Here is a 57,671-nt window from a genome sequence, read left to right as displayed (position 1 = left end):
GTTCAAAATTACTTTTTATTTCCTTTCTATTGATAATAACAGGAACATTGGCTCTAAAATAATTATACGCATTCGGTAAATACAAAGAATCCTCTGAATTTCTTGAATTAAAATCACGAATAACATTAAAATCTAAAACATCAATAGACTCAGATGAAGTAATATAGTCGAAAGTATCATTATCACCACTGACGCTATTAACATAAAATTTAGAATCCTGACGCATTTCGAAATTCTTCACAACCCCAGTAAGAATTAAATCTTTCACAGAACTTAATTTGTCATCTTTAATGTAAAAATAATCACCACTTAAACTTTGAATATCCGATGAATAAGTTGCCAATTTATTATTAAAAAAGTTGGATTGAGTAACAGAAGAAGGAACAGGAAAATATTCAGTACCTTTCCCATCAAGAAGAATACCTTTAACCAGAGGAGTATCAGATGAAAATGAATCCCAATCAGGTTCAAAATTTACGGAATCATTACCATAAAGAATAACCGGAGAATTCGGCGACGGCTGAAAATCAACAATCCGAGTTCGCCCCCCTACCTCAACTTTATACTTACCGTTCCCCAACGAAGTACCGCTTGTCGCTACCTGAAAATCACCAGAATTAAAAGAATCAACCAACTCCGAGACCGTTATCACTCCACTTGCCACACTCAATCCCGCCCAAGTCGCTTGCCCCGCTTTGCGCAAAGATGAATTAACCGGAACAGTTGCCGCCCTTGATGCTGCTGAACGTGACATGGCCCTGGCGGTTGCTGCCGCTTTTTCTGCTGCTTCTTTTCTGATAGTTGCCTGTATCGCCGCTTCGGTTAACGGATATTCTTTCCCCGCCTGCTTTGCCGCTGCTTTAGCGGTAGCCTGTCTCGCTGCCGCTTGCGTTGCTGCCCGTTTTGCCGTGGTTTGTGCAATAACGCGAACCAATAAACCCGCTGCCAAAGCAGGATTAGCCACAATAGGTTTAGGCCAACTGATAAACAGAAATGCAAAACAAAAAGAATAAACTATTAGCCTTTGAATCCCTGAATGACAGCCCATGCGCATAATAGCCCCCAAATAAATACAACCAGCGTTAATAAGTCAGCATTCATAAATAAAAAAGGGGTTTTCACCCCTTACCTAATAAAATGATTTTAATTAAGCGCCTTTAACCGTTCTCAAGACCCACCTGATCCCCGCAAAACCCGCATACAAAGTAATAATAGATCCCGCAACTGCCATTAATGCAACAAGTACACCCGAAAAACTAATATTATTAGTCAGCGCAGTTAAATCCACATCCCCCGCTTTGCTAACTGCATCATCCGCAAAAGCAAAGACAGAAGAAACAGTCAAAGTTGCACCTAACGCTACTTTTTTACAAAAAGATTTTATAGACATCCTTGAATTTCCTTTATTAAGCATGTTTTACCATGCGAATTATTTGACCCAAACCAAAAGAAAAAAGATATAACATCATTACTGAACTAAATGCCAACCCCCAGACTTTACCCAAATAAGGATAATCGTAAGAAATTGGAATTTGATTAGATATGTCCAATAATATTTTTTGACAATTATTAGACACATCACAAATAGAACCTGTTAAAGAGGACATTTCTAGCCCTTATTAAATAGAATGCTCCTATAGCTTTATTAAGTGTTTAACTGTTTCCATCGGAACATAAGAAACATTCCACTGATTAAATTCAAGGCGAGGTGGATTATCACCAAATGGCTTACCTGGATATAAACTAGAACCGGAAATAAGATATTTACCCTCTGGTAACGGATTTGGCTCTGACAATGTGATAACTGTCTCTGACATTGAACGTGGCCCCATATGCGCAATAACACGCTGAGTATAATAGGGAGTAATTTCGCCCGTGTTCTTATTAGTTCGTGTCTTTTGTTCAACTTTCACATCAGTCGATGTGACTTCAATGTAAAATGGAATTTTTTCTAAAACGGACATGTTGATACTCCTAATTTTTCATTAACAAGTGTTTGGTATATTGGGGGCAAATCTAATTTCAGGTTTAAATCAGAAATATGTTCATCTCGGACAATCATTGACAGAACAGCCTGAGTGTCCCCTTCAAAGAAATGAATAACTTTTGCAATAGTGGAAGAGGCTTGTTTTCTCAACCAGCTTACCTTAGCTTCAATAGCATCAATAGCCTTACGACCATCACGAACTGGAATAGGTGCAGGTTTAGTCGGATTAATAGAAGCAGCATAAGGGCATAATCCCGTATATGTCCCTTGAATATCTAACAGTACTTCAGTTGGAATTCCTTTTAACTCTGCCTCTGAACGATACCAAGTACCTGATACCTTTTGTTGGGCTGCCTTATTATAAATTCTCCAATAAACACGCGACTGACGGGAGCCAACCTCAAAAATTTCTTTTTTAATACTGCCATTACCATGATATTTAATATCATACCCGTGAGCAGGTCTTGGCCCTCTTCCACCGTAGAAAGCATCATCTTCAAAGGCTGTTTGTGCATTCAGAGAGGTGAAAACCCCATCATAATCATCAGTAGATAAATCTAACCTTTTCAGCTCAATAATATCTAAATGGTTTAACCACTTATAAATTCTTTCTGGAGTTGTGCCACTCATAACATGTGCACAACCTGCTCCATCAATCTGTATATAGAAAGTGCCGTTATTCCCTCCCCAGTAAAGTGTACCGAAGTATTCACGCCCACCATTCTCCGAATATAAAACGGCTGAATCTTCATAGAAGTGTCCGACTTTACCGCGAGCGGGTCCAACAGATAATCCAAAGACAGCATTAATAAACCGTCTTAGCCGAGAGTGAAGACAAGCTAATAGTTCTTGGTTATAAATTTCGGCGTTATGGTTGATGCTCTCAATCGATGAAGAGAAAACAACAGATGAATCAGGTAAAGGATCATAATCAACGTTTGATGCAGATCTATATTTATGGTTTTTATAAGATGGCAAAGGCTGGTATTTGCGCCATTCATGACCTTTTTCCTGAAAAGTATGAACGTCTTTCATGCAAGACAATGGCGCAGAAAATGCAAGGTAATCAATAAAAACAGACCTATCAGTCATCATTTTGAAGACTCCTGATAGCCAGTAGAAATCCCTGATGTAACAGTGGTGGAAACAAGAACAATCTGATCGCCATAAAGCGCGATACAATAATGAATTAATTCATCAAAAGATGGGAAAAAGTCCAATTCATCAGCAATAAAAGCATTGATGCCAAAACCTGCGATGTAATCGAAATAGATGATCTTCATAGCCCCTCTCTTGTAACCAAGAGAGAGCGAAAGTTAGGGGTTATAACTGTATGATCGGCGTGGGATTCGCATAATCCACGTTATGTGTAAATTGCTGGGCTGCTCTGCGATTTTAGCAGCCCGCAATTCAACATAACGTTGATACATTATGCGAATCATTGATGCTTTTAAAAAATACTGAGATTTTATGGCGATGCTGAAGCTCCTCTCTTGTAACCAAGAGAGGAATAATTTAATCGGCGTGGGAGCGATTGTATAGAGCACATAGCATGTGATAGTTGCCTCTCTGCTAATGGAAACCAACCACTCAGAACGAAACCATATCTGCCGGATTAAGCGTGCTCATTACTCCCAGAGCGCCTTTAATCAATGGGATAGCCACCGGAGAGAGATAGGAGCCTAACGGAATCCTCGTGTGATCAATGCAGGTAAGCATAGCAAAGTCGTGATTGCGTCCGATGAGATCGTCGCTGATGGCTTTGCCAATGCGTACCGTCTGCGCCACTCCATGTCCGCTCCAACCATGCACCATATACACAGGGATGCTGTCACCGCTTTTGCGGGCATCGGTGGCACCGTTCAGTGTCAAATCGCTGATCCCACCCCAGGAGTATTCCAGTTCAGGTTTTTCCAGATGCGGGAATACGGTTCTGATACGATCAAGCAAGTAGTTGTTCACATCACGCGGTGACCAGGAGTTGCCAGTGCCCTGTCCACCGAATAGCAGACGGTTGTCACGCACCGCGCGATAATAGTCTATCTGTAACTGTGTATCGTAGACCGGAAGATCTGACGGAATAAGCTCTTTGATATCCACCGGCAACGGCGAGGTTACTGCTACATAGGTGAAAAAAGGCACTGTAGTAGAAGGGCCGGAAATAAACTCATCGGTGGAGCCATGTACCCCCAGTACCACAGCTTTACTCGCTCTGATAACTCCCCGCTCAGTTTCTATGACCGTGCTGCTGGCATCCTGTCTAATGCCTTTCACTTTTGTACTGTCATAGACTCGTCCACCCAATCTGACAAAGCCATAAACTAAGCCTCGCAGCAGCGCCAGAGGCTGAACCTGTCCGCCGATGCTGTCGATATTGGCACCATGATAGATACTCGAACACACATACTCTTCCTGTAATTCGTGTGGCCCAATAACCTTCACTGCCCTATCTCCCAGTTGGCGCCGGGCATCAACATTAGCAACCAATGGCCCCATATGACCTGGATGTATTGCTGCAGTAATATGACCATATTTGCGGTCACATTCAAAGCCGTAACGCTCGCGGAGCTCATCTACAAGAGCCATCGCTTCAATCGATGCAAAACGCCATAAACGTTTGGCCTCATCAGGTGAAAATTTTTCCAGTATGGTTTCAGCTTCCCAACGGGCAATTCCGGGGGTCATCTGTCCCCCATTACGGCCAGAGGCTCCCGAACCAATGTTATCCTTTTCAACCAGAATCACATCCACGCCAGCTTCAGCAAGATGCAGTGCAGTGGAAGCTCCCAGCAACCCGCCGCCAATAACTACTACCTCACAGCTTTGGTCTCTGGAAAAGCTTCCAAAAGCTGGCCAATCGACCAAGGAGGCCTCATAGTAGTTGGCGGGCATGGCGTTGGTAGTCATGTCTCTATGCCAGTTCCAGATGCGCGGATCCAAGCCCAACCGGCTGGTTCTGTACTGTGCATCCTGCAACAGAATCGGCTGGAATGGGTTAATATTGATGGCCTGAGCGAGCAGAGATGTAGTGGGAAATATGGATGAAAGTACTCCCGCTCCTGTGAAGGTTGCGGCAGTAGAGATAAAATCTCTTCTGTTCATTGCCATTTCAGCACTCCTTTATGATCGGAAATTATCCGTTAGCCTGGCCTGGGGTATTTTTCCTGTGAGTGAATCCGATTATTTATTGCTGCCCGCCCGTCCTTTCCGAGCGGCGAGAATCAGTAAAATAATAGTGCCGACAAACGGGATAAGATGTAACAGTAGCCACCAGGCGCTACAATTGATATCGTGCAGGCGGCGGGCATTTACCGCCAATGCTGGCAAAAATGTGATCAGTAAATAGATAGCACTAAACCACCCCATATAAATTTCGGGGTTGGCAACAGCAAACAACCTTTCCAGGAAAGAAATGATGAGAACAACAAGGATCTGAAACAGAAAGAAATACCAGAACTCCTTACGCTGAGCCCGCCCCCTGAAATAGGTATAATTCTTTAATACATTTAAATACCAGTGCATTGTTCCCCTCTCTTATGAACCAGCTCAGGTTCCTCCCTGCCGCCACGTGCATATTACTTTCCCTCTTTATAATTCAAATCGAGCAACACAGATTTCAGGATATTGAGTGCCTCGTCAAAAACATCATCCTGTATGGTCAGCGGTGGAAGGAAACGAATTACGTTGCCATGTACACCACACGTCAACAGAATCAAGCCATGCTCTAACGCTTTTTGGCGCACCGCGTTGGTAAAATCGGCATCAGGTTCCTGACTATCCGCACGATTAAACTCCACCGCAATCATTAGCCCAAGTCCACGCACATCAGCGATCTGTGGGACATGCGGTCGCAGTTTATACAGATATTGTTTTAGCCGCTCTCCCAGCTGCGTTGCACGCTCAGCCAGCTTTTCTTCTTCGATCACATCCAGCACCGCATGGCCAGCTGCAATCGCCACTGGGTTACCTCCATAGGTTCCCCCCAACCCCCCTGGCACTACAGCGTCCATCAACTCTGATCGCCCCGTTACAGCCGCCAGCGGAAATCCCCCCGCCAGACCTTTTGCCATTGTGGTCAGATCGGCCGCAACCTCATGATGTTCCATAGCAAACAGTTTTCCTGTACGCGCGAAACCAGTCTGAATTTCATCGGCAATGAGTACAATACCGTAGCGATCGGCAATTTCGCGTAGGGATTTGAGTAGTTCGGGAGGCGCAGGATAAAATCCACCTTCGCCTTGTACTGGCTCGATAATAATGGCAGCAACGCGCGTGGGTTCAATATCGGTTTTGAAGAGATTCTCCAGCGCGTTCAGTGTCTGTTCTACACTGATACCGTGTAGCCCTACCGGAAACGGGACACGGTAAACATCGCTAACCAGCGGGCCAAACCCCATTTTGTACGGTGCCACTTTGCCGGTTAATGACATACCGAGGAAGGTACGACCATGAAAAGCGCCGCTGAAAGCCACTATGCCATTACGTCCGGTAGCGGCACGCGCGATCTTCACGGCATTTTCTACTGCCTCAGCCCCGGTGGTAACAAAAACGGTCTTTTTAACAAAATTACCCGGCACCAGACGGTTCAGTCGTTCGGCTAGCGTTACATAATTTTCGTAAGGCACTACTTGATGACAGGTGTGGGTAAACTGTTCCAACTGCTCTCTGGCTGCGGCAATGACGCGCGGATGACGATGGCCAGTATTTACTACGGCGATACCGGCTGCAAAATCAATATAGCGTTGTCCTTGGGAATCCCAGATTTCAGCATTTTCCGCACGTTCAACATAGATTTGTGTGGTCACGCCTACGCCTTTTGCGATAGCCGCTTTACGCCTTTTAGTTAACATAGATTCAGTCATAAGGAAAAACTCCTGAGTAATCTTAATAAGTGAGCTTCAGCTGACAAACGCCCTGTGTGATGACGGTAGGATCACCAGGCGCAGTGAAGGCGTTTCACCATCGACCGCTCGGTTAACGTCTTGGTTCTTCAATAATGAACCAGAACGTACTCCTGGCACGGTTGAAGTCACGACCCGCGCATCGTCATTAATAATTAATGCTGGCTTACCGATAGCTCCCAGAACCGGCAGAAGTAACCGATCCAGCGTCGAGACCAGAATATCGACTGCCGTGACACCGGCAAACTCCTCACCGATAAGCACCGGATGGGCTATCGTAATCGTGTAGGCGCCATTGCAGACATAATCCACATAGGGGCCGTCGATGACGGGAAGGTGACGACTGGCTGGTTGCCGGAACCACTCAAACAATCGGAAATCCAGACGCCTGCGCTGCTCTTGATTGTGTTCCAGCTGCGCATACTGAATGATATTCCCTTCCTGACGCCACCATTCCAGCGTCCAGTAACCATTCTCCTCCTTAACCGTCTTTGGTAGCGCATAACTGGCAAATCCCGCCCCGTTACACCAAACGTGATTACGCCGTAGTACATCTTGGATATGTTTTTGCAATGCGTCGCGCTGCTCCTGCTCCAAACGAACGCCTTCCGTACGATATAACGGCAGCTCTAATAAAATACGCGCTGTCTTATCCGCTAAAGTTGTAGTGGCCCGCTGCGCCGCGACCAAGATATCGTCCAGGATATCCCTGGCTCGTTCTACGTATATGTTGTTGTACATATGCCCCCCCTTCCAGGGATAAATGCAGCCACATTACTCGCGATCAGATCTCTGTAAGAATGACGCATCAGTATCCATACGCAATTTGCATTCAAGCAGGTGGTCAGTAATTCGGGTAATCATCTTCTGTGCCAGCTGGTAACAGGCGAGGCCATCCCCCTTATACAAAGGGGCTAAGAGTGTATGCCAGGCGGCAGCAACCTCGCTGTGAATACCAGTCTCTCGATACAGAAGCACCATCAAAGGAGCCCATTCAGCCTGTATCTCCAGCTCTTGATTGGCAAGCCTAGCCGACTGTGCCTGGGATGCTAGGGTTAACAAACAGCGCATATCTGTCTGTATACGGACATCCGGCTGCGTCGCGATTGCAAAGCTGTCGATTAGTTGTCCAAGCTTTCTCAGTTCACCCGGCGTTGAACGTTGAGCGGCAAGCCTCGCACTGTGGCCAATCACTGCACAGTGAAACTCGCTGAAATCCGCCAGTTCACCTGAAGCCATCAACCGCAACGGGTGATATTTCCGCATTGTTTCAACGGAAACCCGGCATACAAAACTACCGCCATGACGTCCGCGCCGAGTATCAATCAACTGCCTGGCACGTAGCGTGTTCAGGGCATCACGAACAGTTACCGGAGACACACCCAGCCGCCGCGACAACTCGTTTTCGTTAGGCAACTGCTCATCAGTTTGTAATATCCCGGATATGATCGCGTTACTTAAACGTTCCACAACCTGTTCGGTTCTGGTGGCCTGATCGAGTGGTGCGTAGACGATAGAATATGCCGTCATTCTCTAACTCCTGATTGAAATAACCCAGAATTTCAGCATGTCTGCAAACAACGCTAAAAAATACCGTGGCGGTGTAGCGCTTGCGCATCCTCCGGTACTGGTGTGATAGCATCCCAAAGTTCAGCCACTTTGCCGTTCTCGACACGCCATAGCTCAAAATAACTGTGACGTGCTCCGGCAATACTCCCCTCTGAGTGGGTCAGAACAAACTGCCCGTCGGCTACTGTGTGGTGGATTTTTGCATAATGTAGGCCCCGCCCTTCATCTTTAAGTTGTTTAAGAAATGCAATGACCGCAGCTGTACCATCGGGAATATCGGGGCTGTGCTGGCGAAACTCTTTACCATTGGTGTAATTTCCAAACTCATCATAGTGCCCTTCGATCAGGGACCGTGTGAAAAAATTAACCACCAGTTCGCGATTTTTCTCTCGGTCACGACTATGGCCTGTTTCAGTTGGGCCATCCAACTGAGTTCGGCCACTGGCGTTGGGCGCGGACTGCGGTACTAATCCATCCCAATGTTCCACGATTAAGCCATCGGCAATCCGGTAAAGATCGAAACCGACCAACGGTTGATCGTCTAAACCCGTGAAACGACCGTGGATAGCAACCAAATCACCGTCTTGTAGTACGCGAAATGTTTCATGATGCAGTTCAGGATGTGATTGGACCAGCTCACGCAGTCCGGTAAGTCCGTCTTTGATTAGTGGAGAATGTTCAATGAAATTCGGTGCAAAATAACGCTCAAGTGCCCTCACATCACGGTCAGTAAAGAGCTCATGGTGCGCACGTGATACCAGGTCGCGCAAAGATCTATTTTGATTCATTGTGGGTATCCTTGTATCAATCATTGGAACTCATCACGTGTTTGATACGTGTATATTCATCGAAGCCATAAGCCGACAAATCTTTACCGTATCCAGAATTCTTGAAGCCACCATGTGGTGCTTCTGCCGTAAGAGGAATATGGGTGTTAATCCAGACAGTTCCAAAATCAAGCTCACGAGACAGGCGTAACGCGCGGCCATGGTCGCGGGTCCAGACACTGGAGGCCAATCCGTATTTTACATCGTTAGCTTTCTCGATAGCTTCCTGTTCTGTGAGGAACTTCTGCACTGTGATAACAGGGCCAAAAATCTCAGTCTGAATCGCTTCATCGTATTGCTCCAGACCAGTAATCACCGTAGGTTCAAAATAATATCCCGAACGATTGGCCTGACGGCCTCCTGTTTCGATACGGGCATGGGCGGGCAGACGTGCAATGAACCCTTTGACCTGCTCCAGCTGACGAATATTATTAAGCGGTCCATACAGCGCCTCTTTATCTTCTGGATCGCCAAAACGGGTGGCTTTAGCTGCCGCCACCAATTTAGTGACGAAGATATCGTGAACAGATTCATGCACCAGCACACGTGAAGCCGCCGTGCAGTCCTGACCAGCGTTGAAGTACCCTGCGGTAACGATGGTATCCACTGCTTTGTCAATATCCGCATCAGAAAAAATAACCACCGGCGCTTTGCCACCCAGTTCCAGATGCGCTCTGGTGAGATTAGCCGCCGCCGAAGAGGCAACCTGAAAACCTGCACGTGTGGAACCAGTGATAGAAACCATAGCAGGCGTTTTGTGTGAAACGACCAGGGCACCCGCGCTCGCATTACCCAATACCACGTTGAAGGCGCCAGCAGGGAAAAACGGAGCGGACAGTTCAGCCAGTAACAGAGTACTCTCCGGTGTGGTATCACTTGGTTTAAGTACCACGGTATTTCCTGCTGCCAGAGCAGGTGCTATCTTCCACACTGCCATCATCAACGGATAGTTCCATGGGGTAACCTGCCCCACCACGCCCAGCGGTTCACGCCGGACACTAGTAGTCATATCAGGGAGATATTCAGCTGTAGCCTTGCCTTCCAAAAAACGGGCTGCACCGGCGAAGAAGCGGATATGATCCACAGATGTCGCAACCTCCTCGGAGGCAATCAGGTGCTTAAGCTGCCCTGTATTGCGGCTTTGTAATTCAATCAGACGTTCAGCATTTTTTTCTATCGTATCAGCCAGCGCTAACAGCGCCCGCTGACGTGCCGAGGGTGTTCTACGTCCCCATACTTTAAATGCCTCTTTAGCCGATGCATAAGCATCATCAACATCCGCCGCGGTCGCGTTAGGAGAACGTGCATAAGATTCACCAGTGACCGGGCTCACCAGATCAAAATATTCGGAACCTTTAGTCTCAATATACTGACCATTAATGAAATGCCTTAGCGTTGGTATCAGCATGGTTACTTCCTCTCCTTATGGATTAAATGGATAAAATATAACCTATGATTTAATATATTTAACGGTTGCATTTTAGTCAAATTTGTAGCAAAAATGTAAAAACAGGAGTAAAGTTAGATACATACATGTAACTTTAAGTATTCTCGTCAGGAAAGAATATTCAAATCTGTGAGAAAGATCGAAAATTTCATATTTTATGAGCTGGATAAATAGGAAGTTTATGTAATTTCAATTGACTATAAAATTTAGGATCGTTGCCGTATATTTTTTCGGTATTATTTTAAATTTATGCATATATTTGCGAAACATCTGCATTATTACGCAAATAATTCCTTGGTATAAAAGCAGTAATGAAATTTTTCCTAACTTGTTCTTCTAATTTTGAGGCGTGATTTAAAATACCTCACATTTCTTTTATGTTGACTTTAAAGTTATATCAGTTCATAAAAATCCCCTTACTCTAAGTATTAAAATGGATTAAAAATCGACCTATAAACTTCACTTTCTTCAGTTTTAATGAAATTTTCTGCCATATTTGTGATAAATATCACTGACAGATATATATAATACACTACCTTACTACCCATAATTTATATCATCAATATATTTATATTTAGTTGGCTATATATATCATTCTAGTTAACTTAGGTGAAATGTTGTTTATTGACAAACAAAAAATAAACATACCCATAAAAAAAATAAAATTGAATCATTAATATTAGTCTGTAACATATCTCGCTGTAACTGTTTGTATCATGTTGTTTTTTCTCTGTTTCATGTTCTAGTTGATGAACATTTTTAGAGGTAATAATGAGTAACAAAATGAACGAAGCCATTAAATCGATATTTAATGGACTCCCTGATCTTCCACCTGAAACTTATTTTCAGGAAGGTTTTTTCAGGGATCCAGCGAGAACAATCAATACGGATGATAGATATTTTTTATCTCCTGCTGATGGGTTCGTTATCTATAGCGGAATAATAAACCCAGATGAAGCGATCACCGAAGTAAAAGGAAAAAAATATAGCATTCAGGATATCATAAGAGATAAATATTATGATAAACGTTCGCTTGTCATTGGTATTTTTATGACATGTTATGACGTGCATATTAATAGAGTTCCTTACGATGGCATCCTGAGTTACGCGGAACATGAACCTCTGGAAACCAACAATCTACCAATGATTGATGTAGAGAGTAATATTTTTTATAAAGAGAACATTGAATTAATTTATGACGACTATTTATATCTGAACCAACGAGTCGTCAATAAAGTCTACTCGCCTAGCATTAATCGAGAATACTATATGGTTCAAGTCGGTGATTATGATGTTGATACGATAACACCGTTCCATATACAACAAAATACTCCTGTATATCAGGGTGATAGATTTTCAATGATTCGGTATGGTTCACAAGTCGACTTGGTGATCCCTGTCACTGATGATGATGAATTAACTTCATTGGTAACTGAAAAGGAACATGTCACTGGTGGTATAACTAAGTTAGTTAGAATCAACGATAACTCTCTATAAACAAATAATATAAACTAAAATTGAGGTTTTAAGATGTTAAAGAATTCTTCCAGTATCATTTCTGACCTGAAAATGCCAGTTTTTTTATTAGCTCCTCCATTTTCATTAAATACCAATGTAAGAAATAATATTTGGATGGAGGAACTGGATGAATCCGCCATCAACGTTAACAGCAAAGTGGCTTTAAGACAGTTCTATAAGCTATATAGCTTTATGTCATCACAATCGTTGGTCTATTTACTGCCATCTGATACTCATCAGGAGCTACAAGATCAAGTATATGTTGCTAACTTGGGAATTATTATTGGAGATGAAGATCCAACTGCAATAGTTGCCAATTTTGCATCAGAAATCAGAAGATCAGAAACACCTATTGGGGTAAGTTTCTTTGAATCATTGGGCTATAAAACTGAAGTTGCTCCCTACTATTTTGAAGGTGAAGCGGAGTTAAAACACTTGCATGATAATGTACTGATCGGCGGTTATGGAATAAGAAGTGATATTAAAACTTATGACTGGATGGAAGAAAAATTCGGTCTCAAAATCGTGAAAGTGGAAGAAAGAGATCCTTATCTTTACCATTTGGATTGCAGCATATTCCCACTGGATAAAGAAAATACGCTCGTTTATACCGGCGGATTCAACAGCGATGAGCTGAAAGAACTGGAAAAAGTAACCAACATTATCAGTATCAATAAAGATATTGCGTACAGTGGGATTTGTAACTCTGTCAGAGTCAATCAACATATTCTCTGTTCATCTAATATTAATGACCTGAAAGCAGGTACAGAGGAGTATATCTATGAAATGAACAAAAACCATGAGCTGGAAAAAATTTGCTCTAAATTGGCATTAACGCCAAAACTTTTCAATTTATCTGAATATATGAAGAGCGGCGCCCTGCTTTCCTGCATGGTTATGCATTTAAATAGATATTCTTATAAAATACAGGTAATCTAAAAATTGCGATAAATCATTCAATAATATTGATCACATAATTCCACTCAAAATTATTGAGTTGTTAGTTGCAATATAAATTGTATTTTATTGTCATAGGATAAATGTATTCCAAGGATGGAGTTAGTCGCTTTTTGGTAGGATGGTAAGTTTTAACATGTTGTCTATACTAGTTAGATTGATAACTCAACAGTGATCAGTATATGAAATATATTATATTCCTTTATTCTTTTATACGTAAACAAAAAACAGCATTGGTACTGGCTATTGTTTTTACAGTAGTGGCTGCTTTAGCGGAGGTTTTATTTCCATTTCTGGTTCAGGAATTAGTCAATACTTTATTGAAGGATAAGCTAATTCTTTCTTTCTCATTTAATGAATTAATTGCTTCTCTAATCGCAGTATCATTATTGATTGTCATCAGCCACGCTATTATCATTTGGATGCAAACAATTAATGCATCAGAACTGAGTTATAATATGAGGAAATCGCTAGTCGATTCTTTCCTCTCTTTTCCCTATCATATCACCAGAAAATTTCATTCAGCGAATCTGGCATTTAGAATAAAAAATGATACTTATCTTGTGTCAGATAGAGTTAGAGATTTATATAGCGAATTTCTCTATGATACGTTATCAATCATCGGCCCATTTATTGCCATGGCCCTGATTGATATTAAATTGGCTATTTTGGCATTTATGATGGTTTGTCTGACTACTCTAATCAGCAAGCCAATCACTAACCGAGTGGCTGTTTATGAAAGAATTCTGCAAATTTATAACTCACGATTAACTGGCGTCATCCAAGAATCTCTTTCTTGGATCAAATCTGTCAAGATTTTCAATTCTGAAGAGTCGGAGAAAAAGAGAATTAATGATGCTAATACTAAAGTGAAAAATGTTGAGAAGATCACCGGGCTGTTTATGTCTCTATCTATTCCTCTTGGCTTTTTTGCACAGTTAGCATCGACAATTGCCGTACTTTGGTATGGTGGTTTGCTATTGATGGATGGAACGATCAACCCTGGTAACTTTGTTGCTGCATTTACCTATGAACAATTAATGTCTGATTCCATTAAGAGATACAGCAATCATTTAAATAAATTTGCTTCACTCAAATCGTTGTTGGACAGGGTGTTAGAATTGTTGGGAGCTTATCAGCCAAACAATCGCAAACAGAGCCAACCAGTGGAGAATTATAATGCTAATGCTATTGATATCAACGTCAAGAAATTCTCCTATAACGACAGAGAGACTTTGTTCAAAGATATGAATATCTCTATACAAAAAGGAGAACGAGTTCTTATCGTCGGTGATAACGGTCAAGGTAAAAGTACAATATTTGATATCGTGACTGGTTTGACACCATTAAGCGAAGGCTATGTTTCAATTTTTGGTGAAGTTCTCGATAATCCCGATTCTCAGCGTTGGTTACAAAAATTTGGTGTGATGTCACAACAGACTCAGATTATAAAAGGCACGTTATACGATAATCTGCACATTGCCAATACAGAATCAACCAAGGAAGAGATGATTTCAGCGTTGATTAAAGCCGGTGGTAATGAACTGTTGGGCAAATTGAAGGATGGCTTGGATTCATATATTGACGAAAAAGGTTCTTCTTTGTCGGGCGGTGAAAGGCAGGTGATTGGGTTAGCGCGTTTGTATCTTAAGACGCCAGAAATATTGCTATTTGATGAACCGACTACCTATTTGGACAATAGTAAAATAAATAGCTTTGCTGAATCATTGAACAATATCGTTCGTGGTAAAACTGTGCTCATGATAAGCCATGATCCGCGTGTATTTAGACTGGCTGAGCGAGTAATCCGAATCGACAAAGGGAAAATTGCATTTGATGGCTCTCTACAGGAATATATGGGACAGGCAAGAGCAAACTAATTACTGACCTTTCCAGGCCCGCATTTAGCGGGCCATTATGTTTATCTTAAGATATTCATTCAAAGTAAATTCCCCGATTTCAATTCTAAAACTTTCAAATCACAGCTAAATAATTATTTAAAAAACAATCAATTGGCAATAAAGCCATAATTTCACCTTGACTAATGAGAAACAACTTTTTCTACTAATATGGACATTACGATAATAAATTGCAGATAAGAGGATAGTTATGATTGTTTTTGTGACAGGAGCAACTTCTGGTTTCGGTGAGGCAATTGCAAGAAAATTTATCAAACATGGCTCCATCGTCATTGCAGCAGGACGCCGTAAGGATAGATTAGATCAATTGAAAAATGAATTGGGTGAGAACTTCCACCCCATCCAACTTGATGTGAGAAATCGCACTGCAATCGAGCAGACAGTTCAACAACTACCAGATGGCCTACGTAATGTAGATGTTCTTGTGAATAATGCAGGGCTTGCGTTAGGGTTAGAACCCGCTCACCAAGCTAACCCTGATGACTGGGAAACAATGATTGATACTAATACGAAAGGATTAGTGAATATGACGCGGGCTTTGTTGCCTAATATGGTACAAACCAATCATGGACACATTATTAATATTGGTTCCACCGCAGCAAATTGGCCTTATGCTGGCGGTAACGTATATGGTGCTACTAAAGCCTTTGTCAAACAATTTAGTTTAGGGTTGAGAGCTGACTTACATGGAAAGAATATCCGAGTCACCGATATTGAACCTGGTCTGGTTGAAGGAACTGAATTTTCTCATGTTCGTTTTAAAGGCAATCAGGAAAAAGTTGATAAAACTTATGCAGGCGCTGATGCATTGATGGCGGAAGATATTGCAGAAGCGGTATTTTGGGTTGCTAACCTGCCTCCTCGCGTCAATATTAATACATTGGAAATGATGCCAGTTTGTCAGTCATTCGCGGGTTTAACCGTATACAGGGACTAATAATTTTTTAGCAGTTTCGTTAAATGGCTTAGTCTTATAGTTTAAGTAACGTAGTAAAAGAGGTTCAAAAATGAACGTTCGTTCTTTGATTGTTAAAAGTGTTTCTGCTATTGCTCTGGTATTCTCTTTCTTTTGGCAGACGTCCGCATTCTCTACGCCATGTGCATCAGAAAGTACGTGTGTAACCATCAATGGCGGAGAAACTTCCTTAAGCAAAGAAATGGCTCGTCAAAGCAAAGAAGAATGGAATGAACAGAGAAGATTGCGCCATAAAGCGGACAAACGTAAAGAAAAAGAGTTTGATAAGTATGAAGTTGAAGCTGATAATCGTGAAGCCTGTTTAAAAAGTGTCGATATTAATGCTTATTGGGAACCGAGCACAAAACGTTGTCTGGATATCAATACAGGTCGCCCGATTAAACCTTAATAAAATCAACACCGACATCAAGATAAGGAGATGATGGTGAAAAAGATCCTACTGACCGGAGCGTTGTTTTTTGCGCTTTCTTCCTTTACAGTGCAAGCTTCACAAAAGATAACATGTGAAAACTTGAAAGAAGAGATTGCGCAGAAAATCATTAAAAATGGTGTTTCAACAACGGATTTTAGACTTGACTTAGTTCCTAGTGATCAAGTTACTGAAAACAATACGACAAATGGAAAAGTTGTTGGTCATTGTGATTACGGCAAACAAAAAATAGTCTATGTCCGTCTTTCTCATGATAAGAAAGGTCAAGAGTAATATTCTTTCTGACTTTTGGAAAAGGGAGCGTAATCTGCTCCCTTTTTATTTCTCTTTTTAATCATCACATGCCAATATCGCAGAAACATCCAGATAGCAAGATAAGTCGCGTTCTTCTGGCCTTAAAAGATAAGGTATTTCTCCTAACTGTGGAGCTGGTATGTGACGCCGTAACCTTTCCAATACCTTGGCGTAGTGTGCTAGTCCTGGATTGATGCGATTAGCAATCCAGCCAATCAGAGGTATACCATCATTCACGATGGATTGCGCCGTGAGAATAGCATGGTTAACACAACCTGCCTGAATGCCAACTACCAAAATGACGGGAAGTTTTTCTTGCACTACCCAATCAGAATAAAACGTTTCATCTTCCAGCAATACACGCCAACCACCGTTACCTTCAATGATGACACGATCTGCTTTACAGCCTAAATTTCTTAGACCTTTTGTCATTTGAGTAAAATCAGCACGATTTTCTTCTTCATAATTGTTTTCCCAAACAACAGGATTGATTTCTTCATAATCCACTTGTACCGGTGAAGATTTATGTATGACTAAAGCATCACGATTACGTATTCCCTCCGGAGTTTCATGTTTTTCTGTCGCAATAGGTTTATATCCTACTGCGGTTGCTCCTTCACGATTAAAGACTTGCAATAATGCGCGGGTAACAACCGTTTTACCAATGTTGGTATCCGTGCCTGTAACAAATAAGCGCGTTAACATAAATTCATTTTTCCGTAATAACAGAATAGATTGACCGGTTACTTACTCTCTTTAACGAGCAAGATTAGAGTGTAGGGGATGTGTTTAAGATAGGGGTTGCGTTAGCGCAATGTTTTGCGTGATGGGTGTTATCCTTGCATGAGCTCGAGCAGTAATTCACCGTTATACAATGCTTGTTTAATTAAGGCTGCCGCAGGTAATGTGCCTGTATTGTCAAATTGGGTAGCCACAATATCAACTTGTTGGCTATAGCCGGGAAGTGAACGCTGTACTATCTGTTGTTGAATGGCAGGATAGAGAATATGTTTAACGCTGTTCAGCGGCGAACCAATTAAGATCCTTTCGGGGTTAAAGATATTGACCATAATCGCCATGATGCGCCCGATTCGTTCTCCAGCATCACAAATAATTTCTGTTACCCGTGGATCACCATCTATAGCTGCCTGACAAAGTGAATCAATTGTCAAGGCGTCAGATTGCTTTTCCGTCTGGGAGTGAAATTTATACAAAATTTTTTTGATACCCACCACTGTTTCAAGACAGCCGATATTACCACAGTAACAATGTTCGCCATTGGGTTCGATTTGAATGTGCCCAATTTCTACGACACTATGATTTCCTGCATGGAGCATTTGCCCCGCTGTCATAATTCCAGCGCCAACATTGTCATCTATAACAATCTGAATAAGATTCTGATAGTTTTTCCCTGCCCCATATAAAGATTCTGCGATTGTCCATGCGGCTATACCATGTTGCAGAAAAATGGGCAGTCCTGTGCGTTGGTGTAAAAACTTTCCCAGAGGAAGATCGTGGATATCGTAATATGGTGAACTATGGATAACTCCATTAACCGGATCTACTATCGCATTGATAGTAATACTGATTGCTGTTAACCGTTCCAGGGCAGATTGATGACACAAAAAGAAGTTATCAATTTCATTAACAATACAATCTAAGAAAGAGTAATTCAGAGACACAGAGAATGCTGATTGCTTTTCAACGACGAGATTACCGCTCAAGTCACGAAGCCCAATGACAATACGCCCTTCGTCAATGCGAATACATAAAAATTGCCACCCTTTACTATCTACTTTCAACCCAACAGCAGGACGTCCTCTAAAACCGAGGTCAGGAAATTCAGTTTCTTTCACTAAATGTGCATCAATGAGTTCCCGTGTGATTTTAGTAATACTGGCTGGTGCCAATTGAGCTTTTTTGGAAAGAGCGATACGCGAGATAGGCCCATATTGATCAATTAACCGATAAACCAACCCAATGTTGGTCTGTCTGATTTGGTCAATATGACTTGGTTGAACATCAACACTCACCTCGCCTCCTGCATTTAATTCACGCTGCTAAAAAATTAATAATGACGATTATGTCTCTGTTTAAATGAGAAGATATCCGTTTAAGGTAGAAATGTGATCTTTCACACGAACTTATCTTGATTATTACTTTTGATGAACAATTTTAGCTATTAGCTTCATCCACAATGTTTGAAATCAGGAGCTGAGTTAACCGATCTGCCGCAGCGCTGTTATTGTAATTTTTATGTTTAACCAGCCAAACTTCGGAGTAAGCAGGATTATTTGCTAAAGGCAGATATTGAACTCCATCCAGTTTCATTCGGGTAAACGATTCTGTAATAATGCTTACTCCTAATCCCGCAGCAACTAATCCTAATATTGTCATGGCTTCCCCTGCTTCCTGAGAAATCGTCGGAACCACTCCTACATTAGCCAATAAGGAAATAATTTCATCATACAGTGCTGTCCCTACATCACGTTCAAAAAACACCAGTGGGTAATCAGATAGTATTTCCAAATCCACACCTTCATTAGCGTATTTCAACAAAGGATGATCATCATATACGGCCAACATAAAACGCTCGCGGAAAAGTAACTGATGTTCCAGATTATCGGGCAATGACGTATTGCGCATAATCCCTATATCAATTCTGCCTGTCTGCAAAGGCGCTATTTGCTGTTTAGTATTCATTTGATGCATATGGATGGCGACATCAGGATAACGTTCTCGGAATTGACGTAAACTCAGTGTTACTTTTTGCATAAAAGGTGTGATGGATGTAAAGCCAATAGATATCTCCCCTAACTCCCCTTGCTGCATTCTGGCAGCTTTGGTTGCTGCAGCATCAACTTGGGAAATGATTTGATATGCTTCCTGAAGAAACATATGTCCGGCAGGTGTTAAATTAACATTTCTGTTATTACGCACCAGTAACTGGGCATTTATATTTGCTTCCAGCGCTTGGATCTGCTGGCTTAATGGTGGTTGTGAGATATTCAATCGTTCTGCTGCTCGTCCAAAATGTAGCTCTTCTGCCACAGCAATGAAGTAACGCAAGTGTCTGAGTTCAATATTAGTAGTCATTATTTATCACCCCATTGATATTTTAAAAATATCATTTTTAATGATTAATATATTAGACAAAATATTCATGAATTCCTATCCTTGATCTACATCAAGTAATTAACGTTTGTTTTACCTAGATAAGGAAGTAGCGTGAATACAATCCAAAGCGTCAGTGAAAAATCAGCAGTCTCTGGCGTTGAAAGAGATGTTGAAAACACGATTAATCAAGGATACAAAAGTAAACAGCCTTATATTCAACGTGAAGATGCTGTATACCTGCGAGTCACTCTCTCGTTCTTTGCCGTAGGGCTGGCAACATTTGCATTACTCTATTTTGTTCAACCCATTTTGCCAATTTTGTCAGATGAATTTGACATCTCGCCGGCCAATAGTAGTTTGGCTTTATCCCTTTCCACCGGAATGTTATCCCTCGGTCTATTAATAACAGGTCCTTTATCCGATGCACTTGGCCGTAAACATGTGATGGTAGTATCACTTATTGCCGCCGCTATTTTTACTCTCCTAAGCTCTGTTGTAACAAGTTGGCACGGGATTTTGTTTATGCGCGCGCTAGTGGGTTTATCATTAAGTGGTGTTGCTGCTGTTGCGATGACTTATTTAAGTGAAGAGATCCATCCCAGTTATGTAGCCTTATCTATCGGCCTCTATATCAGTGGTAATTCAATAGGGGGAATGAGCGGACGTTTGATTACTGGTGTGATCGCTGATCACTATTCATGGCGGATTGCCGTTATCTTACTTGGTACATTTGCTTTAATCTCCGCCATTGCGTTTTGGAAGATGTTACCGGAATCCAGGCACTTTAAATCCAGCTCATTAAAACCTAAATCATTACTTATCAATTTGAAGTTACACCTCCGTGATCAAGGTCTTCCCCTGCTATTTGCCGAAGCTTTTTTACTTATGGGAAGTTTTGTCACTATGTTTAACTACATTGGTTATCGATTATTAGAAGCACCTTATCATTTAAGCCAAACTATTGTTGGTTTGCTATCTGTCGTCTACTTAACAGGAACTTACAGCGCAACTAAAGCTGGTGGATTAATAAGCAGGCATGGGAGAGGAAAAGTATTGTTATCCGCTATCAGTATGATGCTAATTGGTTGCTTAATCACCCTATTTCCCCCTATCTGGGCAGTAATACTGGGAGTGATGATATTGACAACAGGCTTCTTTGCTGCTCATGCAGTTGCTAGTGGATGGTTAGGACAGAGAGCCAAGCGCGCCAAAGCGCAAGCTTCATCACTTTATTTATTCTGTTATTACTCTGGTTCCAGTATTGCAGGAACGTTAGGTGGAGTATTCTGGTTCTATTTTGGATGGAACGGCGTTGCTGCTTTTATTTCATTATTAATGATAATTGCTATTTATTTAGGCTTAAGACTCAATAAATTACCAAAATAATAAAATATAGCTGCCGGCATAAATTTAATTTAAATTATAAATGTCGGCTTTTTTAAGCAATACATTTAAAATAATCTGAATTATTCATTGTTTATCTGATACTTGAAATATTTTTTAATAATAAGATTCAATCGGTAGCACTAAAACTTTTGTCAAATATCCATCAATAATTTCAATGCATCCTTCTTTTTTTAGAGAGAGTAAAACTCGTTGTATACAACTGCGTGAAAGTGTGCATCTTTGTTCTATATATTTAATTGCCGTAATATTTTCTCTGAATTCTGTCGGTAAGGTCATCAGGCGAGATAACAAACTACACACGACTTCCCTATTGCAATGACGGAAGAGGCTAATATCTCTGGCATATAAGAAAGATATTTTATAGGAAATTATTCTCATCCACTCTCTATAGAGGTCATACTTCTTTATGGCATTCAATGCATTAACCCGAGGAATTTGATAAAGTTTACAGCTTTCCCCTAGCTCAATGGAATAATAGGTTTCTGCTCCAGAATAGAAAGATAAACCGATAATGTAGGGTGAAAAAAGTGTAGCAATAATTAAATTGTCGTTTATTCTGCGCATATTGATATATCCTTGCTCTAATAAAAAAAACTTAGCAAATTCACTTTCTATTTTAATCACTTTTCCTTGTGTTGATAAATCAGCTGTGATCAATTCGGAGTATGGTAACAATGCATCGACCACTTTCTTAAAGGAATTTATTGGCTTAACTAATTTTTTCATATTTAACGACCTTGGTGTATTTTCAATTAATGTGTTATTGGTTTTTTAGCACAATGCTAAATTATTTCGCAATAGGTGTTTTCTTTTTTAATTAACTTTGGGAGTGGTAGGTTGTGGATTTTTTTGTGGGTTGATTTTATACTAAAAGTATGTTGTAACTAAATAAAGCACCGTATGATCGTCGATGGTTGAGAACAATCATGAATAAGTATTTTTCAATAGAATCACTTACAACTTGCTTTAAAAAACAAGAAGAAAAGCTATCTGAACTGGTTGAGTTGTTAATGAGTTATAAGCTTATTGATGCACGGGTATTTGAATTACCAAAAATTGAAAAAGGTGAAGAACATGAACAAATAACCGAAATTATGGTCAATCAGCTACAGGGAAATGAAGCGCTCAATGTAGGTTTACACTTCTATCAGAAGCTATTCATACACCATAATAACCCTAATGTCAGCAGTAAAGCTGCGATCCGCCTGCCTGGCGCCTTGTGTTTTGCTGTTAACCACCAGCAATATAAAGAAGCAATGGAAGTCATTAATGAAGTAAACCAATTAAAAATAGAGTTAGAAAATATCGTTACCAAAGAATCAGGTATCAGCAAAGAACAACGATTTGAATTTGTTCATGATCATTTGCGCGGCCTTATTACCCTGAATGCCTATCGCACTATCACTCCTCTATTAAATCCTGATTCCATTAACTTTGGGTGGGCTAATAAGAACATCATTAATAAAGTCACCAAGCAACAAATTTTGGAAAAGCTGGAGAAAAGCTACAATGCGGGCAGAGCAGTCCCCCCCTACTCCAGTGATCAATGGGCAGCGTTGGTGGCATTGGAGATTACAGATATTAAAAAATTACCTGATGATGTGGTATTGAAAATCAAACGACCAGTAAAAGTACAACCTATTACTCGTGTATGGTATTCAGAAATACAAAAGCAAGTCCAATATGCTTGTCCGATTCCTGTGATTGTTTTCTACACAGAAGATAGTGAAATCAAACCTAAACTCGGCACTTTGTCCAACTACAATGCCAACGCAATTAAACATAAGTATAAGCCCAAATCGAAGCCACTTGAGTTGGTCATTTCCCGCTTACATCTCTACAAAGAAATCTGAGAAATAAAAAACCGGAGTAAATGCTCTCCGGTTTTTTTCATTTTTGCTTATATAGCAAGCATTACTTCATGCTGCCAACCATATCTTCTGGGCGAACCCACGCATCAAATTCAGCTTCAGTTAAATACCCTAACTGGAGTGCTGACTGCTTCAGCGTCAGGCCTTCTTTATGTGCTTTTTTAGCAATTTCAGCAGCCTTATCGTAACCAATATGAGTATTTAATGCCGTTACCAGCATCAGTGATTCATTCAGCAATTGGGTGATGCGATCACGATTAGGTTCAATACCAATAGCACAATGCTCATTGAAACTACGCATACCATCCGCCAGCAAACGAACGGATTGCAGGAAGTTATGGATAACCATTGGGCGGAATACGTTCAGTTCAAAGTTACCAGACGAACCACCAATGTTGATTGCCACATCGTTACCCATCACTTGGGCACATAACATGGTCATAGCTTCACACTGAGTTGGATTCACTTTGCCTGGCATGATGGAGCTGCCGGGCTCATTTTCAGGAATGGAAATCTCACCAATACCACAACGAGGGCCAGAAGCCAACCAACGAACATCGTTAGCAATCTTCATCAATGATGCAGCCAAACCTTTCAATGCACCGTGTGAGTGAACCAGCGCGTCACAAGTTGCCAGGGCTTCAAATTTATTTGGCGAAGTGACAAAAGGATGACCAGATAATTCAGCAATTTTCTGCGCAACACGGACGGCATACTCAGGATGGGTATTCAGACCAGTTCCTACTGCAGTCCCCCCCAGAGCCAGTTCACACACATGAGGAATACTCTCTTCAATATGTTTCAAGTTATGCGTCAACATGGCTGCCCAGCCGGAAATTTCCTGGCCTAAGGTCAATGGAGTGGCATCTTGTAAGTGAGTACGGCCAATTTTTACGATGCCTTTAAATGCTTCCGCTTTATCTGCTAGGGTTTTTTGAAGTACTTTTAACTCTGGTAACAAATGTTCACGTAATGCAGTAACTGCTGCAACATGCATGGCCGTTGGGAAAACGTCATTAGAGCTTTGGCTCTTGTTAACATCATCATTAGGATGGATCAGACGTTCATTGCCCCTTTTACCACCAAGGATCTCACTACCACGGTTCGCCAACACTTCATTCATGTTCATGTTGCTTTGAGTTCCCGAACCGGTCTGCCAGATAGCAAGAGGGAATTCTGTTGGGTGTTTGCCTTCTAACACCTCTTTCGCCGCAGCGATAACTGCTTCGCCACGCTCTTTAGGTAGAAGGCCCAGATCCATATTAACGCAGGCCGCTGCTTGTTTAGTCAATGCAAGGGCATCAATCAATGCAACAGGCATTTTTTCCTGAGAAATGCGGAAATGCTCCAGTGAGCGCTGAGTTTGCGCCCCCCATAATTGGTCAGCAGGTACTTCGATAGGTCCCATTGAGTCTTTTTCAATGCGAGTGGCTGCCATTTACTATCTCCTTAGCACACAGAATAATTGAATACGCCGGAACAAACTTTGCAGATAAATTAGTCGGCATTTTCTTATCATGCCATAAATTTATTATCGATAATGCGACCTAACCGTGTTTATTGTATTGTTGTCACACAAATAAGTTACTTTTTATTATAGGAAATTCCGCCATGCTGAAAATGACCAACAAAATCCAACATTATGACTGGGGAAGTAAAACCGCTCTGACGGATATTTATGGTATCGAGAACTCTGATAATCAGCCAATGGCAGAACTATGGATGGGAGCACATCCAAAATGTAGTTCACTGGTAACAGATCCTCAAACAGGTGAAACTATCGCCTTGAATACTTTGATCAACAAAGAACCAGAGAAATACCTTGGGGAAAAAGTAGCCCAGCAATTCCAGCGCTTGCCTTTCTTGTTCAAAGTATTGTGTGCAGCTCAACCACTGTCTATTCAAGTGCATCCTGATAAAACATCAGCAGAAATAGGTTTTGCCAAAGAAAATGCACAAGGAATACCGTTAGACTCAGCACAACGCAACTACAAAGATGATAATCATAAACCTGAATTGGTCTATGCGCTGACTCCGTTCAAGGCCATGAATGCTTTTAGACCCTTATCTGAGATTGCGCAATTATTGGATTATGTTTCTGCCGCACATCCAGATATTCAAACATTCCTCCAACAACCGATTGAACAAAATCTGTCGTTTCTGTTTTCACAGTTATTGAATATGCAAAACGAACAAAAGCATTTGGCGATGGCTGTTTTAAAGTCAGCATTAAACTGTCATCAGGGCGAACCGTGGGATACCATCAAAAAAATGACCTCATTCTATCCTGATGATAATGGACTGTTTGCCCCACTCTTGCTCAATGTCGTTGAACTCGAACCCGGCCAAGCGATGTTTCTATATGCCCGCACTCCCCATGCCTATCTTGATGGCGTCGCCTTGGAGGTTATGGCCAATTCTGACAATGTGTTGCGTGCCGGTTTAACCAGCAAGCATATTGATGTCCCTGAATTAATGGCTAATCTGGATTTTATTTCAAAAGCTGCCGATACTTTGCTAACCGTGCCAAGACAGGAAAAAGATGTGCTGAATTACCCTGTTCCTGTTAATGATTTTTGTTTTTCTGTTTATTCTGTTTCAGAACAACCAATCTCATTGGAAAATGATTCAGCATCGGTTCTATTTTGTGTTGAAGGGCAAGCAGTGATCAGCACTGATAAACAGCAGTTGAAATTACTCTCAGGTGAATCAATCTTCTTGCCTGCTATTGAAAAAGCCGTAACTGTTTATGGTAAGGGGAGAATAGCCAGAGTATCTAATTAATTTTATTATACTCATATGGTTATGATTATTTTTATTGGTAGTTAATCATATTTTCAGTGAATTTTGACATAAATACAAAACGCATAATACGTCCATGTATACGCGTTAAAAGGATGGGATTTCCACATGAAAAAATCGTTAGTTGCAGTAAGTGTTGTTGTTGCTCTGGGCGCTGTATGGACAGCAGCATCATGGTATACAGGTAAGAAACTTGAAGATCGTTTAGATAGCTTTATAAAACAGGCGAACACTGAACTGGTAAAATCGTTTCCTCAAAGTGGCATAGAATGGCAAGCAAAAGATTTCAAACGAGGTATTTTCAGCTCCGATGTCCGTTTAATCCTAAACATCAAGAATGGTGTAAAAAATGCCGATATTCCGCCAAATGAAGAAATCATTTTCAAATCGACAATTGATCATGGGCCATTTCCCACTGCTAACCTAAAGAGATTCAACCTGATACCCCAAATGGCCTCTGTCCACGCAGAACTTGAAAAAAATGACGCATTGAAAAAACTATTTAATATCACAAATGAAAAATCACTGTTTAATTTAGATGCTAAGGTCAGTTATAGCCGCGCGCTCTCTGCTAACATTGAGCTGATCCCTATTAATCATACGGAAACGAATGAAAATGGTGACCAACGGGTTCTGTCATTTTCAGGCGCAAAAATCAGTGCCGACGTTAATCATGATCTAAGTGAATTTTCCTTCACAGTCAAAAGTGATGAACTGTCTTTTAGTGATCCTACCAAAAAAGAGACAATTTCACTTAAAGGTATTGATTTTAAAGGAGATAATAAAAAAGGTAAATTTGATATCTATACCGGAGATCAAAGCTACAGTATTGGCGAATTCAGCATGAATGGAATTCCTAATGAGCCAAATATCGCTCTTAAGGGAATGAAAGTGACATCCAATTTAGGTGAGGATAAAGACAATCTGAACATCAAAATCGTTTATAGCATTGATGGTGTAAAGATTAAGGATATAGAGTTTGGCTCTGGTAAGTTAGCTCTGGGTATGGAAAAACTCGATGGCCAGTCTGTACGTAAATTTACCCAAGCCTATAATGATACGGCAGAAACAGCCTTGACTACGGATAAAGTATCTTATGATACGACTTCCCTAGCGATCCTCAGTAACTTACATCTCCTTCTGAATAACAATCCACAATTCAGCATTTCTCCTTTTAGTTGGAAAAACAGCAAAGGTGAAAGTTCAGTAGATTTCAATCTTTCCTTACAAAATATTCCGGAAAATAAAAGTGCATGGCAACTTATGGAACCGGAAGAAATGGCTCGTACTCTGGTTCAGGAATTGTCCTTGCACATTAATGTACCGAAAGCCATGTTGATAGAATCTATTGCGCAGTCAGCGATGCTAGATGGTCAGGATAAAGCTGCCGCAGAAGCTCAAGCAGAACAACAAGTTAGGATAATAACTCAAGAAGGGATTAAATACAAAATCCTTACTGATAAAGACGGTATCATTGGCCTTAACTTCCTCTATGCTAATGATAAAGTCAAATTAAACGACAAAGAATCCAGCTTACATCAATTCCTGCTTGATAATGGCCTTGCAGAATAGTGCTTTCACTTTCTTGCCAGTCAACACGTTGACTGGCTTTTTTGTATATATAAAATTTGATAATAAGGATAAGAAAATGATTGACATACAGCTTCCACTGACCGATCTTCACCGTCACCTTGACGGTAATATCCGCCCTGAGACCATTTTGGATCTTGCTCGTCAACATAATATCCCACTCCCAGCTTATGAGCTGGAAGCATTACGTCCCTATGTCCAAATCATTGAAAATGAACCTAACCTTGTCAGCTTCCTGCAAAAATTGGACTGGGGTGTGACTGTACTTGCTGATTTAGAAGCTTGTCGCAGAGTCGCCGTTGAAAACGTTAAAGATGCGGTCAATGCGGGTCTTGACTACGCTGAACTGCGTTTCTCCCCTTATTACATGGCGATGAAGCACCAACTTGCCGTTGAAGGTGTCGTGGAAGCAGTAATCGATGGTATTCACTCAGCAAGCCAACAACATGATATTCAGATCCGTTTAATTGGTATCCTGAGTAGAACATTTGGGGAAAAAGCTTGCACCGAAGAACTCGCTGGACTTCTTGCCCATAAACAACATATCACCGCATTAGATCTGGCCGGTGATGAATTAGGATTCCCAGGCCATCTCTTTGAGCAACATTTTATCCGTGCGCGCGACGCGGGTTGGAATATTAGTGTACATGCCGGTGAAGCCGCAGGTGCGGAAAGCATCTGGCACGCTATTCGTGAATTGGGTGCAACGCGTATTGGTCACGGTGTCAAAGCAATCACTGATCCAGCCCTAATGGATTATTTAGCTGAGCATGGCATCGGTATTGAATCCTGCCTGACATCAAACCTGCAAACCAGCACAGTCAGTTCCTTACAAGCTCACCCACTGAAACAATTCCTTGAGCATGGGATTTTGGCATCAATCAATACAGATGATCCGGCAGTAGAAGGTATTGAAATTCGTCATGAGTATAACGTTGCTGCGCCAGCAGCGGGGCTGTCTCCAGCGCAGATCCGACAGGCGCAGATTAATGGATTGGCAACAGCATTCCTTAGTGAAGCGGAAAAACAAGCGCTGAAAGAAAAAGTCGCCAACCGCTAAGAAACATTATTTATTCTAAATTGTTCCAAGGGCAGAAAACTACTCTGCCTTTTTTGTTTTTAGGCGCTGCGCATAACGCTGAGCGAGGACAGCACAAACCATCAGTTGGATCTGGTGGAAAATCATCAGCGGTAACAGCATCACACCTACCATTGGCGCGGGAAATAATACATTGGCCATTGGCACGCCATTCGCCAGACTCTTCTTCGAACCACAAAACACAATCGTGATTTCGTCATCTTTACCAAAACCCAGCAAACGCGAGCTATATACATTAATTATTAATATAATGGCTAATAAAACACAGCAGACGATCCCAATCATGAAAAGTGAATAAGCATCGATTTTATGCCAGATACCTTCCACCACCGCCTCACTAAATGCAACATAAACCACCAGCAAGATAGAAGAACGATCCGTCATGTTGACCAATTTTTTATGTTTCTCCACCCAACGGGCAATCAGAGGACGTGATAAGTGTCCAACCATAAAAGGCACCATCAGCTGCAAGATAATATCTTTTATCGCCTTCCAGGTATCAGTTTGAGCACCTCCCTCATGAGTTTGGATCAAAAAACCAACCAATAATGGCGACAGGAATACGCCTAATAGGCTTGAAGCAGAAGCACTGCATATCGCCGCAGCAACATTTCCTCCTGCAACAGAAGTAAAAGCAATAGCCGATTGCACCGTGGCAGGTAAAGCACAAAGATAAAGAAAGCCCATATAAACTGTCGGTGACATCCATTCCGGCACGATGAAACTTAATCCCATACCCAGTATGGGAAACAAAATAAAAGTGCTAGTGAAAATCACCAAGTGCAACCGCCAGTGCCCTATTCCTGCCAAAATGGCATTACGGGATAACTTCGCGCCATGCATAAAAAATAACAACGCAATAGCGGCCGTTGTGAAGTACTGAAACCACTTTTTAGCTTCACCTTCACAAGGAAAAAATGATGCAATGATGACCACCGCAATCAATATAACTAAAAAAAGATCAATTCTTAATTTCTGCAACATGTTCATCAATATAAGCCCACCTGCCACCGTTTAATTAGTCAATTAAGATTGTGCGCTGTTCTTTTGCCGATTTTTCACCTGCTTCAATAAGCTTCATAATCAAAATAGCTTCGCTGGCCGTCACTGGGTTCGGTTTTCCAAACAAAATTGCATCACGAATAGCGGCATAATAAGCGCCATAATTGCCAGGTACTGTAGGAACAACTTTCGCAGCCAAATCATTACCTTGTGATAACGTTACATAACCATCCCGTGCATCATATCCCCAGTCAGCCCGTGGGGGCCTTTCCCCTGCCTTTAAACGCTCTTCCTGAGTATCCAACCCATACTTGGTATAACTGCCAGCCATACCATGCAATGTATAAATAGGTGATTCTGCCGCTGCGAGCATGGTTGCATGTAATACAACTTTCAAATCAGAATAGGTGAGCTGGGCATGAAAATAATCCGCCGTCTCTGCATTCGGACGCATCATGCCCAAATCTGTTGTGATGGCTTGTGGTTTGCCAAAAAGTTGAACGGCCTGATCCAGTAAATGGGGAGCTAAATCATACCAAATACCACTACCGGCTCCGGCAGCTTCACGCCAGCGCTGACGAACAGCAGGACGGTAACGATCAAAATGGGATTCATAATATTTCAGTGTTCCCAATTTATTTTCTTTAATAATTGATTTAACCGTCAGAAAACCAGAATCCCAGCGACGATTATGGAATACAGATAGCAATAAATTAGCTTCTTCCGCTTGCTTTTTCAGTGATTGGGCTTGTTCTACCGTAATGGTAAAAGGCTTATCAACGATGACATGTTTACCTGCCGTCAATGCCTGTTGTGCCAATGGATAGTGAGTATCATTCGGAGTTGGGATCACAATAAGGTCAATGTTGGGATCATGGAAGAGCTCCTCCGGTGAAGAAACAACTGATATTGTTGGCCAGTCTTTTTTAACTTTATCTGCATCACTGCTGGAAATAGCAACCAATTCAATATTGGATGTTCCTGCAATCAATGGAGCATGGAACGTTTTACTTGCATAGCCATAACCTACCAAACCAACTTTTAAAAAATCACTCATAACTGCCTCTAAGAAATGATCGTAATATCGTAAACGCGTAATCAGGCATCAGAAAGTATCACCACCTCTCACACGTTAGCAAATAATCCTGGTTCCAGTATTACTATCTTTTTCCTATAATCATTTTCCCAATATCAAAAACACTCATGATGGAGTGAAAACTTCTTATGTATCAGTCCAATGATTATTATCGTATTAATGGCTGGTTATTAGCGCCTGCCGCATATCTAATCATGACATTAATTGCTGCCAGTTTGATGTTACTGTTATATATAATGACGTTTATCCATAAAAATGAAGCTATTCATCAAATAGGTGGTGGTTTTACCGCGTTGTGGTATGCCTCAGTATTAACCACGACAATGATGTGGTGTTTTACTGTATGGGTACTGAAGCTACTTTTTATTCGTTCGAAACGATTCCCTCGTATTTTTATTATTTGGCTGATGGTTTCCGTGCTGATAGCGATAAAAACTTTCGCCTTTTCTCCTATTTCTGATGAAATGGCAATACGCTCCCTATTATGGCCATTACTGGCTGCTGCCGTTTTCATTCCTTATATTAAACGCTCCCATCGGGTGAAAATGACTTTCACACAAGATCGATAACATACCCCACAATTGATTGTTATCATTGCCCCGCTTCCCCACACTCAGGTGGGGAATTTCTACTCAAACTATGTAAGCAGTGTTCCATTTTCCAATATCTTATTTTCAGGTATAGCAATGACTGAATACCTTTTGTTATTTATTGGCACAGTCTTGGTCAATAACTTTGTTTTAGTAAAATTTTTGGGTCTATGCCCATTTATGGGAGTATCCAAAAAACTTGAAACCGCCATCGGTATGGGGCTGGCCACAACTTTTGTTCTTACCCTAGCTTCTATCTGCGCATGGCTGGTAAACACATTTATTCTTGTCCCGCTTGATTTGGCTTATTTGCGAACTCTGAGCTTCATTCTCGTTATTGCGGTTGTCGTTCAGTTTACGGAATTGGTCGTCCGCAAAACCAGCCCGACGCTTTATCGCTTGTTAGGTATTTTCTTGCCACTGATTACAACTAACTGTGCTGTACTTGGTGTTGCATTACTGAATGTCAATCAATCCCACGATTTTTTACAATCTGCTGTATATGGCTTCAGCGCTGCCGCGGGGTTTTCTCTCGTCATGGTGCTGTTTGCCGGCATTCGGGAACGCTTGGCCGTTGCCAACATTCCTGTCCCTTTTCGTGGTTCATCAATAGGGCTTATTACAGCAGGGTTAATGTCCCTCGCATTTATGGGATTTAGTGGTTTGGTGAAATTCTAATGATGTCATTATGGATTGCTATCGGCGTGTTAAGCATACTCGGATTAGCCTTTGGCTTAATCCTTGGTTTTGCAGCCCGTCGTTTTAAAGTAGAAGAAGATCCAATTGTTGAAAATATCGACAATTTATTGCCCCAGAGTCAATGTGGACAGTGTGGTTATCCCGGTTGTCGCCCCTATGCGGAAGCGGTTGCCAATAATGGCGAGATGATCAATAAATGCGCCCCCGGTGGAGAGCAAGTTATGATCAAAATCTCTGAATTGCTGGGTGTTGATCCACAACCGTTGGATGGCGACGATAGCGTTCAAAATCCAGCCAGAAAAGTTGCTTTCATTGATGAACAAAATTGCATAGGCTGCACAAAATGCATTCAGGCTTGCCCTGTAGATGCCATTATTGGTGCAAACCGTGCCATGCACACCGTTGTTGAAGATCTCTGCACAGGCTGTGACCTATGTGTCGCACCTTGCCCAACAGATTGCATTACGATGATTCCCGTTGCTACGACTACCTCAAATTGGAAATGGGATTTAACCACTATTCCAGTAAAAAATATTCCCGTAACACCAGACCCCACTTTGTTCTCTCTTGCTAAGCCTGTTGAGGTTAAAACCCATGTTTAATCTGCTCAACTTGCTTAACAAAAATAAAATCTGGGATTTTGATGGTGGTATCCATCCACCAGAAATGAAGCTGCAATCTAGCCGTACCCCATTACGCCATGCTCCATTGCCGAATGAATTAATCATCCCCCTACAGCAACATTTGGGACCAGAAGGAGAACTGCTGGTTAAAGTGGGCGATAATGTATTGAAAGGCCAGGCTTTAACGTTTGGAATAGGCAGAACAGTACCTGTTCATGCTTCCACATCCGGGACAATTATTGCAATTGAACCTTGCGTCACGGCACACCCATCCGGGCTGAAAGAATTGTGTGTCCGGTTGCGTCCTGATGGTAAAGATCAATGGGGAGAACGTAACCAAGTCGCTGATTATACGACACTGGATGCCAATGAAATATTGCAACGCATTCAACAAGCCGGTATTGCTGGCTTAGGTGGCGCTGGCTTCCCTACTGAAATAAAACTTAAAGGCGGACGACACAATCTCAGAACCCTGATCATCAATGCGGCTGAGTGTGAACCCTATATCACCGCTGATGACCGTTTAATGCAGGAACATGCGAAAGAAATTATTGCAGGTATCCATATTTTGATACATTTGCTTAATCCAAAGCAGGTGTTGATCGGTATTGAAGATAACAAACCCGAAGCAATTAATGCCTTAAACGCAGCACTTAATGGTGATAAATCCATCATCGTGCGCGTTATTCCAACAAAATATCCTTCTGGTGGTGCCAAACAACTGACCAAGATCCTGACCGGAAAAGAAGTACCTTCTGGCGGTCGTTCTTCTGACATCGGCGTTCTTATGCAAAACGTGGGGACAGTCGTGGCGATAAAACGAGCCATTATTGATGGCGAGCCGTTAATCGAACGTGTAGTTACGCTAACAGGTGAAGCTGTCACTTCTCCCGGTAATTTCTGGACTCGCCTCGGTACCCCCGTTCACTTCCTGTTACAACAAGCCGGATTTAATCCAGGATCAGAACAAATGGTCATTATGGGGGGGCCATTAATGGGATTCACTTTGCCTGATTTGAATGTCCCCATCGTCAAAATAAGTAACTGTATTCTTGCACCTTCGGTACAAGAGATGGAACCCAAAGTTATTGAAGAAGCCTGCATTCGCTGCGGCTTATGCGTTGAAGCATGCCCTGCCGGATTGTTGCCGCAACAACTGTACTGGTTCAGTCGAGGGCAAGAACATGAAAAAGCCAAAAATCATCATTTATTCGACTGTATTGAGTGTGGCGCTTGTGCTTATGTATGCCCAAGTAACATCCCTCTGGTTCAATACTACCGACAGGAAAAAGCTGAAATATGGGCGATAGAAGCAGAAGCACGCCGCTCTACCGAAGCTAAGGTGCGTTTTGAAGCCAAACAGGCACGTCTGGAACGGGAAAAATTGGCGCGTGAAGAACGCCATAAGAAAGCGGCTGTTCAAGTAAATAGCAGTGATAAAAGTGCCGTACAAGCCGCTCTTGCCCGTGCGAAGGAAAAACAGGGAAATACTGGCGAATCTATCATGGTGCAAGCAGGCCAATTACCTGACAATACGGCCGCAATTGCAGCACGTAAGGCCAGAAAAGAACAGTTGCGTGCTCGTCAGGCAGAAAAACAAATTACTACAAGCTTAAATATAGAAGAAAATACATCAAAATCGGTTGAAGATAATGATCCACGTAAAGCTGCCCTCGCCGCTGCAATAGCCAGGGCAAAAGCAAAAAAGGCAGCACAAAGTGGAGAAGTGACAACGTCACCAGAGGAACCTCAACAAAATAGCACAGATGATAAACAAGATCCACGTAAGGCAGCTGTTGCTGCGGCTATTGCTCGTGCCAAAGCTAAGAAAGCCGCGCAAAGCCAACCTGAGTCGATTCCACCACAGGCAGATTCCGCAGAACCAGAAAAGACTGATCCTCGTAAAGCGGCCGTTGCTGCGGCTATTGCTCGTGCCAAAGCTAAGAAAGCTGCACACAAACAACCTGAATCGCCTCTACCTCCGGCTGTTTCCGAAGAACTGGAAGAAACCGATCCACGCAAAGCGGCTGTTGCTGCAGCTATTGCTCGTGTCAAAGCCAAAAAAGCCGCTCAAGCTCAAGAAGAACAAATAATTACAACCGAATAGTGAAATTTATCGATGAAATTTAGGCCAGTAAAAACTGACAACAACCAACTAAAAGTCGCGAGTTCGCCTTTTACACACAATCAAAAAAGCACTAGCCAGATCATGCTTTGGGTGGTTTTAGCTGCCATACCCGGTATTGCTGCCCAAACCTATTTCTTTGGCTATGGAACATTGTTCCAGATTTTGCTAGCTATCATTACCGCATTGTTAGCTGAATCTGCTGCTATCGCATTAAAAAAACAACTAATACTTCCCTATCTCAAAGATAACTCTGCTTTAGTGACAGGATTGCTTTTAGGTATTAGCCTGCCACCATTAGCACCATGGTGGCTAATCGTGCTCGGCACATTTTTTGCTGTCATTATTGCTAAACATCTGTATGGCGGACTTGGACAAAATCCGTTTAACCCTGCCATGATTGGTTATGTCGTTCTGTTGATCTCATTCCCTATACAAATGACCAGTTGGATGCCCCCAGAATCTTTACAGACATTCACTTTAACACCATGGGATAGCCTGGTGGTTATTTTCACAGGACATACGCCAGATGGCTCTACTTTGTTACAACTGCAACAAGGTATTGATGGATTAAGTCAAGCAACACCGCTGGACAGTTTCAAAACGGGCAGGTTAACTCACAATATTGATGAAATATTGCAACAACCTATATTACAAGGAATTTTAGCAGGCATTGGCTGGCAATGGGTTAACGTTGCCTATTTGGTTGGCGGCCTGATTATGCTCAACCGAAAAATCATTAACTGGCAAATTCCAACTGCATTTATTTTGTCACTGGGTATTTGTGCATTGATTAGTTGGCTCTTTGAGCCTACTCGTTATTCACCGCCTTTATTGCAACTCTTTTCCGGTGCAACCATGCTAGGCGCATTTTTTATTGCGACTGATCCAGTTAGCGCATCAACAACACCAAAAGGTCGCTTGATTTACGGAGCCATTATTGGTGGGCTTATTTGGATAATTCGTGTTTATGGTGGTTATCCTGATGCTGTTGCATTTGCGGTATTACTGGCAAACATATGTGTACCACTTATTGACCATTACACCCAGCCTCGTGCTTACGGCCATAAATAGGAAAAGGGAGAATACTATGTTAGAAACTATGCGTCGTCACAGTATTACCCTCGCAATTTTTGCGGCTTGTACGACAGGATTAACAGCAATTGTTTATTCATTAACAAAGGATCGGATCGCCGAACAGGCAGCTTTGCAGCATAAGGTATTACTGGATCAAGTTGTTCCCCCTACTTTATACGACAATGATCTGCAAAATGAATGCTATCTAGTGACAAACAATGCATTAGGCAATGAACTGCCTCATCGTCTTTACCTCGCCCGTAAAGACGGCGTTCCGGTCGCCGCTGCGTTAGAAAGTACAGCCCCTGATGGCTATTCAGGTGCAATTCAATTACTGGTTGGCGCTGATTTTTCTGGTAGTGTACTGGGTGTTCGAGTAACTGAACACCATGAAACACCCGGTTTGGGAGACAAAATTGAGACCAGAATTTCCAATTGGATCTATGCCTTCTCCGGCAAAAAAATCATGTCAAAGGATGATCACAACTGGGCGGTCAAAAAAGACGGTGGAGAGTTTGACCAATTTACCGGTGCAACCATTACGCCTCGTGCTGTTGTCAATGCCGTTAAACGGACCACTCTTTATCTGGAAACAGTGCCGACACAACTTTCTTCCCTGCCAACTTGCGAAGAGAAATAATCATGAATGAAACTAAAAATCTATTTATGCAGGGACTATGGAAAAATAACTCCGCATTGGTACAGCTTTTAGGGCTTTGCCCTTTATTGGCTGTTTCCTCCACGGCAACCAATGCTCTGGGATTAGGATTAGCGACAACACTGGTTTTAATGAGTACCAATATGGCAGTGTCAGCATTGCGTCGCTGGGTACCTCATGAAATCCGTATTCCAATTTATGTGATGATAATCGCGTCTGTCGTCAGTGCCGTTCAGATGTTAATCAATGCCTTTGCTTTCGGACTCTATGAATCATTGGGTATTTTTATCCCCCTGATTGTGACTAACTGTATCGTGATTGGTCGTGCCGAAGCCTACGCATCAAAGAATTCGATCTACCATGCGACGATTGATGGCCTGTCAATGGGGCTGGGAGCAACTTTCGCCTTATTTGTATTGGGTTCCATGCGAGAAATTTTGGGGAACGGGACTATTTTTGATGGTGCCGATTTATTGCTGGGTAGTTGGGCTAAATCACTGCGTATTGAAATAATTCATCTGGACTCTCCTTTTCTGCTTGCCATCTTGCCACCAGGTGCTTTTATCGGATTAGGTCTGATGCTGGCAGGAAAATATCTCATTGATGAACGCGTCAAAAATCGGGCAGAAAATAAAGAACGCCAATATAACGTAGAAAAAGGCTGTGGAAGCCATATCACAAGAGGCTGAAAAGTAACCAGATATGAATCAACAAAAACGGATTGAGATCCTCACCCGTTTACGGGATAACAATCCACATCCAACTACTGAGCTGGTGTTCAACACTCCATTTGAGTTACTCATTTCCGTATTACTGTCTGCACAAGCTACAGATGTCAGCGTGAATAAGGCAACAGCAAAACTATATCCCGTTGCCAATACTCCGCAGACGATCCTTGATTTGGGTGTTGATGGTTTAAAGGAGTATATAAAAACCATTGGGTTATATAACACTAAAGCTGAAAACGTAATTAAAACTTGCCGGATATTGCTGGAAAAACACCAAGGAGAAATACCGGAAGATCGCATGGCGCTGGAAGCATTGCCAGGCGTCGGTCGAAAAACTGCTAACGTTGTTTTAAATACTGCTTTTGGTTGGCCAACCATTGCCGTTGATACACATATTTTTCGCGTCAGCAATCGAACCCAATTTGCCCCAGGGAAGAATGTTGATGAGGTCGAGAAGAACTTATTGAAAGTTGTGCCAGCCGAATTCAAGGTTGATTGTCACCATTGGTTAATTCTGCATGGTCGCTATACTTGCATTGCTCGTAAGCCGCGCTGTGGCTCTTGTATTATTGAGGATCTTTGTGAATATACGGATAAAACCGAATAATAAAAAATCTTAAATCTCCATTAGTCTGTCTCCTATTTAATCATTACAGGAATTACAGGAGGCAGACTGAAAAAACCATATCATTGTTGTTTTTTTCTTATTGAAATTTGTAAGTAAATTAAGATGAATTGGATTATTTGGGTGGTTTTAATAGTATGTTGTAACTAAATATCGTTTTTTCAAACGTTACCTAATACGGATTAAGCTGTCATAAAACTAACAACACTGCCATATCAGTGGATAAGTAGAAATAACATTCCCCGTTTCGGAAAAAAGACTAATTTTTGGTCTTACACCACAGTTTTTCCTGTTTTGATAAGATGTTACTTGCTCCATACTCTCGATTCGCGTAAAACTGTTGTCCAAAATTATCAATAATAACTCCATATTCTCTTGATATTATGTTTCAAAATAATCCGCTGCTTGCGCAGCTAAAACAGCAACTTCACGCTCAGACCCTGCGTGTAGAAGGTTTAGTCAAAGGAACTGAGAAAGGTTTTGGATTTCTAGAAGTCGACGGCCAAAAAAGTTATTTCATTCCACCTCCTCACATGAAAAAAGTCATGCACGGTGATCGGATTACCGCTGCTATCCACACAGACAAAGAGAAAGAAATTGCCGAACCAGAGTCTCTGATTGAACCCTTCCTGACCCGTTTTGTAGGAAAGGTCCAGAAGAAAGAAAATGACAACCGACTGTGGATTATTCCTGATCACCCATTATTAAAAGACACTATCCCTTGCCGCCCAGCAAACCACGTTGACCATATCTTTGAAAATGGCGATTGGGCCGTAGCTGAAATGCGCCGACATCCCCTGAAAGGCGATCGTGGTTTTCATGCCGAAATCACTGGCTATATTACGCAAGGTGATGACCACTACGCACCGTGGTGGGTAACATTAACTCGCCATGAACTGGAACGCGAAGCGCCAGCGATGACGGATTGCCAGTTGGATGATAGTTCTATCGAACGCATCGATCTGACCGCGCTTGATTTTGTCACTATTGACAGTGCAACAACTGAAGATATGGATGATGCCCTGCACATCACCAAAAATGATGACGGCAGCCTGAAACTTTCTATTGCAATTGCCGATCCCACTGCTTATATCAAAGCGGATAGCGAACTGGACAAAATTGCCTACCAGCGTAGTTTCACCAATTACCTGCCAGGTTTCAATATCCCAATGCTCCCTCGTGAGCTATCCGATGACCTATGCTCTCTGCGCCCTAATGTACGCCGCCCTGCCTTGGTTTGTCAGGTTTCAATTTCCGAAGATGGTCAATTGGGTGATGATACTCAATTTTTCTCTGCTTGGGTTGAGTCTAAATTTAAGCTGGTTTATGACGAAGTCTCAGACTGGTTAGAAGGCCAAGAAAGTTGGAAACCAGGATCAGACGCTGTAATTAGCCAAATCACCCTTCTGAAAGAGATGTGTGAACGTCGCAATAACTGGCGTCTACAAAACGCCCTGGTTTTCAAGGAACGCCCGGATTATCGATTTATCCTTGATGATAATGGCCATGTTGTTGATATCGTTATTGAACAGCGCCGTACAGCTAACCGTATTGTCGAAGAAGCCATGATCGCAGCAAACTTATGTGCAGCTAAAATTCTGCGTGATAAGTTAGGCTTTGGTATTTATAACGTCCACACTGGCTTTGAACCTACCCAGATTGAGCAGGTCGTTGAAGTTCTCAAGGAAAACGGCATTGAAGCTAATGCCGAAGCATTACTGAATCTGGAAGGATTCTGCGAATTGCGCCGTGAACTGGATAAACAACCAACCCAATTCCTGGACAGTCGCATCCGCCGTTTCCAAACATTTGCTGAAATCAAAACAGAACCAGGCCCACACTTTGGTTTAGGATTTGATGCTTACGCGACCTGGACATCCCCTATCCGTAAATACAGCGATATTATCAACCACCGTTTGTTGAAAGCAATTATCCAACAAGTGGAGATAGAAAAACCGACTGAAGATTTTTGCCTGCGATTGACAGAGCGACGCCGAGCTAACCGCATGGCCGAGCGCGATGTTGGTGATTGGCTCTATGCCCGTTTCTTACAACCTTATGCTGGCACAGATAAAACATTCCCAGCAGAAATTATCGATATCACCCGTGGTGGCCTGCGAGTTCGACTGGTAGATAACGGTGCTATCGCTTTCGTTCCTGGACCATTTTTACATGCTGTTCGTGATGAACTTCAATGCAGTCAAGAAACAGGTTCCGTGTTGATCAAAGGCGAGACGGTTCACCGCTTGAATGACATCATTAATATCCGTATTGAAGAAGTCAGAATGGAAACCCGCAATATTGTGGCACGTCCTGTATAAACTAATCTTACAGATAATTTCGATAAAGCATCTCTGCCGCCATTTATGGCGGCAGTTTTGTAATAACAATAAGATAATCCCTATGAGGACTTCCACATGCTATTTTCTTCGGTAAACCGAATAGGTTTTACAACTGCCCTCGCTTCGTTACTTGGTATATTATTCACTTTTCCAGCTAGTTCCACTGTTCATAACAATCAAATTTCTCACCAGCATGAAACATTATCTGGCAAGACAAATAAAATCATCCATCAGCTTTCCATATTGGAGAAAAATGCCAATGGCCGGCTTGGTGTGGTATTGATAGATATATCTGATCATTCCACCATCACCTACCGTGCAAACGAGCGTTTTCCTCTATGCAGCACCAGTAAGCTGATGGCGGTATCCGCTATTCTGAAAAAAAGCGAAACAAATATTCACCTATTAAATCAACCAGTTCACTATCAACGATCAGATCTTGTTGAATATAGTCCAATTACGGAAAAACATCTCAAAGAGGGTATGACCTTAGGAGAGTTGAGCGCAGCAACACTGCAATATAGCGATAATACGGCTATGAATTTACTTCTTAACCAATTGAATGGCCCAAATGAAGTGACACACTTTGCCCGTACTATCGGTGACAATTCTTTTCGCCTCGATCGCTATGAACCCGAATTAAATACCGCTATTCCAGGTGATGAGCGTGATACTTCCACACCTCAAGCTATGGCAAAAAGTTTATATAATTTAGTATTGGGAGATGCCTTGGCTACAATACAACGTGAACAATTAGCTGAATGGATAAAAGGCAATACAACTGGCGGCGCCAGCATTCGTGCGGGAGTACCCAAGGATTGGATTGTAGGAGATAAAACCGGTCGCTGCGATTATGGTACAACAAATGATATCGCGGTCATTTGGCCAGTATCCAATCGTGCACCGTTGGTTTTAGTTACCTATTTTACTCAGCCAGATAACAAAAAAGCCAGTGCCCGCCCTGACGTACTGGCTGCGGCTGCCCGTATCGTAACACGTATTAATTAGTTCAATTACCAAGCTATGTAGTTTATTGGCTGCATAGCTTGTATATAACAAACTGAGCTTAGCCTCCAGCCAGTTTTACCTTCATGCCTTTTGCTTCCAGCAATTGCTTCAACAAGTCGCGTTTATCGCCTTGAATCTCAATTTCACTCTCTTTGACAGAGCCTCCACAGCCACACTTTTTCTTCAATTCGGCTGCTAACTTAGCCAAAGTTTGGTCGTCAGCATCTATGCCCGTAATCACACAAACACCTTTCCCTTTACGGCCACTGGTTTGGCGCTGGATACGTACAATACCATCACCTTTCGGACGAGAAGGCTTTACTTTTTCCTCCTCCTGGATGCGGCCACCATCCGTCGAATAAACCAAACGAGAGTTATTATTCATGAACGAGTCCAAGAGATTGGTTAATCTGCCGTAGTGCTAATGTCGGATTTTCTGATCGAGTAATTGGACGCCCGATCACCATATAATCCACCCCAGCCTGAACCGCCTGAGGAGGTGTCATGATCCGGCGCTGATCTCCCGCTTCTGTACCTTCAGGACGAATACCTGGGGTAACAAGCTGGAATGCTTGTCCACATACAACTTTCAATTGCTGTGCTTCATGGGCTGAACAAACTACGCCATCTAAACCACACTGTTTTGTCAATAATGCCAAACGCTCCGCATGTTGCGCTGGAGTTATATCAATGCCTGTGCCTAATAAATCAGATTGTTCCATACTGGTCAGCACTGTCACCGCAATCAACAGAGGCGCATCCTTACCGTAAGGCAGCAACGCTTCTTTAGCTGCTGTCATCATTCTCGCACCACCACTTGCATGAACATTAACCATCCACACACCTAATTCTGCGGCAGCGGCAACCGCCCTTGCCGTTGTATTGGGGATGTCGTGAAATTTAAGATCCAAAAACACATCAAAACCACGCTGATGCAGCGCCTGAACAAATTGCGGGCCATACAGTGTAAACATCTCTTTGCCCACTTTCAGACGACAGGATTGTGGATCAATCTTGTCGATAAATGCCAGCGCTGCGTCCTGATTGTCATAATCCAGTGCAACAATAACAGGCGAGTCAATCTGTTTATCTAAAGTTTGAACTGTGTGGGAGATCATTTTTAGGCCCTTTGATTTACTAATTAAATTGAATTACTTAATTACTTATAAACTTTAATTACTAATGAGTAGCAGTATAATAGTGACAGTGTCACTGACCATCCAGCCCTCGGATCGGTTTAATAGAATCCCAAGAACGACATGATGGGCAATGCCAATATAACGAACGGGAAGTAAAACCACATTTATGGCATCGATAATCAGGTTTTGTACGGATTTGCTCACCAACCATATTGCGCAAAAGAATCAAGCTTTCTTTAGCCCGCCCTTCTTCTGCTTCCGTCATATGGTAATCCATCAAACGGTAAAATAATCTCATTGTTGGATGGCGGTCCAACTGACGGTTAATGAAGTTTTGAGCAACTTCACGCCCTTCTTTCTTCTCAAGAATATCGGCCATATGAAGTTCAGCGATCGCACCACAATTTTCTTCTACACAACGCTGTACAAAAGCTTGCCACGCGTCCGGTTGAGACAAATGTTGGTAACATTCTTGCAGCATTGGCAAAGATTCACTGACTAGTTGTTTATCCTGCTCAAGAATGCGTTTCAACGCATTGGTCGCTTTAAGATATTCTCCCTGAGCCATATAAATACGACCAAACATAATAGAAGCACGGGCACAATTTTTGTCTGCTTGAGCCGCTTTATTCAAATAGCCGATCGCAGCAGTAAAATCATCACTGCCCATACATTGCAGAGCCAACTCACAGTAGAAATGGGCAATTTCTTCCCGAAAATGGTGTTTACCCAGTTTTACGAGCTTTTCTGCGATATCAATGGCTTTATTCCAATCACTGGTTGACTGATAGATGGTTAGCAAGGAATTAAAGGCATTTTCACGGAAATCAGTTTCGTCAACTAACTGAACGAACATGTTCTCTGCGCGATCATAAACTCCAGCAGCCATATAATCTTGCCCAAGTTGCTGGATCGCAAGCAAACGCTGTTCAAATGTCAGGGAAGCACTTTCCATTAGGGACTGGTGAATACGAATAGCTCTTTCAACTTCACCACGGGAACGGAAAAGATTTCCCAATGTTAGGTGAGCCTCAAATGCAGAGCTATCCTCTTTCAGCATATCAAGAAATAAATCTACCGCCTTATCTTGCTGATTGGAGAGCAAAAAGTTAACACCATCAACATATTCACGCGAAAGGCGGTCAGCCGATTGTTGTTTATCTTGTTGAGCACTTCTGCGCCCCATATACCAGCCATAGGCGGCAGCAATGGGAAGCAACAGAAACAACAGCTCTAACATAGAGAATTATTCCTTGTTTAATGCTACGGTAGATACGACTTTTTTGGATGATTCAGATGGTTGTTCCACTTGAGTTTCCAGTCGCTTGATTTTGCGTTTCGCATGTCGCAAAGAAACACAGGCGCGTAGGTAAAAAAAACCACAAACTCCCCAACCGAGAATAAAGCCAACAGCAAACAACGCAGCCAGCAATGTGGATACAGAGTAATCACCCTTAGCAATCAAATAATTAAACGTCACTATCTGATTATTATTTGCTCCCAGCGTCACTGAGATAACAAAAACAACCAGTGCCAGTAATAAGATCAGAAAATATTTCACATTTCTTCCTGTTATCTATCGTTGCTGATTGATTATGCCAAATAACAGACATAGTGGCGTGTTAAATTAGCATTTCTCGTCTACACACGTCTACGTAAAGGAAGCAATTTATTGCAATAAACGCTGATTTCCCTCTTCTTGTAATAAATACATCTGCAAAAATCTGCCTATAGTTTAGCATGTTAATATATTTATCATTAAAGGACCCGACGCTTTATTCATGCGCAATAATAATTTCTGTTACAATGCGTCGGCGTGCATGCGTTGTAATCAGAGAAAATTTTTGCGTAGTTTTAGCTGATTTCTCAACCGATATTGTTCTGATATCGCAATATTTATAACGAGTTAAATCAATATATGAATACAAAAATACAACTAAAACGAGTAGCTGAAGCAAAATTACCTACACCATGGGGCGAGTTTTTAATGATTGGATTTGAAGAAATCAAAACAGGCCGCGATCATGTCGCTCTTGTTTTCGGCGATATTTCTGGTGATGAACCTGTATTATCGCGCATCCACTCAGAATGCCTCACTGGAGATGCTTTATTCAGTCTAAGATGCGACTGTGGTTTTCAATTAGAAGCTGCACTTTCGCAAATTAGTCAGGAAGGCCGGGGTGTTTTGCTCTATCACCGCCAGGAAGGCCGCAATATTGGCCTGCTGAATAAAATTCGTGCCTATGCTTTACAGGATCAAGGTATTGATACTGTTGAAGCCAACCATCAATTAGGTTTTGCTGCCGATGAAAGAGATTTCACCCTGTGTTCAGACATGTATAATATTTTGAATATTAATACAATTCGTCTTCTTACTAACAACCCTAAAAAAGTTGAAATCATGATAGAAGCAGGTATTAATATCACCGAACGTGTTCCATTGATCGTAGGACGTAATTCCCAAAATGCTCACTATTTGGATACCAAAGCCAACCGAATGGGCCATTTGCTGTCCAAATCAAGCTAAAAGTTCTCTAATGACTTTCTGTAAAAGATAAAAACTGCGTCAGTGTGGGCGCAGTTTTTATTTCTAAATGCGATTTTTCAGTTTTTTATCATTTCAGCATATTACGAATCACATAATGCAAAATACCATCATGATAGAAGTAAGACAGTTCTGTTCCCGTATCAATGCGGCAACGGGTATCAATCACAATTTCCTGTCCATTGGCATAGGTAACTTTCACTGCAATTGTCTGCCCAGGTTGAATGTTAGATAATCCTGTAATATCAATTCGCTCCTCACCTGTCAGGTTTAAGCTCTTGCGGCTAACGCCTTGAGGAAATTCCAATGGCAAGACACCCATACCAATCAAGTTAGAGCGGTGAATGCGTTCAAAAGATTCTGCAATTACAACCCTGACTCCCAGTAGTCTTGTTCCTTTTGCAGCCCAGTCACGGCTTGATCCTGAACCATATTCTTTCCCCGCAATAACGGCTAATGGTATTTTTTCCTCCTGATAACGCATCGCTGCATCATAAATAGCAAGTTGGGATTGTGAAGGAATATGCCGGGTATAACCTCCTTCAACCCCTGATACCATCTCATTACGAATACGAATGTTAGCAAACGTTCCTCGCATCATAACCTCATGATTGCCACGCCTTGAACCATACGAATTAAAATCTTTTGGTGCAACACCATGTTCTTGCAAATAACGTCCGGCAGGACTGTCAGCTTTGATATTTCCCGCAGGAGAAATATGATCCGTCGTGACTGAATCCCCCAAGATCGCCAAAATGTGAGCCTGATGAATGTCTGTAACTGGTTTAGGCTCAGCCGTCATATCACTGAAGAAAGGCGGATTGCGTATATAGGTGGAATCCGCCTGCCAAGCATAAGTTGCTGAGCTTTCGACGCTCAAGGATTGCCAACTTTCGTCACCATCAAACACAGAATCGTATTCTTTATGGAACATTTCAGTTCTGACTTTTCCAACCGCTTCTGCAACCTCTGCACTATCAGGCCAAATATCCTTCAAGTAAACATCATTACCTTGTTGATCTTTCCCAATAGGCTCTCGTGTCAGATCCTTTCTCATATTGCCAGAAAGCGCATAAGCTACCACCAGCGGCGGTGATGCTAGCCAGTTAGTTTTCACCAAAGGATGAATGCGCCCTTCAAAATTTCGATTACCGGAAAGCACAGCTCCAACAGTTAAATCCGCTTGTTTAATCGCAGCTTCAATAGGATCAGGCAATGGCCCAGAGTTACCAATACAGGTAGTACAACCATACCCCACTAAATTAAAACCCAATTTTTCCAGATATGGCATGAAACCTGCCAATTCTAAATAACTTGTCACAACTTTCGAGCCAGGAGCCAGTGAAGTTTTAACCCATGGTTGACGCTGCAAACCTTTTTCAACCGCTTTTTTGGCAAGTAATCCCGCTGTCATCAATACACTGGGATTAGAGGTGTTCGTGCAAGAAGTAATGGCAGCAATCACCACAGCACCATCTTGCAATGAAAACGTTTGGTTATCTAAAGTCACTGATACCGCTGATGAGTGTTCTTGGGTTTTATGAATATCCAATTCTGTGGCGGATTGAAAAGCTTGTGGTACATTTCCCAATGCAACCCGGTCTTGAGGACGTTTCGGTCCAGCTAAACTTGCTTCAACTGTCGACATGTCCAACTCTAGGGTGCTGGTAAAAATAGGCTCATCTCCCGTATTACGCCATAAACCCTGAGTTTTGCAATAAGCTTCAACCAAAGCAATTTCTTTTTCATGGCGCCCCGTTAAACGCATATAGTCTAATGTAATGTCATCAACAGGGAAGAAACCACAAGTCGCACCATATTCAGGGGACATATTGGCAATAGTTGCCCGATCTGCCAACGGCAAATCAGATAACCCATCACCATAAAATTCAACAAATTTACCCACAACACCGTGCTTACGCAGCATTTGTGTCACAGTCAGTACAAGGTCAGTTGCTGTGATCCCTTCTTGCAATTTTCCGGTCAGTTTAAAGCCAACAACATCTGGGATCAGCATAGAAACCGGCTGTCCCAGCATCGCTGCCTCGGCTTCAATTCCCCCTACACCCCATCCCAGAACGCCCATCCCATTAATCATGGTTGTGTGAGAATCCGTTCCGACCAACGTATCAGGATAAGCAAAATCCTTACCATCCTGATTTTCATACCAAACGGCTTTACCCAGATATTCCAGGTTAACCTGATGGCAAATCCCTGTTCCGGGAGGGACAACGCGGAAACGATTAAAAGCTTTCTGTCCCCAACGCAAGAACAGATAACGTTCATAATTACGTGCCATCTCTATCTGGACGTTTTCTGAAAATGCCTGTTCAGTGCCAAATTTATCAACCATCACCGAGTGATCGATAACCAAATCAACAGGGGATAACGGATTAACCTGCTCTACATTTCCACCAAGTCTCAACACAGCTTCCCGCATCGCAGCAAGATCGACGACAGCCGGCACACCTGTAAAATCCTGCATAAGTACGCGGGCGGGGCGATAAGCAATTTCTCGATCTGCATGACCGGTTTTTTGCCATTCCACCAACGCCTGCAAATCATCTTCCACAACTGATTCACCATCAACATTGCGCAAGAGATTTTCGAGCAGAACTTTCAGTGACTTTGGCAGGCGGGATATATTGCCAACTCGTTCAGATAACAGAGGTAAACTGTAATAGTGATAGGTTTCACTGCCAGTGGATTTGCTTCCGATCGAGAGCGTTGAAGCACAGTCCGTTTTCAATTTAAACGACATAACTCCTCTCCTTTCTTATTATTGATGGTCAGCTACCATTAAACATAACATATAAGCAACTATTTGTTATTCCGTCACCACACATTTTGCTAACTAGCTGTAAATCCTCATTTATTGATAAATTTTAATGATGACACCTCCAAAGTAGATATGTTTTATTCACGCCATAAGAGTTTGATTGAATTGACTCTAAAGTTTCTACGCATTTCTGGCTAATAGGTTTCAAATTGAAATTTGAAAAATAAAGGTATATTCAGGATACTCAATACGTTTATTAGAGATTGGAGGCAAAATTATGGATACAGAAAAAAACAAAGAATACCAACATTACCTGAGCCATATAAAACAAGCCGATCAGTTTTTTTCGGCTGGCATTAGAGATAAATTTTCCTTGTCGGATTATCAGCTTAGTGATACAGACGGCCTTGTCCAATTTATTATTACTTCAAATATTGTCGACAAAGGCAGTGTCATACAGAAAATGAATGAAATCAAAAAAATACAGATCGCCCTTTCTTCAATAGCCGCCGATTATATCGCCAAATATACCAATACTCATGGCAAAAAATATAAGACTGACATTCAATTTTGGGGTGATATCATGGCAAAACTGCCCTTGATGAGTATCATGAATGTCGAAAGTCAAACCTATCAGCATGAAATGAAAGGCGTTTCTATTGCAACTAATTTACTCCAACTCATCATGGATATTATTTTAAATGCAAACTCTCCAAGCCTGAAAAGCTTTTCCGATTTTTTGCAAAAACAAGGTGATGCTATAAGGCTGGGTTTAAAACGGAATGGAGATCATTATTCCACCCTCACATTAGCCAGTGTTATTGAAGCAATTGGCGTTGAAGATCGGGTCATGTATGCCCCTAAAATAAAACTCTATAAAATAGATTTTGACAGAACCAACTCAACAGTGACGTCAAATTGCGCTTCTAGCGAGAATATTAATGTTGAATTTACTTACTCCTCTTGTATTTCCTTATTTCATTATCAATCGTTAGAAAATCACGAAGTTAAAATAGCTTTCGATAATTTCATTCTCAAAAATCAAAAATCTTCAATAGAAAATTCTGACAATTTTTTCAGTGGTGAATTTAAGACAATGAGTCCAAAGGGGACATAAAATAAAAGATCAACCACCTGCCTGCTGTTTGGAGGTGGTTTAATCTTCTTGACACTATCTATCTTATTTATATCTATTTTTCTGATAGTAAATATCTTTTTACACTATCGGCAGTTCGATATCTTTGAACATTTCTTCGATTTCTTCATTGGAGCGTAACGCAATGGCTTTATCCACGACATCACGCGTCAAATGTGGCGCGAAACGCCAAATAAAATCATACATATAACTGCGCAGAAAACTACTGCGTCGAAAGCCGATCTTGGTAGTGCTGTAACCGAATTGATCACGCATATCAATACGTACTAAATCACCGTCCTTAACGGGTTCTACGGCCATACTGGCAATCACACCAATCCCTAACCCTAACCGCACATAAGTTTTAATCACATCGGCATCTGTTGCCGTAAATACGATTTTAGGTTTCAAACCAACCCGATCAAAAGCAACATCCAACTCAGAGCGCCCAGTAAAACCAAACGTATAGGTTACAATCGGATATTCAGCCAGTTCTTCAATCGTCACATTCTGTCTACTAGCAAGAGGGTGATCTTTCGTCACCACAATAGAACGGTTCCAATGATAACAAGGCAACATAATCAGATCGCTATAGAGATGCAGTGCTTCTGTTGCTATCGCAAAATCACTATTTCCTTTGCATACCTCTTCCGCAATTTGCGTTGGAGAACCTTGATGCATATGCAGTGATACATTGGGATAACGTTCAATAAAGCCCTTAATAACAGGAGGTAAAGCATATCTTGCTTGTGTATGGGTCGTCGCTATATATAAAGAACCGCGATCTGGATAGGTGTGTTCACTGGCAACAGAACGAATTGAATCAATTTTTGACAGAACCTCACGTGAAATACGGACAATTTCTTCACCAGCTGGAGTCACGTGCGTCAAATGTTTACCACTACGAGCAAATATCTGAATCCCCAGCTCATCTTCGAGCATCCTGACTTGTTTGCTGATCCCCGGTTGAGAGGTATACAACCCTTCTGCTGTAGAAGATACATTTAGATTGTGGTTAACCACCTCTACAATATAACGCAATTGCTGTAGTTTCATATCAGCACTGTCCCTAATAATCAAATGTATGAACGTTTTGTAGTTTAACCAATTGCTATATTGCTAATGGTTACTCACTTATAACTATATAGAATATATATCTGTAGGAATATAACCACTATAACACTTGCTATATATTTATATAACAAATAATTAAGATGAGTAACTATTATCAAGCACCTGTTGCAGATATATTGTGTTTTAATTTTGTCGAAATACAAAAAAAGCCAGTCCATAGAACTGGCTTTTTAGAAAGAAAAGTTACATTTCCCATAAAAAAAGAAATATATCTCTAAATATATTTCTATGAATTATACCCAATAAATGAGGATATAATGCACAAATTTATCTTAAAGATCGATTACTTTTCTTTCACAACCCAAGCCCCTTCAACAAAAAATGCGGTCCATCTGGTGGCCTTGCCATTTTTCTCTGACGAAACGTACTGCTGTTTAGTTTTACGGCTAAAACGAACAACTGTTTTATTCCCTTCCGGATCAGCAACAGGCGCTTGCGCTAAATAACGCAATTTTTCCGGCAAGCGATCTTTGAACCGAACAAGCTCTTCAACTAATGGTGCTCGCGTTTCGCGAGATTTAGGGAAGGTGTTGGCTGCTAAAAACACCCCTGCTGCACCATCACGCAGAACAAAGTAAGCATCCGATTTTTCACATGCCAGCTCAGGTAACGGAACCGGATCTTCTTTCGGTGGCGCCACTTCCCCATTACGCAAAATTTTACGGGTATTTTTACACCCTTCGTTTGTACAACCCATGTACTTACCAAAACGCCCCATTTTCAGGTGCATTTCTGAACCGCACTTATCACACTCAACTATCGGACCGTCATAACCCTTAATGCGGAATTCACCTTCTTCAACTTCATAACCATCACACTCCGGGTTATTACCGCATACGTGCAATTTACGCTGGTTATCAATCAAATAACTGTCCATCGCTGTACCACAATTTTTACAGCGCCGACGAGCACGCAATGCATTGGTTTCAGCATCATCCCCTTCCAGGACATTTAGGATTTCATTTTCCGGGATAAGGTTAATCGTCTGCTTGCATCGCTCTTTAGGTGACAACACGTAACCAGAGCAGCCAAGAAATACCCCTGTTGTTGCAGTACGAATTCCCATTGGACGGCTACAGGTCGGGCACCCAATTGAGGTAATCACCATCGGGTTCGGGCGCATTCCGCCTTCATCTGGTTCTTTACTGGCAACATCAAGCTGTTCACTGAAATTGGAGAAAAATTCGTCCAAAACGCCTTTCCAATTTGCGTCATTGTTGGCTACATGATCGAGCTGGTCTTCCATTCTTGCCGTAAAATCGTAGTTCATCAATTCGTTGAAATTTTCTTCCAAACGATCATTGACAATTTCACCCATTTTCTCTGCATAGAACCGCCGATTTTCAACGCAAACATAACCACGCTCTTGAATGGTTGAAATAATTGATGCATAAGTCGATGGACGACCAATCCCACGTTTTTCCAACTCCCTGACCAAGGACGCTTCACTGAAACGCGCAGGTGGTTTTGTAAAGTGCTGGCTTGGTATCAACTGTTGCACATCAAGCTCTGTGCCCACTTCCACCACCGGCAAAGTATTATCTTCATCTCCTTTGCGCAAAATCGGCATGACTTTTGTCCAACCATCAAAACGCAGAGTACGGCCTTTGGCGCGTAACTCAAAATCGCCAGCTTGAACGATCAATGTCGTGGAATCATATTTCGCAGGTGTCATCTGACAAGCAATGAATTGACGCCAGATAAGCTGATACAATTTTTGTGCATCAGTTTCCATATCTTTCAATTCTTCTGCCATGACATTAACATCAGAAGGTCGAATCGCCTCATGGGCTTCCTGAGAGTTTTCCTTGCTGCTGTAAACATTGACACTTTTCGGCAAGTATTTATCACCAAAATGGTTACTGATATAACCACGAACCATTTCCAACGCGTCCTGACTCAAGTTAGTCGAATCGGTACGCATATAAGTGATATACCCAGCTTCATATAAGCGTTGCGCCATCATCATGGTTTTTTTAACCCCAAACCCAAGCCGTGTACTTGCAGCCTGTTGCAATGTTGAGGTAATGAATGGTGCACCTGGCTTACTCGATGTTGGACGATCTTCACGCTCAATCACTTTGTATCTCGCTTTTTCAAGCAGAGATACTGCTGACTGCGTTTGTTGCGCATTTACGGGTTTAAATGGTTTTCCCTTCTCATGGGTAACTTCCATATGGAGAGAGATATCACCCTTAGCCATTAAATCCGCGTGCAGTTGCCAATATTCTTCCGGCACAAATGCCTTGATTTCACGTTCCCGCTCAACCACAAGACGAACTGCGACAGATTGCACCCGCCCAGCGGATAACCCTCTGGCAACTTTTTTCCACAGTAGCGGTGAAACCATGTAACCTACAACGCGATCCATAAAACGACGCGCTTGCTGGGCATTCACACGGTCAAGATTCAATTCACCGGGATTATCAAAAGCCTGTGTGATTGCATTTTTGGTAATTTCATTGAATACAACCCGGCTGAAACGGGATTCATCTCCACCAATCACTTCTCGCAGATGCCATGCAATAGCCTCCCCTTCGCGGTCAAGGTCTGTTGCAAGATAGATATGATCAGCTTTTTCAGCCAGCGTTTTCAGCTCTGAAACAACTTTTTCTTTGCCTGGCAAAATTTGATAGTTCGCTTCCCAATCATGATAAGGATCGACACCCATACGGATGATCAGCGCCGTTTTCTCATCTTTTTTTGCTCTCTTTTTATTCTTATCGGTAGATGAGCTTGAACTCTTTTGACTCACTGTTCCACTCGTCGGCAAATCACGGATATGACCTACACTGGATTTTACAACGTAGTCATTCCCCAGATATTTATTGATTGTTTTGGCTTTTGCCGGGGACTCCACTATAACAAGAGCTTTAGCCATAGTTACCTTTACCTAATTATCTTCTTTTCAGATGGCGAAAATCACGGCGTTATGTTGCGATATATAAAATAAAACCTCTTTTTATATTGCGATAGATTTGCAAGATATCAACTAATTTTTATCTTGTACCTTTGCTTAAGCGCAAAACCCTTTGAAATATTTAGGATATTTTATATACCTACACAAACCATACAATTGTATGTTTTAACAGTTGTAAACAAAATCTTCCATCTGCATGACGAAAAGCCCACACTCTACCTGATAAAAAACGATGCGCAACAACTTATTTTTTGAAGGAGCACAATAAATGAAAACTAAAACCATGCCTGTTAAGCGAAAGCAGTTACTAAAAAAAGTAAATGAAATCATTAAGAAACACGAAGATTTTATACAAGGCATGTACGCAGAGAGCGCGGAACAAAGAGAACGGAGTATCATCCCTGATTGGTTAATCAATTATCAATAAATATGCGGGCAATAAAGGATATATAAATCTCTTCTATTTACCCGCATAATATCTGCGGTAGTTTTAGGTAACTGATTTTTCCGTTACAACAAAGGTTTTTCTCCCCTTTGCCACCAACGCATAAACAATTTGTCAACGTTCTCCATCGCACTCCCCATAAAACGGTCTATGGCACGTTTGCGGCGATAATAATTAACACCGATTACTTCACAATGTTCAATTTTTTCAATCAGAAAATCATCACTGACACCCACATCATCAATCAACCCATTTTCTTTTGCTTGTGTACCGTACCAATATTCACCAGTAGCTACGTTTTCCACATCCAAAGATGGACGATATTGATGGATAAATGATTTGAATAACTTATGCGTTTCGTTCAAATCTTCCTGAAATTTCTTGCGTCCCTGTTCAGTATTTTCTCCCAGAACAGTCAGGGTACGTTTATATTCGCCCGCAGTATGCAATTCAACATCAATATCATTTTTCTTCAATAACCTATGAATATTTGGTAATTGAGCCACAACGCCAATGGAACCGATAATGGCAAACGGTGCAGCAATAATGCGATCAGCCACACAAGCCATCATGTATCCACCACTTGCAGCTACTTTATCCACGGCAATTGTCAGACGTATCTCTTTCTGCCGCAAACGAACCAATTGAGATGCTGCCAGTCCATATCCATGAACCACACCACCAGGACTTTCCAGTCGCAGCAAAACTTCATCTTTTTTGTCAGCCACAGCCAGTATTGCACTGATCTCTTCGCGGAGTGACTCCACTTCACGGGCATCCATACTACCTTTAAAGTCCAAAACATAAAGATTTGGCTTCTGTATGCCTTTCTGACCCGTTTTGGCTTCCGCTTTTTTCTGTTTAGCGTCACTTTTTTGCTGTTTTTTAAATGTTTTTTGCCAAATTTTTTGTTCTGCTTCACTCATTCGAGCCTGCTGCATCTGGCGCTGTCTTTCCTTGTATGACTTACCAAGATTAGTCAGCTTCAATTCCCCTTTGTGCATTGTTTTACGTACACCTAATCCGATACAAACGACCGTCAGAATGGCGATTGCCAAAACCACCGTGAGCACTTTGGCTAAGAACAATCCGTATAGAGACAAATATTCCACAGCTCCACCTTTATTAATTGATGAACAATATGTTTGTTTCATTCTAACTAAAAACCGAATACCTTGCCCTAACAGTTTGCTTAACCTATCTCAATTGGAGTTACACTCTTTTACCCATTTTTCACCAATGCAGGCAAATTTGACGGGAACCTTAAGTTTTGTTCTGATGATGACCTGTATGAGCCATCCTGAAATGGCAGTCATAGATTCACAAGCAATATAGGAAGATTGTTCGATGTTTGATTACCAACCCAATAGTCATCTGCTACAACAAAAAATTATTTTAATAACCGGTGCTGGCGATGGCATTGGGCGCGAAGCCGCGCTGACTTATGCCCGCCACGGTGCACAAGTTATTCTGCTGGGACGTACCACCGCTAAACTGGAAGCAGTCAGGCAGCAAATTGCAAACGATAGTGGTTTATCTGCTGACATTTATACGATGGATCTGCTGACAGTGACCGCAGAAGAATGCCAAACTTTCGCCAACTATCTGGCCCAGCATTATTCACATTTGGATGGTGTCTTGCACAACGCTGGGCTTCTTGGTGCTGTTTCCCCTATCGTAGAACAGCCTGTACAACTTTGGCATGAAGTGATGCAAGTGAATGTCAACGCTACTTTTATGCTGACTCAGGCATTGATCCCTCTATTATTAAAATCCACTAGCGCTTCTTTGGTGTTCACCAGCTCCAGTGTCGGCCGTGAGGGCAGAAGTGGTTGGGGAGCATATGCTGTTTCCAAATTTGCTACAGAAGGCCTAATGCAAGTTTTGGCACAAGAATATCGGGATACTTCCCTGCGTATTAACTGCATCAATCCTGGCGGAACAAGCACCAGCATGCGAGCATGTGCTTTTCCTGATGAAAATCCCGCTAAGTTAAAAACACCAGCGGATATTATGCCTGTCTATCTTTATGTAATGGGAGATGACAGCCGAAATGATTCTGGCATCAGTTTTGATGCTCAACCCGGACGCAAAGCGGGACCTGCTGAATCGTGACCAGAGATAATAGCCAGTACCAGAAAAGGCAACAACGCCTGAAAGAAAAAGTCGATGCCCGTATTGAAGCAGCACAACAAGAACGGGGGATTGTTATTGTGTTCACAGGAAACGGTAAAGGAAAAACTACCGCTGCATTTGGCACAGTTACTCGTGCAATCGGGCATGGACAACGTGCTGGTGTTATCCAATTCATCAAAGGGACATGGGAAAGCGGTGAAAGGAACTTGCTGATACAGCAAGGTGTTGAATTTCATGTGATGGCAACAGGTTTCACATGGGAGACTCAAAATCGCGAATCAGACACAGCAGCCTGTCAAACAGCCTGGAAACAGGCTGCGGCAATGCTATCTGATCCTTCATTGCACCTTGTAGTGCTGGATGAATTAACCTATATGGTTAGTTATGGTTACTTAGAACTCACCGAGGTTCTGACTGCCCTTAAACAGCGTCCTGCCCATCAAAGTGTGATTATCACAGGCAGAGGATGCCATCGAGAATTACTGGAATATGCCGATACGATTACGGAAATGCGCCCGGCAAAACATGCGTTTAATGCCGGAATTAAGGCACAGAAAGGCATTGATTGGTAAATGAATCCGCTGTTTCAATCGCTTTAGATAAATGCTGATATGGCTGAAACAGCGGCTTAAACGTATTAACGACCTTTAGATGTGGTCTTCTTCCCTGCATTCTGACGAGAACTGCTTGCAGGACGTTTTCCTGCCGGACGGGATACAACCTGAGTATGTCGTCTTACCGCGCGGCGGATCTGATTAGCCTTAACGCGGCGTTGATCACGCCCAACAGCGACTTTGGTCAAAATCTCTTCATCCAAATCAACCAATTGACGTAAATAGTTAGTCTGTTCCAACCCCAACTCAGTCCAGCCACCACGCGGCAAACCTTTCGGCAGATCGATATCGCCATAACGCACACGGATCAGGCGGCTGACTTGCACACCAACGGCTTCCCATAAGCGTCTGACTTCGCGATTACGGCCTTCTGTCAGAGTAACGTTGTACCATTGGTTGATACCTTCTCCACCTTTAAACGCAATGGTCTTAAATGAAGCCGGGCCATCTTCCAGTTGTACACCTTGTGTCAATTGACGGAGTTTTGCGTTATCGACTTCACCGAACACACGAACTGCATATTCACGCTCAACTTCGCGGCTTGGGTGCATTAAACGGTTAGCCAATTCCCCATCGGTAGTAAACAACAACAACCCGCTGGTATTAATATCCAGACGCCCTACCGCAATCCAGCGTGCGCCTTGCATTTTTGGCAGACGATCAAACACAGTCGGACGGCCTTCAGGATCATGGCGGGTACACAATTCACCTTCCGGTTTATAATAAGCCAAAACACGGCAAATTGTTTTCTGTGGCTCTTTGATATTTAAGATCCGTCCATCCAGACGAATTTTTATTGAGGGCTTAACTTCGATTCGATCACCCAACGTTGCAATCTTACCATCAATGCTAATGCGTCCTTGTTGGATATACCCCTCGATTTCGCGACGGGAACCATGACCAGAACGCGCGAGAACTTTTTGTAACTTTTCTGTTTTATCGCTCATTGAGCAACCTCTATTGTCGCCTTCACAGGCGTCGTGATACTAAATAAAAATTGAATCGTATACTTTAAAAAAAACGTACACTTTATAAAAAAGGTGTTACATCACCTTCGCCTTCACGAAGAATTACTGGTGAATCCCCAGTCAAATCTATTACCGTCGTCGGTTGCTGCCCAAGATAACCACCGTGAATGATTAAATCAACTTGTTTACCCAAAGTATCCTTAATCTCTTCAGGATCAGATTCGGCAAAATCATTTCCGGGCAAAATTAAGCTACATGACATCAATGGCTCACACATCCCTTCCAGCAAGGCCAACGCAATAGGATTAGAAGGAACTCGCAAGCCGATGGTTTTGCGTTTTTCATTCATCAAGCGACGCGGTACTTCTTTTGTCGCCTGTAAAATAAAAGTGTAATTGCCTGGCGTGTTATTTTTGATCAACCTGAACGCCTGATTATCTACATGAGCATAAGTGGCAATTTCAGACAAGTCACGACACATCAACGTAAAATTGTGGCGTCCTTCCAATTGGCGAATACGGCATATACGGGTCATAGCATCCTTATTTTCAAGGCAACAACCAATGGCATAA

55 protein-coding genes (2 of these 55 running past the window's edge) are annotated in these 57,671 nt (G+C 42.0%); 26 read left to right on the top strand and 29 right to left on the bottom strand.

The features are described 5' to 3' along the window. The 12 genes from BDE27_RS19880 to BDE27_RS06590 form a co-directional block, all read right to left on the bottom strand. Positions 1–1,054 carry the 5' portion of a hypothetical protein gene (locus BDE27_RS19880; protein ID WP_244208714.1) on the bottom strand. The gene continues 794 nt to the left of window position 1, outside the view, so 1,054 of the gene's 1,848 nt are visible here — the first part of the coding sequence; it begins with the start codon at positions 1,052–1,054; its stop codon lies off the left edge, out of view. Positions 1,055–1,147: 93 nt separating this feature from the next. Further along, positions 1,148–1,390, bottom strand: coding sequence for a hypothetical protein (locus BDE27_RS06640; protein ID WP_074024096.1), 243 nt, complete (start codon positions 1,388–1,390; stop codon positions 1,148–1,150). 244 nt (positions 1,391–1,634) lie between these two features. Next, positions 1,635–1,964, bottom strand: a complete 330-nt coding sequence (locus BDE27_RS06635) for a hypothetical protein (RefSeq protein WP_074024093.1) — start codon at positions 1,962–1,964, stop codon at positions 1,635–1,637. Next, the gene (locus BDE27_RS06630) at positions 1,952–3,082 is read right to left on the bottom strand and encodes a replication initiation factor domain-containing protein (RefSeq protein ID WP_099132436.1); all 1,131 of its coding nucleotides are present in this window, start codon (positions 3,080–3,082) and stop codon (positions 1,952–1,954) included. The genes BDE27_RS06635 and BDE27_RS06630 overlap by 13 nt, the downstream gene beginning before the upstream one ends. Then, positions 3,079–3,270 carry a hypothetical protein gene (locus BDE27_RS06625; RefSeq protein ID WP_074023571.1) on the bottom strand — a complete coding sequence of 64 codons (192 nt, stop codon included), beginning with the start codon at positions 3,268–3,270 and terminating at the stop codon, positions 3,079–3,081. The genes BDE27_RS06630 and BDE27_RS06625 overlap by 4 nt, the downstream gene beginning before the upstream one ends. Positions 3,271–3,577: 307 nt before the next feature. Continuing rightward, a complete protein-coding gene (locus BDE27_RS06620) occupies positions 3,578–5,095 on the bottom strand; it encodes an NAD(P)/FAD-dependent oxidoreductase (protein WP_099132435.1) in 1,518 nt (505 codons plus the stop codon). 72 nt (positions 5,096–5,167) lie between these two features. Beyond that, positions 5,168–5,509: a DUF805 domain-containing protein gene (locus tag BDE27_RS06615; RefSeq protein WP_099132434.1), complete on the bottom strand. Its 342-nt coding sequence runs from the start codon at positions 5,507–5,509 to the stop codon at positions 5,168–5,170. 53 nt (positions 5,510–5,562) lie between these two features. After that, positions 5,563–6,849 (bottom strand): 4-aminobutyrate--2-oxoglutarate transaminase, encoded by a 1,287-nt coding sequence (locus BDE27_RS06610; RefSeq protein ID WP_099132433.1) that lies wholly within the window; start codon positions 6,847–6,849, stop codon positions 5,563–5,565. Positions 6,850–6,885: 36 nt separating this feature from the next. Further along, positions 6,886–7,629, bottom strand: coding sequence for a cache domain-containing protein (locus BDE27_RS06605; protein ID WP_099132432.1), 744 nt, complete (start codon positions 7,627–7,629; stop codon positions 6,886–6,888). Positions 7,630–7,662: 33 nt separating this feature from the next. Then, entirely contained in the window at positions 7,663–8,418 is a 756-nt protein-coding gene (locus BDE27_RS06600) for a FadR/GntR family transcriptional regulator (protein ID WP_099132431.1), read from the bottom strand. 53 nt (positions 8,419–8,471) lie between these two features. Next, on the bottom strand, positions 8,472–9,245 hold the full coding sequence (locus BDE27_RS06595; RefSeq protein WP_099132430.1) for a nuclear transport factor 2 family protein: 774 nt from the start codon (positions 9,243–9,245) through the stop codon (positions 8,472–8,474). Positions 9,246–9,261: 16 nt separating this feature from the next. Continuing rightward, a complete protein-coding gene (locus BDE27_RS06590; protein ID WP_099132429.1) occupies positions 9,262–10,692 on the bottom strand; it encodes a gamma-aminobutyraldehyde dehydrogenase in 1,431 nt (476 codons plus the stop codon). 822 nt (positions 10,693–11,514) lie between these two features. Between BDE27_RS06590 and BDE27_RS06585 the strand changes: the two genes are divergently transcribed. The 6 genes from BDE27_RS06585 (at position 11,515) to BDE27_RS06560 (ending at position 16,804) form a co-directional block, all read left to right on the top strand. Further along, the gene (locus BDE27_RS06585; protein ID WP_167450560.1) at positions 11,515–12,228 is read left to right on the top strand and encodes a phosphatidylserine decarboxylase; all 714 of its coding nucleotides are present in this window, start codon (positions 11,515–11,517) and stop codon (positions 12,226–12,228) included. A gap of 33 nt (positions 12,229–12,261) precedes the next feature. Continuing rightward, positions 12,262–13,188: a dimethylarginine dimethylaminohydrolase family protein gene (locus BDE27_RS06580; RefSeq protein WP_099132427.1), complete on the top strand. Its 927-nt coding sequence runs from the start codon at positions 12,262–12,264 to the stop codon at positions 13,186–13,188. A 200-nt stretch (positions 13,189–13,388) separates the two neighbouring features. Next, positions 13,389–15,086, top strand: coding sequence for an ABC transporter ATP-binding protein (locus BDE27_RS06575; protein ID WP_099132426.1), 1,698 nt, complete (start codon positions 13,389–13,391; stop codon positions 15,084–15,086). A 229-nt stretch (positions 15,087–15,315) separates the two neighbouring features. Beyond that, complete coding sequence (gene ydfG / locus BDE27_RS06570) at positions 15,316–16,062, top strand: bifunctional NADP-dependent 3-hydroxy acid dehydrogenase/3-hydroxypropionate dehydrogenase YdfG (RefSeq protein ID WP_099132425.1); 747 nt, start codon at positions 15,316–15,318, stop codon at positions 16,060–16,062. 70 nt (positions 16,063–16,132) lie between these two features. Beyond that, entirely contained in the window at positions 16,133–16,489 is a 357-nt protein-coding gene (locus BDE27_RS06565; protein ID WP_099132424.1) for a DUF1283 family protein, read from the top strand. A gap of 30 nt (positions 16,490–16,519) precedes the next feature. Continuing rightward, on the top strand, positions 16,520–16,804 hold the full coding sequence (locus BDE27_RS06560) for a DUF1161 domain-containing protein (protein ID WP_339352545.1): 285 nt from the start codon (positions 16,520–16,522) through the stop codon (positions 16,802–16,804). Positions 16,805–16,861: 57 nt separating this feature from the next. On the opposite strand, the gene bioD is transcribed toward BDE27_RS06560, so the two are convergent. From bioD to BDE27_RS06545, 3 genes are all read right to left on the bottom strand, one after another. Next, the gene (gene bioD, locus BDE27_RS06555; protein ID WP_099132423.1) at positions 16,862–17,530 is read right to left on the bottom strand and encodes a dethiobiotin synthase; all 669 of its coding nucleotides are present in this window, start codon (positions 17,528–17,530) and stop codon (positions 16,862–16,864) included. Positions 17,531–17,658: 128 nt separating this feature from the next. Beyond that, positions 17,659–18,858 (bottom strand): sugar metabolism global transcriptional regulator Mlc, encoded by a 1,200-nt coding sequence (mlc, locus tag BDE27_RS06550; protein WP_099132422.1) that lies wholly within the window; start codon positions 18,856–18,858, stop codon positions 17,659–17,661. 142 nt (positions 18,859–19,000) lie between these two features. Next, positions 19,001–19,921: a LysR family transcriptional regulator gene (locus BDE27_RS06545; RefSeq protein WP_099132421.1), complete on the bottom strand. Its 921-nt coding sequence runs from the start codon at positions 19,919–19,921 to the stop codon at positions 19,001–19,003. A gap of 132 nt (positions 19,922–20,053) precedes the next feature. Here BDE27_RS06545 and BDE27_RS06540 point away from each other — a divergent pair, with 132 nt between their 5' ends. Next, entirely contained in the window at positions 20,054–21,328 is a 1,275-nt protein-coding gene (locus BDE27_RS06540; protein ID WP_099132420.1) for an MFS transporter, read from the top strand. 114 nt (positions 21,329–21,442) lie between these two features. On the opposite strand, the gene BDE27_RS06535 is transcribed toward BDE27_RS06540, so the two are convergent. After that, positions 21,443–22,075: a helix-turn-helix domain-containing protein gene (locus BDE27_RS06535; protein ID WP_099132419.1), complete on the bottom strand. Its 633-nt coding sequence runs from the start codon at positions 22,073–22,075 to the stop codon at positions 21,443–21,445. Between the two features lie 200 nt (positions 22,076–22,275). On the opposite strand from BDE27_RS06535, the gene tus reads away from it, so the two are divergent. After that, entirely contained in the window at positions 22,276–23,202 is a 927-nt protein-coding gene (gene tus, locus BDE27_RS06530) for a DNA replication terminus site-binding protein (RefSeq protein ID WP_099132418.1), read from the top strand. A 61-nt stretch (positions 23,203–23,263) separates the two neighbouring features. Here tus and fumC read toward each other — a convergent pair whose 3' ends face one another. After that, on the bottom strand, positions 23,264–24,658 hold the full coding sequence (gene fumC / locus BDE27_RS06525) for a class II fumarate hydratase (RefSeq protein WP_099132417.1): 1,395 nt from the start codon (positions 24,656–24,658) through the stop codon (positions 23,264–23,266). 173 nt (positions 24,659–24,831) lie between these two features. On the opposite strand from fumC, the gene manA reads away from it, so the two are divergent. From manA to add, 3 genes are all read left to right on the top strand, one after another. Next, positions 24,832–26,004, top strand: a complete 1,173-nt coding sequence (manA, locus tag BDE27_RS06520) for a mannose-6-phosphate isomerase (protein ID WP_099132416.1) — start codon at positions 24,832–24,834, stop codon at positions 26,002–26,004. 126 nt (positions 26,005–26,130) lie between these two features. Beyond that, the gene (locus tag BDE27_RS06515; RefSeq protein ID WP_099132415.1) at positions 26,131–27,594 is read left to right on the top strand and encodes a YdgA family protein; all 1,464 of its coding nucleotides are present in this window, start codon (positions 26,131–26,133) and stop codon (positions 27,592–27,594) included. 76 nt (positions 27,595–27,670) lie between these two features. Then, positions 27,671–28,672 carry an adenosine deaminase gene (gene add / locus BDE27_RS06510; RefSeq protein ID WP_099132443.1) on the top strand — a complete coding sequence of 334 codons (1,002 nt, stop codon included), beginning with the start codon at positions 27,671–27,673 and terminating at the stop codon, positions 28,670–28,672. 39 nt (positions 28,673–28,711) lie between these two features. Here the strand turns inward: add and BDE27_RS06505 are convergent, their stop codons facing one another. Further along, a complete protein-coding gene (locus tag BDE27_RS06505) occupies positions 28,712–29,701 on the bottom strand; it encodes a bile acid:sodium symporter family protein (protein WP_099132414.1) in 990 nt (329 codons plus the stop codon). 28 nt (positions 29,702–29,729) lie between these two features. After that, positions 29,730–30,770, bottom strand: coding sequence for an oxidoreductase (locus tag BDE27_RS06500; protein WP_099132413.1), 1,041 nt, complete (start codon positions 30,768–30,770; stop codon positions 29,730–29,732). A 167-nt stretch (positions 30,771–30,937) separates the two neighbouring features. Here BDE27_RS06500 and BDE27_RS06495 point away from each other — a divergent pair, with 167 nt between their 5' ends. From BDE27_RS06495 to bla, 10 genes are all read left to right on the top strand, one after another. Next, complete coding sequence (locus tag BDE27_RS06495) at positions 30,938–31,378, top strand: DUF2569 domain-containing protein (protein WP_099132412.1); 441 nt, start codon at positions 30,938–30,940, stop codon at positions 31,376–31,378. 117 nt (positions 31,379–31,495) lie between these two features. Continuing rightward, positions 31,496–32,077, top strand: a complete 582-nt coding sequence (gene rsxA, locus BDE27_RS06490) for an electron transport complex subunit RsxA (RefSeq protein WP_099132411.1) — start codon at positions 31,496–31,498, stop codon at positions 32,075–32,077. Further along, positions 32,077–32,700, top strand: coding sequence for an electron transport complex subunit RsxB (rsxB, locus tag BDE27_RS06485; RefSeq protein WP_099132410.1), 624 nt, complete (start codon positions 32,077–32,079; stop codon positions 32,698–32,700). The genes rsxA and rsxB overlap by 1 nt, the downstream gene beginning before the upstream one ends. Further along, positions 32,693–34,828: an electron transport complex subunit RsxC gene (gene rsxC, locus BDE27_RS06480; RefSeq protein WP_099132409.1), complete on the top strand. Its 2,136-nt coding sequence runs from the start codon at positions 32,693–32,695 to the stop codon at positions 34,826–34,828. The genes rsxB and rsxC overlap by 8 nt, the downstream gene beginning before the upstream one ends. 12 nt (positions 34,829–34,840) lie before the next feature. Then, positions 34,841–35,920: an electron transport complex subunit RsxD gene (gene rsxD, locus BDE27_RS06475; protein WP_099132408.1), complete on the top strand. Its 1,080-nt coding sequence runs from the start codon at positions 34,841–34,843 to the stop codon at positions 35,918–35,920. A 16-nt stretch (positions 35,921–35,936) separates the two neighbouring features. Continuing rightward, positions 35,937–36,563 carry an electron transport complex subunit RsxG gene (rsxG, locus tag BDE27_RS06470; protein ID WP_099132407.1) on the top strand — a complete coding sequence of 209 codons (627 nt, stop codon included), beginning with the start codon at positions 35,937–35,939 and terminating at the stop codon, positions 36,561–36,563. A 2-nt stretch (positions 36,564–36,565) separates the two neighbouring features. Then, entirely contained in the window at positions 36,566–37,270 is a 705-nt protein-coding gene (locus tag BDE27_RS06465) for an electron transport complex subunit E (protein WP_099132406.1), read from the top strand. Positions 37,271–37,283: 13 nt separating this feature from the next. Next, positions 37,284–37,916 (top strand): endonuclease III, encoded by a 633-nt coding sequence (gene nth / locus BDE27_RS06460; RefSeq protein ID WP_099132405.1) that lies wholly within the window; start codon positions 37,284–37,286, stop codon positions 37,914–37,916. 401 nt (positions 37,917–38,317) lie between these two features. Further along, positions 38,318–40,255 carry an exoribonuclease II gene (locus BDE27_RS06455; protein WP_099132404.1) on the top strand — a complete coding sequence of 646 codons (1,938 nt, stop codon included), beginning with the start codon at positions 38,318–38,320 and terminating at the stop codon, positions 40,253–40,255. Between the two features lie 96 nt (positions 40,256–40,351). Further along, entirely contained in the window at positions 40,352–41,284 is a 933-nt protein-coding gene (bla, locus tag BDE27_RS06450; protein ID WP_099132403.1) for a class A beta-lactamase, read from the top strand. Between the two features lie 58 nt (positions 41,285–41,342). Here bla and yciH read toward each other — a convergent pair whose 3' ends face one another. The 4 genes from yciH to BDE27_RS06430 form a co-directional block, all read right to left on the bottom strand. Next, positions 41,343–41,669, bottom strand: a complete 327-nt coding sequence (yciH, locus tag BDE27_RS06445; RefSeq protein ID WP_099132402.1) for a stress response translation initiation inhibitor YciH — start codon at positions 41,667–41,669, stop codon at positions 41,343–41,345. Further along, positions 41,662–42,402: an orotidine-5'-phosphate decarboxylase gene (gene pyrF, locus BDE27_RS06440; RefSeq protein ID WP_099132401.1), complete on the bottom strand. Its 741-nt coding sequence runs from the start codon at positions 42,400–42,402 to the stop codon at positions 41,662–41,664. The genes yciH and pyrF overlap by 8 nt, the downstream gene beginning before the upstream one ends. Before the next feature lie 91 nt (positions 42,403–42,493). Beyond that, positions 42,494–43,663, bottom strand: a complete 1,170-nt coding sequence (gene lapB, locus BDE27_RS06435) for a lipopolysaccharide assembly protein LapB (RefSeq protein ID WP_099132400.1) — start codon at positions 43,661–43,663, stop codon at positions 42,494–42,496. A gap of 6 nt (positions 43,664–43,669) precedes the next feature. Continuing rightward, positions 43,670–43,984: a LapA family protein gene (locus BDE27_RS06430; protein ID WP_099132399.1), complete on the bottom strand. Its 315-nt coding sequence runs from the start codon at positions 43,982–43,984 to the stop codon at positions 43,670–43,672. A 369-nt stretch (positions 43,985–44,353) separates the two neighbouring features. Between BDE27_RS06430 and ribA the strand changes: the two genes are divergently transcribed. Next, positions 44,354–44,950: a GTP cyclohydrolase II gene (gene ribA, locus BDE27_RS06425; protein WP_167450575.1), complete on the top strand. Its 597-nt coding sequence runs from the start codon at positions 44,354–44,356 to the stop codon at positions 44,948–44,950. Between the two features lie 88 nt (positions 44,951–45,038). Here ribA and acnA read toward each other — a convergent pair whose 3' ends face one another. Beyond that, positions 45,039–47,729, bottom strand: a complete 2,691-nt coding sequence (gene acnA, locus BDE27_RS06420) for an aconitate hydratase AcnA (RefSeq protein ID WP_099132397.1) — start codon at positions 47,727–47,729, stop codon at positions 45,039–45,041. A 295-nt stretch (positions 47,730–48,024) separates the two neighbouring features. Here acnA and BDE27_RS06415 point away from each other — a divergent pair, with 295 nt between their 5' ends. Beyond that, positions 48,025–48,864: a hypothetical protein gene (locus tag BDE27_RS06415; RefSeq protein ID WP_099132396.1), complete on the top strand. Its 840-nt coding sequence runs from the start codon at positions 48,025–48,027 to the stop codon at positions 48,862–48,864. 99 nt (positions 48,865–48,963) lie between these two features. On the opposite strand, the gene cysB is transcribed toward BDE27_RS06415, so the two are convergent. Both cysB and topA read right to left on the bottom strand, forming a co-directional pair. Further along, positions 48,964–49,938, bottom strand: a complete 975-nt coding sequence (gene cysB / locus BDE27_RS06410; protein ID WP_099132395.1) for an HTH-type transcriptional regulator CysB — start codon at positions 49,936–49,938, stop codon at positions 48,964–48,966. 361 nt (positions 49,939–50,299) lie between these two features. Continuing rightward, positions 50,300–52,897: a type I DNA topoisomerase gene (gene topA, locus BDE27_RS06405; protein ID WP_099132394.1), complete on the bottom strand. Its 2,598-nt coding sequence runs from the start codon at positions 52,895–52,897 to the stop codon at positions 50,300–50,302. Positions 52,898–53,204: 307 nt separating this feature from the next. Here topA and BDE27_RS06400 point away from each other — a divergent pair, with 307 nt between their 5' ends. Continuing rightward, entirely contained in the window at positions 53,205–53,363 is a 159-nt protein-coding gene (locus BDE27_RS06400; protein WP_120211330.1) for a DUF2498 family protein, read from the top strand. A gap of 83 nt (positions 53,364–53,446) precedes the next feature. Here the strand turns inward: BDE27_RS06400 and sohB are convergent, their stop codons facing one another. Continuing rightward, the gene (sohB, locus tag BDE27_RS06395; protein ID WP_099132442.1) at positions 53,447–54,493 is read right to left on the bottom strand and encodes a protease SohB; all 1,047 of its coding nucleotides are present in this window, start codon (positions 54,491–54,493) and stop codon (positions 53,447–53,449) included. A 235-nt stretch (positions 54,494–54,728) separates the two neighbouring features. Between sohB and BDE27_RS06390 the strand changes: the two genes are divergently transcribed. Beyond that, positions 54,729–55,496 (top strand): YciK family oxidoreductase, encoded by a 768-nt coding sequence (locus tag BDE27_RS06390; protein WP_099132393.1) that lies wholly within the window; start codon positions 54,729–54,731, stop codon positions 55,494–55,496. Next, positions 55,493–56,089 (top strand): cob(I)yrinic acid a,c-diamide adenosyltransferase, encoded by a 597-nt coding sequence (cobO, locus tag BDE27_RS06385; protein ID WP_099132392.1) that lies wholly within the window; start codon positions 55,493–55,495, stop codon positions 56,087–56,089. Before BDE27_RS06390 ends, cobO begins: the two co-directional genes overlap by 4 nt. Positions 56,090–56,154: 65 nt before the next feature. On the opposite strand, the gene rluB is transcribed toward cobO, so the two are convergent. Both rluB and BDE27_RS06375 read right to left on the bottom strand, forming a co-directional pair. Next, positions 56,155–57,078, bottom strand: coding sequence for a 23S rRNA pseudouridine(2605) synthase RluB (gene rluB, locus BDE27_RS06380; RefSeq protein ID WP_099132391.1), 924 nt, complete (start codon positions 57,076–57,078; stop codon positions 56,155–56,157). Between the two features lie 82 nt (positions 57,079–57,160). Further along, on the bottom strand, positions 57,161–57,671 hold the 3' portion of the coding sequence (locus BDE27_RS06375) for an L-threonylcarbamoyladenylate synthase (RefSeq protein ID WP_099132390.1). Its footprint extends 110 nt past the window's final position; only the last 511 of its 621 coding nucleotides appear in the window; its start codon lies off the right edge, out of view; the stop codon is at positions 57,161–57,163.

Source organism: Xenorhabdus ehlersii (genome assembly GCF_003610465.1).
GTDB classification, from domain to species: domain Bacteria; phylum Pseudomonadota; class Gammaproteobacteria; order Enterobacterales; family Enterobacteriaceae; genus Xenorhabdus; species Xenorhabdus ehlersii.
This window is presented reverse-complemented; position numbering and strand designations above follow the sequence as displayed.

Bases quoted from the DNA above. Each gene is read 5' to 3' on its own strand.
- BDE27_RS06560 (WP_339352545.1), top strand. From the start codon at position 16,520: ATGATGGTGAAAAAGATCCTACTGACCGGAGCGTTGTTTTTTGCGCTT.
- BDE27_RS06635 (WP_074024093.1), bottom strand. From the start codon at position 1,964: ATGTCCGTTTTAGAAAAAATTCCATTTTACATTGAAGTCACATCGACT.
- tus (WP_099132418.1), top strand. From the start codon at position 22,276: ATGAATAAGTATTTTTCAATAGAATCACTTACAACTTGCTTTAAAAAA.
- BDE27_RS06640 (WP_074024096.1), bottom strand. From the start codon at position 1,390: ATGTCTATAAAATCTTTTTGTAAAAAAGTAGCGTTAGGTGCAACTTTG.
- pyrF (WP_099132401.1), bottom strand. From the start codon at position 42,402: ATGATCTCCCACACAGTTCAAACTTTAGATAAACAGATTGACTCGCCT.
- BDE27_RS06615 (WP_099132434.1), bottom strand. From the start codon at position 5,509: ATGCACTGGTATTTAAATGTATTAAAGAATTATACCTATTTCAGGGGG.
- acnA (WP_099132397.1), bottom strand. From the start codon at position 47,729: ATGTCGTTTAAATTGAAAACGGACTGTGCTTCAACGCTCTCGATCGGA.
- BDE27_RS06465 (WP_099132406.1), top strand. From the start codon at position 36,566: ATGAATGAAACTAAAAATCTATTTATGCAGGGACTATGGAAAAATAAC.
- ydfG (WP_099132425.1), top strand. From the start codon at position 15,316: ATGATTGTTTTTGTGACAGGAGCAACTTCTGGTTTCGGTGAGGCAATT.
- nth (WP_099132405.1), top strand. From the start codon at position 37,284: ATGAATCAACAAAAACGGATTGAGATCCTCACCCGTTTACGGGATAAC.
- BDE27_RS06415 (WP_099132396.1), top strand. From the start codon at position 48,025: ATGGATACAGAAAAAAACAAAGAATACCAACATTACCTGAGCCATATA.
- BDE27_RS06620 (WP_099132435.1), bottom strand. From the start codon at position 5,095: ATGGCAATGAACAGAAGAGATTTTATCTCTACTGCCGCAACCTTCACA.
- BDE27_RS06625 (WP_074023571.1), bottom strand. From the start codon at position 3,270: ATGAAGATCATCTATTTCGATTACATCGCAGGTTTTGGCATCAATGCT.
- BDE27_RS06580 (WP_099132427.1), top strand. From the start codon at position 12,262: ATGTTAAAGAATTCTTCCAGTATCATTTCTGACCTGAAAATGCCAGTT.
- BDE27_RS06565 (WP_099132424.1), top strand. From the start codon at position 16,133: ATGAACGTTCGTTCTTTGATTGTTAAAAGTGTTTCTGCTATTGCTCTG.
- rsxC (WP_099132409.1), top strand. From the start codon at position 32,693: ATGTTTAATCTGCTCAACTTGCTTAACAAAAATAAAATCTGGGATTTT.
- lapB (WP_099132400.1), bottom strand. From the start codon at position 43,663: ATGTTAGAGCTGTTGTTTCTGTTGCTTCCCATTGCTGCCGCCTATGGC.
- BDE27_RS06505 (WP_099132414.1), bottom strand. From the start codon at position 29,701: ATGAACATGTTGCAGAAATTAAGAATTGATCTTTTTTTAGTTATATTG.
- bioD (WP_099132423.1), bottom strand. From the start codon at position 17,530: ATGTTAACGCGCTTATTTGTTACAGGCACGGATACCAACATTGGTAAA.
- bla (WP_099132403.1), top strand. From the start codon at position 40,352: ATGCTATTTTCTTCGGTAAACCGAATAGGTTTTACAACTGCCCTCGCT.
- BDE27_RS06455 (WP_099132404.1), top strand. From the start codon at position 38,318: ATGTTTCAAAATAATCCGCTGCTTGCGCAGCTAAAACAGCAACTTCAC.
- BDE27_RS06495 (WP_099132412.1), top strand. From the start codon at position 30,938: ATGTATCAGTCCAATGATTATTATCGTATTAATGGCTGGTTATTAGCG.
- BDE27_RS06500 (WP_099132413.1), bottom strand. From the start codon at position 30,770: ATGAGTGATTTTTTAAAAGTTGGTTTGGTAGGTTATGGCTATGCAAGT.
- BDE27_RS06590 (WP_099132429.1), bottom strand. From the start codon at position 10,692: ATGCTGATACCAACGCTAAGGCATTTCATTAATGGTCAGTATATTGAG.
- BDE27_RS06610 (WP_099132433.1), bottom strand. From the start codon at position 6,849: ATGACTGAATCTATGTTAACTAAAAGGCGTAAAGCGGCTATCGCAAAA.
- cysB (WP_099132395.1), bottom strand. From the start codon at position 49,938: ATGAAACTACAGCAATTGCGTTATATTGTAGAGGTGGTTAACCACAAT.
- yciH (WP_099132402.1), bottom strand. From the start codon at position 41,669: ATGAATAATAACTCTCGTTTGGTTTATTCGACGGATGGTGGCCGCATC.
- BDE27_RS06575 (WP_099132426.1), top strand. From the start codon at position 13,389: ATGAAATATATTATATTCCTTTATTCTTTTATACGTAAACAAAAAACA.
- rsxG (WP_099132407.1), top strand. From the start codon at position 35,937: ATGTTAGAAACTATGCGTCGTCACAGTATTACCCTCGCAATTTTTGCG.
- BDE27_RS06605 (WP_099132432.1), bottom strand. From the start codon at position 7,629: ATGTACAACAACATATACGTAGAACGAGCCAGGGATATCCTGGACGAT.
- add (WP_099132443.1), top strand. From the start codon at position 27,671: ATGATTGACATACAGCTTCCACTGACCGATCTTCACCGTCACCTTGAC.
- BDE27_RS06585 (WP_167450560.1), top strand. From the start codon at position 11,515: ATGAACGAAGCCATTAAATCGATATTTAATGGACTCCCTGATCTTCCA.
- rsxD (WP_099132408.1), top strand. From the start codon at position 34,841: ATGAAATTTAGGCCAGTAAAAACTGACAACAACCAACTAAAAGTCGCG.
- manA (WP_099132416.1), top strand. From the start codon at position 24,832: ATGCTGAAAATGACCAACAAAATCCAACATTATGACTGGGGAAGTAAA.
- BDE27_RS06595 (WP_099132430.1), bottom strand. From the start codon at position 9,245: ATGAATCAAAATAGATCTTTGCGCGACCTGGTATCACGTGCGCACCAT.
- topA (WP_099132394.1), bottom strand. From the start codon at position 52,897: ATGGCTAAAGCTCTTGTTATAGTGGAGTCCCCGGCAAAAGCCAAAACA.
- BDE27_RS06390 (WP_099132393.1), top strand. From the start codon at position 54,729: ATGTTTGATTACCAACCCAATAGTCATCTGCTACAACAAAAAATTATT.
- rluB (WP_099132391.1), bottom strand. From the start codon at position 57,078: ATGAGCGATAAAACAGAAAAGTTACAAAAAGTTCTCGCGCGTTCTGGT.
- BDE27_RS06535 (WP_099132419.1), bottom strand. From the start codon at position 22,075: ATGAAAAAATTAGTTAAGCCAATAAATTCCTTTAAGAAAGTGGTCGAT.
- rsxA (WP_099132411.1), top strand. From the start codon at position 31,496: ATGACTGAATACCTTTTGTTATTTATTGGCACAGTCTTGGTCAATAAC.
- BDE27_RS06630 (WP_099132436.1), bottom strand. From the start codon at position 3,082: ATGATGACTGATAGGTCTGTTTTTATTGATTACCTTGCATTTTCTGCG.
- rsxB (WP_099132410.1), top strand. From the start codon at position 32,077: ATGATGTCATTATGGATTGCTATCGGCGTGTTAAGCATACTCGGATTA.
- BDE27_RS06600 (WP_099132431.1), bottom strand. From the start codon at position 8,418: ATGACGGCATATTCTATCGTCTACGCACCACTCGATCAGGCCACCAGA.
- BDE27_RS06515 (WP_099132415.1), top strand. From the start codon at position 26,131: ATGAAAAAATCGTTAGTTGCAGTAAGTGTTGTTGTTGCTCTGGGCGCT.
- fumC (WP_099132417.1), bottom strand. From the start codon at position 24,658: ATGGCAGCCACTCGCATTGAAAAAGACTCAATGGGACCTATCGAAGTA.
- BDE27_RS06400 (WP_120211330.1), top strand. From the start codon at position 53,205: ATGAAAACTAAAACCATGCCTGTTAAGCGAAAGCAGTTACTAAAAAAA.
- BDE27_RS06545 (WP_099132421.1), bottom strand. From the start codon at position 19,921: ATGACTACTAATATTGAACTCAGACACTTGCGTTACTTCATTGCTGTG.